Here is a 55,039-nt window from a genome sequence, read left to right on the forward strand (position 1 = left end):
GAACCGTCGCATCGGTCGTCTCCGAAAACCCCGAGACGATCTCTATCTGACTCGTCGTTTTCACGCAGCCAGGGTCATGAACGACAATACTCAAGGTAAGCATAATAGGTCCGCTTTCGGGTGCACAGCGACCAGTTGAGCCTGACAGCCGAGCCATGATTCAAGCCACCAGACGGAAGGGGCCGATCGTGCGCTACGAACTCACGGACAATGAGTGGTTCGCTATTGAGCCGATGCTGCCGAATAAGCCGCGCGGTGTGCCACGACGGGCGGGCGTGTGGGCCAAGCTCATGAGCGCACTGGCCGGTGCTCATGATGCTGCGGTGCAGATGATCGACACGTCTATTGTTCGCGTGCATCAACATGGGGCCTGTATCACAAGGAACCCGCGCCAATCGATGGGAAGGTCACGCGGCGGTTTGACGAGCAAAATCCACGCGGTGGTCGATGGCAATGGTCTGCCGCCTGTACGGCTGGCGTTGAGCCCCGGCGAGGCGCACGACGTTCGACTGGCCGGAAAACTGCTGTCCCGTCTTAAATTCGGATCGAGGCTGCTTGCCGACCGAGGCTATGACGCCGACTGGATCAGGGAGCTTGCCATGAAGAAGGGCGCATGGGCCAACATCCCGCCGAAAAGCAATCGCAGCGATCCGATCTGCTTCAGCCCGTACCTCTACCGCGCTCGCAATCAGGTCGAACGGTTCTTCAACAGGATCAAGCAATGCCGTCGGGTAGCGACGCGCTACGACAGGCTCGCCGCCAACTACCTTGCATTTGTTCAACTCGCGTCAATCCGGTTGTGGCTGCGCCTTAGTGAGTCCGCGTCCTAGCTGCGCTCACATGTAAGCGTCGCCGGACGGACCGACATAGGCGATGCGCACCATGTTGGTGGTGCCGGGTGTCCCGAGCGGCACGCCCGCGACGATCAGCACGCGCTGGCCGGCGCGGACGAAGCCGTCGCGAAAGGCGATCGAGCCGGCGCGGTCGACCATGTCGTCCTGATCGCGCGCATCCTCGGCAACCACGCAATGCACGCCCCAGACCACCGACAATTTGCGGCCCGTGGCGAGATTGGGCGTGATCGCGACGATCGGCGGCTTCGGCCGCTCGCGCGCGACGCGGATCGCGGTCGAGCCAGACGAGGTCCAGCAGATGATGGTCGGCAGGTCCAGCGTCTCGGCGATCTGCCGCGCGGCATCGGCAATGGCATCGCCGGCGGTCGACTCCGGCTCCGGCCGTTGCGCGGTGATCACCGAGCGATAGACGAGATCGCGCTCCACTTCCTCGCCGATCCGGTTCATGGTCGAGACCGCTTCGACCGGATATTTGCCGGCCGCCGATTCGGCCGAGAGCATGATGGCGTCGGCGCCCTCATAGACCGCGGTGGCGACGTCGGAGACTTCGGCGCGGGTAGGCACCGGCGACTGGATCATCGATTCCAGCATCTGCGTCGCGATCACCACGGGTTTGCCGGCGCGTCGCGCCAGCCGCGTCATCTGCTTCTGCAGGCCCGGCACCCGCTCCAGCGGCAGCTCGACGCCGAGGTCGCCGCGCGCCACCATCAACGCGTCCGAGGCCTCGACGATGTCGGTGAGGCGGTCGATCGCCTGCGGCTTCTCGATCTTGGACATCACGGCGGCGCGGCCGCGGATGATCTTCTTGGCTTCGAGCACGTCGTCGGCGCGCTGCACGAAGGAGAGCGCGATCCAGTCGACGCCGGTGTTGAGCGCGGCATCGAGATCGGCGCGGTCCTTCGGCGTCATCGCCGAGACCGGCAGATCGGTGTCGGGCAGGCTGACGCCCTTGCGGTCGGACATGCGGCCGCCGACCACGACGCGTGTGACGGCGAAAGTCGGCGAGGTCTCCTCGGCCACCAGACGCACCTTGCCGTCGTCCAGCAGCAGCACGTGGCCCGGTCGCAGCGCAGCGAGGATTTCCGGATGCGGAAGGTAGACGCGATTCGAATCGCCCGGCGTCTTGTCCGAATCCAGCATGAAACTCTGGCCGTTCTGCAACTGCGTCCCGCCATCGGCAAAGGTGCCGAGCCTGAGTTTCGGTCCCTGGAGGTCGACCAGGATGCCGATCGGCCGGCCATAGCTCGATTCGACGTTACGGATCGTGGCCACCAGCTCCCGCATCTTGTCATGAGAGGTGTGGCTCATGTTGATGCGGAAGATGTCGGCGCCGGCCTCGAACAGCTTGCGGATCATCCCGCTGTCCGAGGATGCCGGGCCCAGGGTCGCCAGGATCTTGATCCGGCGCAGCCGCCTCATGGCTTCGGCGCTGCGGCAGGCGGCGCAGCTGCGGGCGGAGCGCCTTGCGGCGGGGCCGGCAGCCCCGGCACATTGCCGCTCGGCCCCAGCGTTCCGGGGATGCCCGGCACCCGCTGTTGCGCCGGCTGCTCATTGGCTTCGGTGAGCTGCACGGTCCAGGCGCGCTGGTCACCGGTGTCGACCTCGAAAAAGCCGGTGCGGTCGAAGCCCCGCGCCAGGCAGTTCTCGGTGCCCTTGATGGTGAATTCCTTGTCGCGTGAGCACATGAAGGCTTGGCCCGACCATTCGCCGCCGCGGTCATAGTCCAGCGCGTAAATATAGTAATAGCGCGCGACCAGGGTTCCCTTCAGCAGGGTTTCGCAGCTGCGCGAGGACACGTTCCACCAGCCTTCGGTGGTCCAGCCTTCAGCATCTTTGTAACCGAGCGCAACGCCGACGCGGCTCGAGGTGTTGTTGCACAGGCGGAAATCGGCCGCCGCCGGGCTGGTCCAGAGGCAGAGCATTGCCAAACCGAGCACCGACAGCAGTCCGACACCCGGCCGACAGATCGGAAAACGGAGGAGGGCGGAGATTTCGGGGATCATTGCGCGACGCTATATCAAACGTTGGATGGTGTCGCGTGACTTGGCTGCGGCTCTCAACATTGAGGGCGATGGCGATGCAACGCTGCAACCGAGCCCCCAAAGCTCTTCGCTGCAACGCGATTTGGCCAAACCGGCGACGAGGCCAGACTATATACCAGAAATCTGGCATAACGCGACACAGGGAACGGAACACGAAAGAGGCGACGATGGATACAACCACCCGGACCGAGCTTGAGGCGGCTGCTTTCCGCAGGCTGGTCGAACACCTGCGGAGCCGGACCGACGTTCAGAATATCGAATTGATGAATCTGGCCGGCTTCTGTCGCAATTGCCTGTCGAACTGGCTGAAGGACGCTGCGGATGCGCAGGGCGTCCCGATGACCAAGGATGAGAGTCGCGAGGCGATCTACGGCATGCCTTACGACGAATGGAAGACGAAGTACCAGCGCGAGGCGACGGCTGAGCAGCTCGAGGCGATGAAAAAGGTGCATCCGGGTCACTGAATCGTGCTGGCGAATCATGCCCGGTCAATTCGGATGAATCCCCCTGAGCCGTCTGCCCAACGATAGGTTGGATGCTTCCTTTCGCGTTACTTTCGCGGGATAGGACGGGAGAAAGCCTGCGCCACAGTCGCGAATCGGGCCGATCCAGGAGACGCAAGAAAAACGCAAGCGGCGCGGCCGCATTTTGTGGGCTGCGGGCGTGTGGCCGCAACAAGATGTGGGCGCGCTGTGGATGAGGGCGATGTTGCCTTGACGCAGGGCACGCCAAATTTGAGGGTCTTCCTGAAAGAACGCGCGCCTTGCAACGATTGGCGCCCTCATCGAGCCACACCAGTTCCACTCAGGAGTATCAGATGGCCACCGCCGCCGCTGCGAAGGATGACGACTCGCCTGCAACCCGCTTTGCCGTAGACCAACTGAAGTCGATCATCGAGCGCATCGAGCGCCTGGAGGAGGAGAAGAAGGCGATCTCCGAAGACATCAAGGACGTCTATGCCGAGAGCAAGGGCAACGGTTTCGACGTCAAGGCCCTGCGCACGATCATCCGCCTGCGCAAGCAGGACCCCAACGAGCGCCAGGAAGAAGAGAGCATTCTCGAGACCTACATGCAGGCGCTGGGAATGATCTGAGTTGACATCGAATGCTTCGTTGAAGGCTTCGTTCCGATGCTTCCCGTCCGCGACGGGGAGCGTCGTTTTATTGGCGTACGGCGACTGCGGTGTCTTCGCCCGGGGCGACGCTCGCTAGCCCCGGGGCAGTGCCGTCAGCGCAATGCTGCGGAGCGCAAGACGAAGGCCTTCGTCTCGAGCTTCACCGTCGCCGAGCCCGAGAACTGGACGTAGCTCAGGCCCTGCGCAGGATCCTCCGAGAAGCTCATCGCAAGCACCATCTGCGGCTTGACGAAATAGTTGCGCATGAGCGTGAGGTCGGGGTCGCCCAGTGTGGTGACCGACATCGAGCTCGACACGCTCGGGGCCAGCAACATCGCCCGCATCCAGATCGTGTCGGTGCTCTTGGCGGCGGAAATCCGCGTCTCGGTCGTGATCACACCGTCATGCCCTTGCGGGTCCTTGGCGGCCCGCGTGGTGGTCTCGGCCGCAGGTGCCGCATTGCGTGCCGGCGAGCGGGTGTTGCGGACCGGGATCGGTGCCGATGCTGCGACGATCCGGGAGCGGTCGACCGGGGAGGAAGCGGGAGGCGCGAACGCCATCGCGTTCATCAGACTGGCGGTCGGCTGCGGGTCGGCCGCGTGGCGCGCCGCAATCGCTGCGACCTGCTCCGGGGTCGCCTGTTTCGGATTGGCGGGATCGTCCCCCCAGAAGCCGCGCGCATTGATGATGTCGGACATGGTCTGCGGTGCAGCCTGGTCGCCGGCGGCCTGCGCCCCGCCGCTAGCCGATGACGCCGGCTGCGGCTTGCCGGCCTGAACCAGCTGCGAATCGGCGGAAGCAAGTTGCAACGTGTTCACGAGCTTGCCGCGAGCCAATTTGGCCTCCGTGGCTTTGCCGTTTGCCGTCTTGCTGTCGCCGGCCTTCGGGTCCGTTGTTTTGGCCGGAGCCATCGCTGCGACCTGCACCGGCTTGGCATCGGCTTCCGAGGCGCTCTCCTCCTCATCCTCGGCAGGACGGCCACGGAACAACCGCGCAAACAGGCTCGGCTTGCTCGAACCTGCATCATCGCCATTGCCGCGCTTCTCGATATCGGCCCGCGCGAGCTCATAGCCCTTCAGCGGCGCGCCATCGGACGGAATATGAACGGTGCGGCCGTCGGGGAAGACTCTGACCAGCTGGTCATGGGTCATTCGTGGCCAGTGGCGGATATTGCCGGTGTCGAGATGAACGAAGGGCGAGCCGGACGTGGGATAGAAGCCGACGCCGCCGCGCTGCAGCCGGAGGCCGGCATAGCGAATCTGTTCGAGGGGCACGCCGGGGATGAAGAAATCCATCGCATGCCCCAGCATGTGCTGGCTGTAGCGGGCCACGCCCGTATGCGCCGAGCGCCGGCGCAGCATCGCATTGGTGGCCGGCGAGCGGTAGGACGAGATGATCTGGATCGGCTGCTTGCCGTCGACGTCGCGATAGACTTCCCACAGGATGTCGAACAGATGGCGATTCATCACCGTCTCGTCCTGGGTGCGCCAGTCGCGCAGGTAATGATTGAGCTTCTTCAGCGCCTCTTCGTCATAGCGGCCCTCGCGCTTGAAGGTGACCGTGAGGTCTTCGCCGGAATGGGTGTGGTGAAAGGAAAGCGTGCGGGTCTCGTTCAGTGCCGTCGCGTCATGGACCGACCCGGCAGCGCCGAACAGCAGCACCGAGACCAAGCCGATCTGACATCCAGCCTTGCGGCCCGTCCTGGGCAGCGAATGCCATTGGCGCGCGAAAATAGACAGCAAGATGCAGCCCACCCGTCGACGAGCGTTTACTCAAATACCCTCTTGCGGCCCGTCCGGCGGAAGAGAGAGCAAACGCGTATTTAAGGCGGGATGGTTAAGGGAGATTGACCGGCCCGCCCCCCAGATTAGGCTTAACATAAGCGCTTGAGTGTGGCGAAAAAGTGCCAGTGATTCTTGGTGGGTTGGAATGGTTACCAAAAGAACAACCCCGCTCACGGGCCACGGGCCGGGAGCGAGGTTGGCGAATCAGCCGGACAAGCTGGAACAGTCGGCCCGCCAGCTCAGCGGGTGAAGATCCGGCGCTGCTGTGACTGGCCGCGACGCCCCACCGGAGCCGGTGGCGTCGGGTTGCCGAAGCCGCCGCCGAACAGGCGCTCGAAGAAGTTTGGCCCCGACGAGAAATCATTGCCGCTGGCGACACTGACTGAACTCGGCAGCGGTCCGGTTGGGCGCGAATAGCTCGGCTGCGCGTGGGCGACCACGTTTTCGAGGTCCTTGCCGCGGTTGTTCTTCAGCATCCCGATCATGGTGGCGTCGCGGCCGTAGATGTCCTTGCGGACTTGCAGCTTGCCGGCATCGTCGACGAAGGCGGTCTGATAGGTGATGTTGACCGGAATCGGGGTCGGGAATTTCAGATCGACCTCGCTCGAGCCGTACATGCTGCGGATCTTCTCCGGCGTGTAGTGCTCGTTCGGCTGCGTGATGTTGAGCAGCACCGAGGCATATTGATCCGGATACTGCACGCGCATGCAGCCATGGCTGTAGGCGCGCTCGTCCTTGGCGAACAGGTATTTGTCCGGCGTGTCGTGCTGATAGACCAGGAACTTGTTCGGGAAGTTGAAGCGGACGCGGCCGAGCGCATTGCCGTCGCCCGGCGGCTGCGAGATGTGCACCGAACCGTCGCGGTTTCGCTCCAGCCTCAGACCCATGCGCGCGAGCACGTCCGGATCCTGCTGCAGCGCCGGCAGGTATTCGCCATAGACGATCGAGGGCGGCACGTTCCAGGTCGGATTGACCGTGATGTATTTCATGGTCTCGGTCAGCAGCGGCGTGGCGTGAATGCCCGGCTTGCCGACGACGACCCGCGTGGTCCAGACCTGCGCGCCGTGCTGCATGACCTTGAGCGTGTAGTCGGGAATGTTGAGGATCACATAGGCGTCGCCGATCCCGGGGGCGCCGAGATCGCGCGGCAGCCAGCGCCAGCGCTCCATGTTGACGACGATGGTGTCGATCTGCCGGTCGCGCTTCGGCGTGTTGAGCGCTTTGACCGTGCGATCATCGAGAATGCCGGTCGGCTTGAGGTCGACGCCTGCCTGGAATTTGCGGACGGCGGCGGCGAGCTTGGCATCGTAATTGGTGTCGTCCGCGTTCTCGGTGAGCCCGAGCCTGGCGCGCAGCTGCGGCACGCGCGGATCGGACATCTGGGCCTCGGCCTCCGGCGCGTTCTTGCCGCGCGCCGGCGTATATTTCAGCGCCGGGCCGTCATCGATCTTGATCGTGCCGGCACCCGTATCGCCGCGCAATTCGGCGAGCTTGGCCTTCAGCTCCTTGTAGAGCTTCTGCGGCGGATTGTAGCTGTCGAGCGCGGCGGAGGCATCCTTCGCGCCGATGACATTGGCGAGCACCTCGTTCGGATCGACCGGGTGCTCGGGATATTGGATGTCGCCGGAGACCTGGGACCAGTGCAGGCGGCCGCTCTGCGCCTGCCGCGCATAGTCCAGCATGCTGGCGGTTAGCTTCAGGTCGGCTTCGGCGAGCGCATCGGGCGAACTCGTTGCCGCGGCGAAATCCGGCACCGGATAGTCTTCGGGATTGAGCCCGTCGGAAGCGGCATCCTGCAGCCGTGCGATGACGCCCTTGGCCGACGTCGTCAGGCTGCCAGCTTGTGTCCAGATCGGGGCGTAGTCGCGGGTCGTATAGAACTTCTCGACGGCCGCACGCTCGGCCTTGCGATCGAAATAGCGGAGGCCCTTGGTGGTCATCAGGTCGCGCAGGCGATCGGCGACCGGCTGGTCGGCGGCCGGCACATTGCTTGCGGCCTTGACCGGATCCTTTGCGGGCTCGGCGGTGGGCGCAGTGGCCGTGGCCGGAGCGGATGGCGCGGCGGCCGGTGCCGTCGCGGCCTTGTCCGGCTCGGTCGACGGCGCAGCCGCGCTGCTCGCCGGCTTGATCACGGGAGCAGGCGGCGCGGTCGCGGTGTCCTGCGGTGCTGCAGGCGCTTTGGCCGCATCCGGCGAAACCGTGGCGGTGGTGTCGAGCTTGAAGTCGCTTGCGGTCGGTGGCGGCACATTGGCGGGCTCCGGCCGCGGGATCGCTGCTTCGATTGCGAGTTCGGCGGCGCTGCTGCGCGCATCGCTTTGCGCCAGCGCCGATGTTGCCGATACCGCGAGGAAGCTTGCCGCGACGGCCATCAGCACGCGGTCATATCCACCACGGTTCTTCGAACAGTCTCGCATCGTCGCTTCCCTTGGATGTTCTGCTCCGGCAGGGAGCAGCGTCGGTTTTCGTCGGTCGGCTCAAGCGCCAGTTTCTGAGAGCGGCACGCCTGCACGCAACGAATTACGTCAAACGGTAACCAAGCCCCGCTTACGCGGCCAGCGCCATGCGGAGCAACTCACGACAAACTGACTCTCCGGAAAAAACCCGATCAGCTCTATCGTGCGTTTGTGCCACGCGTTTTTTCCTGTGTCTGTCACCGCAAGGCAACGGTTCAGATGTTCCATGGTTGCGCAGCCTTGCGGCGTTTTTCAGTCGATCAAGAGGGCATGTCGCTCTAATTCGATGCAGGGGGGCGATTTGCCTCATTCGACCGGAGGGTGGCTCGCACTGGTGTCCGCCTCGGCATCGTCGCCATTGATGTCATCGAGTTTGCGATAGAGCGTGGAGCGGCCGATCTTCAGCCGTCGCGCCACTTCGGACATCTGGCCGCGATAATGCGTGATCGCAAACCGGATGATCTCATTTTCGAGCTCTTCCAACGGGCGGACCTCGCCCTCCGGCGTGAGCATGGCCAAAGCGCCGTGAAGGGGCAGGGGAGCGATTGGTATTTCATTACCTGGAACGACTGCAGGTGCCGCCTGGAGGGGACGCTCGATGACGAGCGGCGGCGCCGGCTGCACCGGCGGTGCATGGGTGGGAATCAGCGGGAAATCGGCGAGATCGAGCTGGTCGCCCTCGCTCATCACGACGGCGCGATAGACCGCGTTCTCGAGCTGGCGGATGTTGCCGGGCCAATCGAGCTGGGTGAGATAGCCGACCGCCTCGCCGCTGATGCCGGTCAGCACACGATTTTCCTCGGCGGCGAAGCGCGCGAGGAAATGCCGCAACAGGTGCGGAATGTCTTCGCGGCGCGTGCGCAGCGGCGGGATCGTCAGCGGCAGCACGTGCAGGCGGTAGAACAAGTCCTCGCGAAAATGGCCTTCTTTCACCTGGTCGAGCAGCTTGCGGTTGGTCGCGGAGATGATGCGCACATCGACCTTCACCGGCCTGCGGCCGCCGACCGCCTCCACGGCGCCTTCCTGCAGCGCGCGCAACAGCTTCACCTGCGCGGTGAGCGGCAGCTCGGACACCTCGTCGAGGAACAGGGTGCCGCCATGGGCCTCGACGAACTTGCCCATGTGGCGTTCGGTCGCGCCGGTGAATGCGCCCTTCTCGTGGCCGAACAGGATCGATTCCACCAGATTGTCCGGGATTGCGCCGCAATTGACCGCGACGAACGGTTTGCTCTTGCGCTCGCTGCTGCCGTGAATGGCGCGGGCGAACAGCTCCTTGCCGACGCCGGATTCACCTTCGATCAGGACCGGGATCGCGGATGCCGCAGCCTTGTCGGCGATGCGCAGGATCGGCGTCATCGCCTCGCTGCGGCTGATGATGTCGGCGAAGGTCAGTCGCCCCTCGCGGCTGTGGCGGATGCGTTGCAATTCGCCCTTCAGCGCCGAAGTGTTGAGCGCGTTGCGAAGTGAGACCTGCAGCCGCTCCAGGCCGACCGGCTTGACCACGAAATCGTGCGCGCCGGCGCGCATGGCCGAGACGACGTTATCGATGCCGCCATGGGCGGTCTGCACGATCACGGGGATGGACAGACCGGCTTCGCGCATCTTCGCGAGCACGCCCATGCCGTCGAGACCGGGCATCACGAGGTCGAGCAGGAGAGCGTCGATGGCGGCCGCATCAGGGCCGGTCAGCTTGTCGATGACCGCGTCGCCGGTGTCGACGACAATCGCTTCATAGCCGCATTTCTGTACCATGTTCTCCACCAGCCGACGCTGGACGGGATCGTCGTCGGCGATCAAAATGCTGGCAGCCATGGCTTTCCTCGCACGCTACAACTATCTGTCTCGAATCGGGGCACTCTCGCCGACACCGATTAACGCAACCTTAATCGTTGCGGTTCGCGACAACGTTTGAACAACAGGTTACGGACACGATGAGCTCGCGCGCTTCTTCTTCTGCCCTCCGCAAGACCGCCAAGCCGACTGCGAAGCCGGCCACCAAGTCAGTCGCCAAGGGCAAGGCCCCAGCGAAGCCGACCAAGAAGAGTCTCGCCAAGGGGCCGGCGAAGCCGGTCGCCAAGACTGCCGCCAAGACTGCCGCCAAGAGCGCTGTCAAGGGCGGCATCAAGACCGGCGCGTTGCCGGTGTGGAACCTGGACGATCTCTATGCGGGAATCGAGGCTCCGGAGATCACGCGCGATCTTGAGCAGATGGATGCGGACTGCATCGCGTTCGAGACCGATTATAAAGGCAAGCTCGCCGAGCACACTGCGCGCGAGGATGGCGGTGAGTGGCTCGCGGGAGCCGTCCGACGCTATGAAGCGATCGACGATCTCGCAGGACGGCTCGGGTCTTATGCAGGGCTCGTGCATGCCGGCGACAGCGTCGATCCTGCAATCTCCAAATTTTACGGCGATATTTCGGAACGGCTGACCGCGGCCTCGATGCACCTTCTGTTCTTTCCGCTCGAACTCAACCGCGTCGACGATGCGGTGATTGAGCGTGCGATGCAGGCGCCCGCGCTCGACCATTACCGGCCCTGGATCGAGGATCTGCGCAAGGACAAGCCGTACCAGCTCGAAGATCGCGTCGAACAGTTGTTTCACGAGAAATCACAGACCGGCTATTCGGCCTGGAATCGGCTGTTCGACCAGACCATCGCCGCGCTTCGCTTCAAGGTTGGCGGAAAGGAGCTCGCAATCGAGCCGACGCTCAGCTTCCTGCAGGATCGCGACGGCGCCAAGCGCAAGGCGGCTGCCGAAGCGCTGGCCAAGACCTTCAAGGCCAATGAGCGCACCTTTGCGCTGATCACCAATACGCTCGCCAAGGACAAGGACATTTCCGACCGCTGGCGCGGCTTCCAGGACGTCGCGGACTCCCGCCACCTGAACAATCGCGTCGAGCGCGAGGTGGTCGACGCGCTGGTTGCTTCGGTGCGCGCGGCCTACCCGAAACTGTCGCATCGTTACTACGCTCTGAAGGCGCGCTGGTTCAAAAAGAAGAAGCTCGCGCATTGGGACCGCAATGCGCCGCTGCCCTTCGCCGCCACCTCGACCATCGCCTGGCCCGAGGCAAAGAACATGGTGCTGACGGCCTATCGCGGCTTTTCGCCTGACATGGCCGACATCGCCCAGCGCTTTTTCGATCAGCGCTGGATCGATGCGCCGGTGCGGCCGGGGAAGGCGCCCGGGGCCTTCTCACACCCGACGACGCCCTCCGCCCATCCCTATGTGCTGATGAACTATCAGGGCAAGCCGCGCGACGTGATGACGCTCGCCCATGAGCTCGGCCATGGCGTGCATCAGGTGCTGGCGGCCAAGAATGGCGCGCTGATGGCGCCGACGCCGTTGACGCTGGCGGAGACCGCGAGCGTGTTCGGCGAGATGCTGACCTTCAAGCGGCTGCTGGGCGAGACCAAGAACGCCAAGCAACGCCAGGCGCTGCTCGCCGGCAAGGTCGAGGACATGATCAACACAGTGGTGCGCCAGATCGCGTTCTATTCGTTCGAGCGCGCCGTGCATACCGAGCGCAAGAACGGCGAGCTCACTGCCGAGCGCATCGGCCAGATCTGGCTGTCGGTGCAGAACGAGAGCCTCGGCGAGGCGATCGAGATCAAGCCGGGCTATGAGAATTTCTGGATGTACATCCCGCACTTCATCCATTCGCCGTTCTACGTCTACGCCTATGCGTTCGGCGACTGCCTGGTGAATTCGCTGTATGCGGTCTACGAGCACGCCGCGGACGGGTTTGCCGAGCGCTACCTCGCGATGCTCGCTGCCGGCGGCACCAAGCATTATTCGGAGCTGCTCAGGCCGTTCGGCCTGGACGCAAAGGACCCGAAGTTCTGGGATGGCGGCCTGTCGGTGATCGCCGGCATGATCGACGAGCTGGAGACGATGGGGTGAGGGCAGGGACGTAAAACATCTGTTAAACGGTTGCCTCGGGCGTGTTGTACGGATTGTATAACGCGCCCGTAGGCTATCTGGAGCCTGTCATGAAGATCGAGATCAAGAAGATCGGCAATTCCGATGGGCTCTTGCTGCCGCGCGAATTGATGCAACGGCTCGATCTCAAGCGCGGCCAGCAGTTGCATATCGTCGAGCTTCCCGGCGGCGGCTTCCAGGCGCTGCCTTACGATCCGGATTTCGAGCGGACGATGGAGATCGCCGACGAGATCATGGATCAGTACAGGGATACCTTGGTGGCCCTCGCGAAATGAGCGAGGCGCCGGAGCCGCTCTGGATCAGTTACGAGCAGGCCATCGCGATCCATACCCGCCAACTCCGCCGCTTCGGCGGGGCGTCGGGCTTCCGCGACGAGGGAATGCTCCGCTTGGCACTCGAGGAGCCCGTCAATAAATGGAGCTACGAGCACGCCATGCTGCCTAGGCTCGGGGCGGCCTATGCCTTCGGCCTTGCAAAGAACCATGCCTTTGTCGACGGCAACAAGCGGATCGCTTTCACGGTGATGACGACGTTTCTCCGAAGAAACGGCGCGGCCTTTGCGCCCGATCCTGCACAGGCCACGATCATCATCCTCTCCCTCGCTGCGGGCGAGGTCAGCGAGGCCAGTCTGACCCGCTGGATCCGGGACAATTGGCCGCCTCAATGACCTGATAAGAAAAGGCGTGCAATCGGGGCGCCGTTGCCCTGCGACCGGCTTTGCGCTATGCGAGCCATTAAAGGAAATTTTTCGGGGGACCCAGATGGCAGATCACGGCGAAGTCGCCTATTCGACGGCTGACGGCAACGACTACGCGGCGCATGAGGCGACCTATGAGGGCTTCATCAAGCTGGTGAAGTACGGCACCATCACCGTCGCGCTCATCGTCATCTTGATGGCAATTTTCCTCACTTAAGTCCATTTGCCCGCCGCAAGTTGCCGGCGGGCTTTCGGCCGCCCGGCTGAAACACCTGGAATTCCGCACCCTACCAGCTCGCGCGCGCGCCCGCGCCGGAGGCCTCATGAAGATTGCCGTCGCCAAGGAAATCGACCCGTCGGAGCCGCGGGTTGCCGCCTCGCCCGATACGGTGAAGAAATTCAAGTCCTTAGGCGCCGAGGTTGCGGTCGAGCCGGGCGCCGGCGTCAAGTCGGGCGTGCCGGATGCCGAGTTTGCTGCCGCCGGCGCCACGGTGAGCGCGGATGCGCTCAAGGACGCCGACATCGTCATCAAGGTGAAGCGGCCGGAGCCGTCGGAGCTTGCCCAATATAAGCGTGGCGCGCTGGTCATCGCGATCATGGACCCCTACGGCAATGATGGCGCACTGAAGGCAATGGCCGATGCCGGTATCTCGGCCTTCGCCATGGAGCTGATGCCGCGCATCACCCGCGCGCAGGTGATGGACGTGCTGTCGAGCCAGGCCAATCTTGCGGGCTACCGCGCCGTGATTGAGGCCGCCGAGGCATTTGGCCGCGCCTTCCCGATGATGATGACCGCGGCCGGCACGGTGCCGGCCGCGAAGGTCTTCGTGATGGGCGTCGGCGTCGCCGGCCTGCAGGCGATCGCGACCGCGCGTCGTCTCGGCGCGATCGTGTCCGCGACCGACGTGCGGCCTGCCACCAAGGAGCAGGTCGAGAGCCTTGGCGCGAAATTCCTCGCCGTCGAGGACGAGGAGTTCAAGAGTGCGCAGACCGCCGGCGGCTACGCCAAGGAAATGTCCAAGGAGTATCAGGCCAAGCAGGCGGCACTGACGGCCGAGCATCTCAAGAAGCAGGATATCGTCATTACGACCGCACTGATCCCGGGCCGGCCGGCCCCACGGCTGGTCACGCTCGACATGGTCAAATCGATGCGGCCCGGCTCGGTGCTGGTCGACCTCGCCGTTGAGCGCGGCGGCAATGTGGAGGGCGCCAAGCTCGGGGAGACGGTCGACGTCGACGGCATCAAGATCGTCGGTATTCCGAACCTCGCCGGCCGCGTCGCGGCCTCCGCCTCCAGCCTCTATGCGCGTAACCTCCTGTCCTTCATCGAGACCATGATCGACAAGGCAACCAAATCCCTGGCCGTCAATTGGGATGACGATCTGGTCAAGGCCACGGCTTTGACAAAGGATGGCGCCATCATCCATCCGAATTTCCAGCCGAAGGCATAGTCAGAGGCATCAGGAGAAAAGTCATGGAGCATGTCGCCCAAGCCGTTGATCCCTTCGTGTTCCGGCTCTCGATTTTCGTGCTGGCCGTGTTCGTCGGCTACTTCGTCGTATGGTCAGTGACACCTGCGCTGCATACGCCGCTGATGTCGGTCACCAACGCGATCTCCTCGGTGATCGTGGTCGGTGCGCTGCTCGCGGTCGGCGTCGGCATGATCTCGAGCGGCAGCGGCTGGGCGCGCGGCTTCGGCTTCATCGCCTTGATCTTCGCCTGCGTGAACATCTTCGGCGGCTTCCTCGTCACCCAGCGCATGCTGGCCATGTACAAGAAGAAGTCCAGGTAACAACGCCGCATCGCGCGCAGGCATCAACGGGGCATCTCGCAATGAACGCCAATCTGTCGGCACTCCTTTATCTCGTGGCAGGTGTGCTGTTCATCCTGTCGCTGCGCGGCCTGTCGAGCCCGGCCACCAGCCGGCGGGGCAATTTCCTCGGCATGGCCGGCATGGTGATTGCGGTCGTCACCACGCTGGCCAATCATCCGCCGGCCGATGGCGTCGCCTGGATGCTGGTCATTCTCGGCATCGCGATCGGCGGCGGCATCGGCGCGGTGATCGCGCGCCGGGTGCCGATGACCGCAATGCCCGAACTTGTCGCGGCCTTCCACTCGCTGGTCGGCATGGCCGCGGTGCTGGTCGCGGCCGGCGCGTTCTATGCGCCGGAAGCCTTCGACATCGGCACGCCCGCCAACATCCACACCCAGAGCCTGGTCGAAATGTCGCTCGGCGTCGCCATCGGCGCGCTGACCTTCACCGGCTCGGTGATCGCGTTCCTGAAACTGTCGGCGCGCATGAGCGGTGCCCCGATCATCCTGCCGGCGCGGCACCTCATCAACATCGTGCTCGCAATTGCCCTGGTCGCCTGCATCGTCGGCCTCGTCGTTACCGGCAGCGCGGGCTTCTTCTGGCTGAACGTCGTCCTGGCGCTGGCGCTCGGCGTGCTCATGATCATCCCGATCGGCGGCGCCGATATGCCGGTCGTGATCTCGATGCTCAACTCCTATTCCGGTTGGGCCGCGGCCGGCATCGGCTTCACGCTCGGCAATTCGGCGCTGATCATCACCGGCGCGCTGGTCGGCTCGTCAGGCGCGATCCTGTCCTACATCATGTGTCACGCGATGAACCGGTCCTTCATCTCGGTCATCCTCGGCGGATTCGGCGGCGAGACCGCAGCCGCAAGCGTCGGCACCGGCGAACAGAAGCCGGCCAAACTCGGCTCGGCCGAGGACGCCGCCTTCATCATGAAGAATGCCTCCAAGGTCATCATCGTGCCCGGCTACGGCATGGCGGTGGCGCAGGCCCAGCACGCGCTGCGCGAGATGGCCGACACGCTGAAGAAGGAAGGGGTGGAGGTGAAATACGCCATCCACCCGGTCGCCGGCCGCATGCCCGGCCACATGAACGTGCTGCTCGCCGAAGCCAACGTGCCGTACGACGAGGTGTTCGAACTCGAGGACATCAACTCCGAATTCGCCCAGGCCGACGTCGCCTTCGTGATCGGCGCCAACGACGTCACCAACCCGGCGGCCGAAGAGGATAAGTCCTCGCCGATCTACGGCATGCCGGTGCTGCAGGTCTGGAAGGCCGGCACGGTGATGTTCATCAAGCGCTCGCTCGCCTCCGGCTATGCCGGCATCGACAACCCGCTGTTCTACCGCGACAACACGATGATGCTGCTCGGCGACGCCAAGAAGATGACCGAGAGCATCGTCAAGGCGATGTAAATCACCAGACGCTATGTCGGAAACCGGCTAAACTCGCTTGGCCAGAGACTAGGCCGGAGCCATCCAATGCTGGACCGTCGCGAGGTGATTGCAGGCGCAACCGCAACCTTGGCGGCTGGCGATGTCGGTCTCGCGAGTTCAGCCGCGCCTGCCGGGCCATGGCAAAAAGCGGCTCCTACCGATGCCGGCCTGACGGCGGACCTTGCGCCGCGTCTCGACAGACTGATCGCGGACAAGCGCGTATGGGGCCTGCACGGCGTGCTCGTCGTGCGCCACCGGCGGATCGCGTTGGAACGCTATTTCGAGGCGGAAGACAATAATTGGGGGCAGTCGCTGGGCCTCGTGCGATTTGGCCCAGATACGCTGCACAATCTCTATTCGGCAACCAAGAGCATCGTCGCGCTGCTCTATGGCATCGCGCTCGCGGACGGCAAGGTTCCGCCGCCAAACGCGCCGCTCTACGCGCAGTTCCCTGAATATCAGGACCTGGTTGCGGCCGATGAACGGCGCAGGCAGCAGACCATCGGACATGCGCTGTCGATGTCGCTCGGCACCCGATGGAACGAGATCGGTTTAGCCTACGACAGCCCAGATAACGACGAGATCGGCATGGAGATGGCGGAGGATCGCTATCGCTTCGTGCTGGAGCGGCCAGTCATCGGGCCTCCTGGCAAGCGCTGGCAATACAGTGGCGGCGCGACCGCGCTGCTCGGCCGGCTGATTGCCAAGGGCACGGGGCGTTCATTGCCCGACTATGCGCGCACCGCGCTGTTCGATCCGCTCGGCATCGGCCGCACGGAATGGATCACCAGCAGCGAGACCTGGGTCGGCCGGCAACGCGGCTCGGCCGATGGCGAGCCGGTGGCAGCTTCCGGCCTGCGCATGACGCTGCATGATCTCGCGCGCATCGGCCAGCTCGTGATGGACGATGGCAAGGTTGGTGCGCGCCAAGTGGTGCCCGCGGATTGGCTCACGGAGTGTTTCGTCCCGCGCGTCTCCGTCAACGAGCTGCAGCGCTACGGCTATCAATGGTACCTTGGCGACATGGAGTTTCGCGCCGGCGACAAGGTGCATCTGGAGCATTGGGTCGGCGCCGCAGGCAATGGCGGCCAGCGGCTCTATGTTATGCCTGATCTCGACCTGATCGTTGTCGTCATGGCAGGAAACTACAGCGCGCCCGATCAATGGATGCCGCCGATCCGCGTCGTGCGCGAGGCCGTGCTGCCGAGCCTGTTGATGTGATGATTGATGCCGGTAAGCACTTGGCGGCGCGCCCGATGGCTCTCCTCAAATGGCTTCTTATCGTCCTTGCCGGGCTCTACGCTTGCGGGCTTGCCGTGCTGTTCGTCAAGCAGCGCACGATGCTGTTTCCGATCCCGCCGGTCGGCCGCACGGCACCTGACGCGGCTGGATTTCCGCAGGCCGAAGAGCATGTGCTGACCTCGGCCGATGGCGAGAAGGTCGTCGTCTGGCATGTGCCGGCCAGGCCCGGTCGCAAGGTCGTGCTGTATTTCCACGGCAACGGCGATGTCCTGGCGGGTCTCGTCCCGCGCTTCAAGGCGTTGACGGCCGATGGCACCGGCCTCGTCGCGCTATCCTATCGCGGCTATGCCGGTTCGACCGGCAGTCCGAGCGAGCACGGGCTGCTATTGGACGCCGACGCTGCCTATGCCTTCACGGCCGCGCGCTATGCACCTGACCGCATCGTGGCCTGGGGCTTCTCCCTCGGCAGCGGCGTCGCCACCGCGATTGCGGCCGACAAGCCGATCGCCAAGCTGATCCTGGAAGCTCCTTATACGTCCATTGTGGAGGTTGCCGGCGCCATGTTCCGGTTCGCGCCGGTCAGCCTGCTCATGCTGGATCGGTTTCGATCCGATCTGCGGATCGCACGCGTCAAAGTGCCGCTGTTGATCATGCATGGGGAGAAGGATCCTGCGATTTCGATCCGCTTCGGGGAACGACTATACAGGCTTGCGCATGACCCCAAGCAATTCGTAGCGTTTCCTGACGGCGGTCACAACGATCTGGATAGGTTTGGTGCGACGGAGACAGCGAAGCGATTCATCGACGGATCATAGGACCAATATCACGCGTCTGTTGTGCTGGTTTGTTGCTGTCGCGCTGCTCGCGACGTGGCCTGTGAGCGCGCAGGCCGCCACCGGGCTTGATGGCGCTGCCATGGGCTGGCCGTTTGCCTTGCCCTTTGCCGGCCTGCTGCTCTCGATCGCGCTCGGGCCGCTCTTGTTTCCCAAGTTCTGGCACCATCATTACGGCAAGGTCGCGGCTCTCTGGTCGCTCTTGACCTTCGCTGCGCTGACATCGTCTGCCGGCCCGACGCCTGCGTTCGAGGGATTCATTCACGCGCTGCTCGGCGAATATTTCAGCTTCATCGTGCTTCTGTTTGCGCTCTACACCGTGACGGGCGGCATTCTCGTCACGGGCGACATCAGAGGCACGCCTGCGACCAATGCCGGCATTCTGGCGCTGGGAACGATGATCGCCTCCATCGTCGGGACCACCGGCGCCGCGATGATCCTGGTGCGCCCCTTGATCCGCGCCAATTTGACCCGCCGGCACAATGTCCATGTCCTGGTCTTCTTCATCATCCTGGCCGGCAATGTCGGCGGCGCGTTGAGCCCGCTCGGCGATCCGCCGCTGTTCGTTGGCTTCCTGCGTGGGGTCGATTTCTTCTGGACCACACGGCACATCTGGCCGCAGACCGCGATCGTAGCGGGGCTGCTGCTGGCCATTTTCGTCGCACTCGACTGGTGGCTGTCCCGCGCTGAACCAGGGATGGGCGATAAGACGCGGTGCGAGCCGGTTCGAATCCGTGGTCTCGTCAACCTCGTGCTGATCGGAGCCGTGGTTGCCAATACGCTGTTCTCAGCGAACTGGCACCCAGGCGTGACGTTCGACGTGTTCGGCACGCATCTGGAGCTGCAGAATCTGGTTCGCGATGCGCTGCTGGTCGTGATCGCCATGCTGTCGTTGTGGCTGACGCCTGACGAACATCGCGAGGCCAACGGCTTCAACTGGGAGCCGATCCGGGAGGTCGCAAAGCTGTTCGCGGCGATCTTCACCGCGATCGTTCCGGTGGTGGCGATGCTGCATGCGGGTCGCAGCGGCAGCTTCGCCTGGCTGTTGGATGCGGTCACGACCCCGAGCGGGGCGCCGCGGGAAGTGGCCTATTTCTGGTTCACCGGATTGATGTCCGCGTTCCTGGACAATGCGCCGACCTACCTCCTCTTCTTCGAGCTCGCCGGCGGCAATGCGTCGACTCTGATGCAGGAGCTGTCCGGCACGCTGGCCGCGATCTCGATGGGCGCCGTCTATATGGGCGCGCTGACTTATATCGGGAACGCGCCCAACTTCATGGTGGAGGCAATCGCCCGCGAGCGCGGCATCAGGATGCCGAGCTTTTTCGGCTATATGCTGTGGGCGGCAGCGGTGCTGATTCCGCTCTTTCTCCTGCTCACCTTCCTGCCGATTTCGCCGCGGCTCGGCGCCGGTTAAGCTAGTGCCAAGCTGGTGCCGGTGCGGCGGGCATCGCGGACGCACAATTGAGGGGCTCTGTCACATGAGTGCTGTGAACGCGACGCCCAGATCGGCCGTGGTCTTTCCCGCATTGGCCGTGGTGCTGTTTGCGCTGGTGACAGCCACGCATTACGAGTTTGCGCCCACATTAGGCGGCCTCGTGTTCGCTGGCGGATTGCTGATCGTTCTGTTCGGGACGGTGTTTGCGGCCGTGCATCACGCCGAGGTGATCGCGCATGAGCTCGGCGAGCCCTATGGAACGCTGCTTCTGACCTTGGCTGTCACGGTGATCGAGGTGGCGCTGATCGCGACCATCATGCTCGGCGACAAGTCGGTGCCGACGCTCGCCCGGGATACCGTGTTTGCGGTGGTGATGATCGTCTGCAACGGCCTGGTCGGAATCTGCGTTTTCATCGGCGGCCTGCGCTACCGCGAGCAGGATTTCCAGGTCTCGGGCGCGAATCTGTATCTCAGCGTGCTGTTCACGCTGGCGACGATCACGCTGGTGCTCCCGAATTTCACCTTGACCGAGACAGGGCCGGTCTATTCCGCCGCCCAGCTCGGATTCGTCAGCGTGGTCACGATCCTGCTCTATGCCGTTTTCCTCTACACCCAGACGACGCGACACCGCGATTATTTCGTGAGCGGCGCTTCGGCATTCACCGACCATGATCCGAAATTGCCGCCGCGGATGCTCGCGTTCAGCATCGGCCTCCTGCTGGTGGCATTGCTGTCGGTCGTGCTGCTTGCCAAGAAGTTCTCGCTGGTGGTCGATGCCGGCGTGGCCGCGACCGGCGCCCCGCCGGCCTTGGCCGGCGTGCTGGTGGCGGCGCTGATTCTGCTGCCCGAGAGCGTTGCGGCGATCTCGGCTGCGCGCGCCAATGATCTGCAGCGGAGCATCAACCTGGCGCTCGGCTCTTCGCTTGCGACCATTGGGTTGACCATTCCCGCGGTCGGGCTGGCCGGCTACGCGCTCGACAAGCCCCTGGTGCTCGGCCTGAACCCGCCTGGAATGGCGCTCCTGATTCTGACATTCGTGCTGAGCATGCTCACCTTCGGCACCGGCAGGACCAACGTCCTGTTTGGGCTGGTGCACATGGTCGTGTTCGCCGTATTCGTGTTTCTGTTGTTCGTGCCGTGATCAGCAGGGAACGTGAGATGCTCAGCGCCAAATCCGATATTCAGGTCGACACTCCCGAAGTGCGCGTCACCGAATGGCGCCTGGCCCCCGGCAGCGCCACCGGCCGTCACATTCATGAGATGGATTATGTCATTGTTCCCGTCACTGCCGGCGAGATGACCATCGTGGCGCCAAGCGGGGAACGGAACTCGGCGCAGCTTGCAGTCGGGAAATCTTACTTCCGCAAAGCAGGTGTGGAACACGACGTGCTGAACGAGACGTCTTCCGAGATTGTCTTCCTAGAAATTGAGTTGAAGCCGTAAAGCTTTTCTTTACTAAAATGCCACTGATGTGTCGTATCTGATCCCATAATTGTGCCTCAAAGTTCCCCCAAATACCGGCGGGGAGTGGTCAGCATGCTGAAATATCTGAAAAAGCTCGCCATGGAGATCGTCCCGTCGGTGGTTGCGACCATCCTCGGGGCGTACATCGTCAATCACTACATCAACGCCAAGCCCGCCACCTCTGCAGCCACGGTCGCGGCTGTGGCGCCGACGACGGTCGACTCCAAGAACGACGCTTCCAAGAACGACGCTCCCAAGGCTGACGCTTCCAAGACGGCCGGTGCGAAGCCGGACGCCAAGCCGGCGGAGACGTCGGTCGAGCTCTCGAACTTTCCCGGTCCCGGCATCAAGGCTAAGGGCATTGCCGAGAAGTCGGTGAGCGAAAAGGCTGCTGGAGAGAAGTCGATCGAGGCCAAGCCGGCTGAGACGGCAAATGCGCCCGCCGAGGCGCAGCGCCATGTGCCAGCGCGGGAAAAGCTGATCGCGCGCAGCACGCCCGCTGAGATGCCTGCTCCGGAAGAGCACCGCGACGCCGCCGATCTGGCCCGGGCCGCAATCGAGCGGCTGCGGGCGAGCGAGGCGACCAAACCTGCCGAGAAGCCCTCGGATCCTGCTCGTGCTCCGGCGGATCCGTCGCGCATCGTGACCGCTGCCCCGCCGCCGGTGTCTCCGGTGCGGCCATTGCCGCCTCCGATCACCGTGTCCACGCCACCAGCCGACACGTCGGTCGTGCTTGGTCCTCCGCCCGGCAACCCTGCGATTACCGGCTCGGTTCAGCCGGACGGGCGTCCGACGCCGCCGGCCGATATCCCCCTGGCTTCGCCGCTCCGCCCGCTCGATCTGCGCGCCGACACGGAATCCGCCAAGGAGCGCATGCATAACGTCGCCGAGGATATGCTCTCCGCGGCCAAGTCGGTGTTCCACGCGGTCATCCCGAAGTAATTCGTCGGGCAATGCTTCCGGTCGGATCGGGCCGGAAAGCTGAATTAGACGAGACGTCGGTGGTCGCCGTCGCCGCGGTCCTTCCCTGCGGCGCTCTGTCGCAGGTAGACGACCTCGGTCTCCCGATGATTGTGCAGCCGGGCATTGGAGCCCATGACGACGGCGTGTGAACCGACGACGCCATAGCCCAAAACAAAAGCGCGAGCCCGAAGGCCCGCGCTGTCATCTCAAAACTCGAATTGGTTCGCGATCAGCGCATGCCGCCGCTGCGCGCACCTGCGCCCGGACCACGGCCCGCACCCCGGTCACCACCGGCGCCAGCGCCGAACACCGGCTTCGGCTTCATCGGCAGCAGGCCTTCACGCTGCAACTTCTTGCGCGCCAGCTTGCGTGCGCGGCGCACGGCTTCGGCCTTTTCCCGGGCTTTCTTCTCAGAGGGCTTCTCGTAATGTCCGCGGAGCTTCATCTCGCGGAAAATACCCTCGCGCTGCATCTTCTTCTTGAGCGCCTTGAGGGCTTGATCGACATTGTTATCGCGAACGAGAACCTGCACGCGGCATCCTCTTTCTCAGTACATCGGTTTGGAATCGGGTGAAGCCAGGGCTGGCAAATGGCCTCGCCCTTAACCTTGAGCGCGCCGATGTATCAGACTACGGGACCAATGTCCACCCGCCCTGGTAACCCTGACGCAAAGTTTAGCTGTTCCGCGGGCGGGTAGGATCAGGCGGATTTCGGCGGGGTCGGCGACACCAGCGTCACGTGTCCCATCTTGCGGCCGGGTCGCGGGGTACCTTTGCCGTAGAGGTGGACGGTCGCGCCGGGGACGGTGAGCCATTGCTCGTAGGTGTTGATCTCGTCGCCGATCAGATTGGTCATCGTGACCTCGCCGTGGCGTACCGGCTTGCCCAGCGGCCAGCCGGCGATGGCGCGGATGTGCTGCTCGAATTGCGAGATCGAAGCGCCGTCCAGGGTCCAGTGCCCCGAATTATGCACCCGCGGCGCGATTTCATTGACGAGCACGCTCGGCCCCTGTTTGCCGGGCACCACGAACATTTCGACTGCGAGCACACCGACATAATCGAGCGCGGTCGCGATCCGGCCGGCGATCTCGCGCGCCTGCTCGGCGAGCGCGTCCGGGATTGCGGCCGGCGCCCGCGAGATCTTCAGGATGTGATCGCGGTGTTCGTTCTCGGTCACGTCGAAACATTCGACCTGGCCGTCGGCCGCCCGCGCAGCGACGACCGAGATCTCGCGCTCGAATGGAACAAACGCCTCGAGGATCGCGGACCTCGTACCGAGCTCGGCCCAGGCGCGCTCGAGATCGTCGCCCTGGCGTATCTTGATCTGGCCCTTGCCGTCATAACCGAAACGGCGGGTCTTGAGCACGCCGGGCAGGCCGATGCGGACGATCGCCTCGCGCAAGCCCGCCACCGAGGAGACGTCGGCGTAATCCGCAGTCCGAATGCCGAGCGAGGTGACGAAATCCTTTTCGGCAAGGCGATCCTGCGTCGTTTCCAGCACCGTCCGGCTCGGCAGCACCGGCCGCCTCGCAGCCAGCACCATGGCTGCCGCGGAGGGGACGTTTTCGAATTCATAGGTCACGACGTCGACGTCGTTGGCGAAGAACTCCAGCGCCTCGACATCGGCATATTCGGCGCAGGTGGCGCGCTGCACGACGTCGAAAGCCGGAGAATCCGGATCCGGCGAAAACACCTGGCAGCGCAGTCCGAGCCGCGCCGCCGCGAGCGCCAGCATGCGCCCCAATTGTCCGCCGCCGAGAATGCCGATGGTGTCGCCGGGCTTGAGCCGCACCGGATGAGACGCAGTCACGCCGATCCCTCCGGGCGTTCGGCGACCTGCTCGGTCTGCTGTGCTCGCCAGGCTGCCACGCGCGCCGCAAGTTCCGCGTCGGTCAGCGCAAGCACGCTTGCCGCCAGAAGGGCCGCGTTGATCGCGCCGGACTTGCCGATCGCGAGCGTCCCGACCGGAATTCCGGCGGGCATCTGCACGATCGAATAAAGCGAATCGAGCCCGGACATGGTCTTGGACTCCACGGGCACCCCGAATACCGGCAGTTCGGTCAAAGCGGCGGTCATGCCGGGCAGATGGGCGGCGCCTCCGGCGCCGGCAATGATCACCTTGAAGCCGGCCGCCTTCGCTCCCTTGGCAAACGCGTAGAGCCGATCGGGGGTCCGATGCGCGGATACGATGCGGGCGTCGTAGCCTAATCCCAGCTCCGCCAACGTATCGGCGGCATGGCGCATGGTATGCCAGTCCGACTGGCTTCCCATGATGATGGCGATCGGGGCAGTCATAAGCTCAATTCTTCTCGGGAATCCAGAAACATGAGCCGGAGTATAGGGGCCGGCCCGACCGCGGCAAGGCATGGTAAGGAGACGCGAATGCACTATCCCGTCTTGGCGAATCGCGGCAAGCCCATAAGTAGCGTTCCGCCGCCGATGTTCGCGCAACGTTCTGGCGAGTTTCGGATGCGTGGATCGCGCGCCGATCGACCGCCACGGTGCGGCTCGAATCGTGCAGATTGAGTTCGAAGTTCCGTCATGTGCCACCGCTCGAACTGCAATCCGCCGAGGCACGGCGGTGCGCGTCAGGGATTCGATGAAACAGAAGCGTAATGGGCGGCCCCGCGTATGGGCGAAACCAGGGATCCTGGTTCGGCGGCAGATCCGGACATTCGGTGACGCGCAAGCCGAGGTCAGTTTCCCGGGTACGCGTCAGACCATTCACCGGCTGCGGCGGGAACTTGCGCAGGCGGCGAGGCAGATCGAAGAACTCAAGGCGAGTGCCGAGCGGGACTTCCTCCTCGACATCTTCAACCGGCGAGGATTCGTCCGCGAATTGGATCGGTCCGCAGCTTACATCAAGCGCTACGGGGCGACCGGTGCACTGATCCTGCTCGATGTCGACCGTTTAAAGCCGGTCAACGATACCTTCGGCCACGCGGCAGGCGATGAGGTTCTGAGGGCGGTAGCGCGCACCCTGTCGGGGCAGGTGCGCTCGTCCGATGTGGTCGGGCGGTTGGGCGGTGACGAATTCGGCATCCTGTTGTGGAACTTGAGTGCGCTGGATGCTGCTGCCAAGGCTCTCACGCTGGAGCACGCGATCGATGCGCTGAGTTTCGAATTCGAGGCGCAAACCGTGCGGGTCGGTGCATCGGCGGGCGTTGCGATTCTGGACCCGCACACGGATGCCGCGCGCGGCCTGGAAGCGGCGGATCGCGCCATGTACATCCGCAAGAGAGAGCGACGGTGCGCTTCGATTCCGAAATTCGCAAATGAATGCGCCGCGAGCTGATCGATGTTCGGAATCGAAGCATCGTCCGGTCAGTTCGTCCGGTTTGGCAACGCATCCGAGGATGTGCGGTTACATCCCGCCGAGATCGTCCGGCACCTGCCCGAATTTGCGTAACAGCCGTGCATCGCTGAACTCGCCCATCATGGGATCGCCGCTGCGGCTGAAGGCAACGGCGCCGATATTCCCCTCCAGGTGCGACATCATCTCCGCGCGCAGCAGCGCCGTGGTCGAGCTTTGGCATTCCTCTGCGGTGCCGGCGATCAGCATGCCGGAGGCATCACGCGTGAACGGCATCGCGACATAGTAGGTGATCTCGGACATTGCGCTATCTCCTGACGCTCCTTTCAACTGACCAATGCTCTGCGAAGCTCACCCATCGCGGCGCGAGCTGCCAGCTTATGCGGCTTCGCTGTTTGCGCGATCGAGCGGGTTCGGCACGCAGCCGCAGACCACCGCAGCGCGCAGCTCCTGCAATTCCAGCTCGAGATATTCGTTGGCCATGATCAGGGCTTTGATGGTCGAGCGGAGATTGCCGCTGCACATCGCGATCGCCTGATCGCAGGCGCGTTCGTAAAGGCCATCATCGGACGGGAAGGCTGCTTGCATCGGGATCTCCCTTGGTCGGGGTGACGTCGGCGCGTTGCCAGGGCGGTGAATACTGTGCCGATTGTTCCTGTTTTGTTCTGGATTGTCAATCGTGTTTTCGATGATCGGGAGATCCGGGTCCGATCGGCGTTTTTGCCGACGGCGTAAAGGCAACCGACTATCGCTTCGTGAGCCGCATCCCTCGCGCCGGCTTGCGGCCAAGCCGGGCGGCCCGCTCGCCAAGGCCTACAGATCAAGCGATGATATCGGGCGTGATCTGGTCTTCGATGAAGGCGATCCGATCGCGCAACAACAGCTTGCGTTTTTTCAACCGCTGCAGCCGCAAGAGATCTGGCGCGGGCGATTGATGCAGCGCATCAATCGCCGCGTCGAGGTCGCGGTGTTCCTGCTGCAAGCGTGCGAGTTCTGCGTGCAACTCGCGCTCGTCTGGATCGGCCATGATCTATATTAGCAAAAAAGCACAGAGGGAGGAAAAGGCTTGCGGAGGGACGATCGACTATTGCTGCAGCGAAGCTGCGACGCAAGTCACGATGTTCCCGATGTCCGCATTGTCCTGCCGAATTTCGCGTTCGCGCAAGTCAGGACTGCGCGTGATCTGCTCACGCTTCATTACACATGGTGCGCAAATTTGCGCCCGCGGTTCTTTGGCCCATCGACACGACAAGCGAGTCGTGTACACTCAATAATCCTGGTCGAATCTCAGGTTAACTCACCAAGGAGGTTGCGAATGGCCATTCAGGCGCATCTCGTTGAACTGGAACGTAAGCACAAAGTTCTTGAAAACGAATTGCATGATGCTCTCCTGCACCTTTCGACGGACGACCTGCGAATTGCCGAATTGAAGCGACGAAAGTTGATGGTGAAGGACGAGATCGAGCGCTTGAAGCTCGCCACTAGCGAAACGGTTCACTGAAGGCGAACCACATCATTTTCGAAATCCTTCTGGGGTGGACGGTCTCGCTCCATCCCAGATGGCATGCTGACCTAACCTGCTTACCTGGCCGCCTACTTGGCTCTTGTCCCATTTGGCTCGTTCCCATGATGAACGAGCGGCTTTCCTAAATACCTGCGAGCTCGCCGACATGGTCGGCAATCGCCAGCGACGATGTCAGTCCCGGCGATTCAATTCCAAACAGATTGATCAGCCCTGCAACGCCGTGATCGCTGGGGCCCTGAATCAGAAAGTCCTGCGTCGCCACGGCGGGCGGTACGATCTTGGGGCGCATGCCGGAATAGGCCGGCATCAGCGCACCATCGGGCAGCGTCGGCCAATATCTGCGGATCGCCGGATAAAACCGCTCGGCCCGTGCCGGATCCACCGCATAGTCGATATGATCGACCCATTCTACGTCGGGACCGAAACGGGCCTGTCCCGCCAGATCTAGCGTCAGGTGCACGCCGAGGCCGCCGGGCTCCGGCACCGGATAGATCAATCGCGCAAACGGCGCCCGGACGCTGCAGCTGAAGTAGTTGCCCTTGGCCAGATAGGCCGGCGGAATCAGCGCGAGCGGCATGCCGTCGATCATGCGCGCCACCGCGGGTGCATTCAGCCCGGCCGCATTGACGAGCAGCCGGCAGCCGAGGATCATCGGCTGGTCGCCGCCGGCATCGAGCTCGATCTGGTCTGCATCGGCCTTGGCCCGCAGCAGCGGCGTGTGAAAGGCAAATGCGGCTCCTGCGGCTTCTGCTTCGCCGCGCAGCGACAGCATGTAGGCGTGACTGTCGATGATGCCCGTCGATGGCGACAGCAGCGCGGCCGCGCAGGCGAGCGCAGGTTCGAGGGCGCGTGCTGCATCCCCTGACAGCAACTGCAGGTCGTCGACCCCATTTGCCGCCGCGTGCGCGCGAATGCCTTGCAGTTTGTCGGTTTCGTTCGCGGTCGTCGCTACGATCAGCTTGCCGCAATTGCGGTAGGGAATGCCGTGCTCGTCGCAATAGCGATAGAGCAAGCGCTTGCCTTGGACGCAGAAGCGCGCCATCAGGCTGCCGGCCTTGTAGTAGATGCCGGCATGGATCACCTCGCTATTGCGCGAGGAGGTGACGGTGCCGATGTCCTCGGCCGCCTCCAGGACCACGACCTCGCGGCCGGCCTTTGCCAATCGCCGGGCAATCGCGAGGCCAACGACACCGGCGCCGATAACGACGCAGTCGACCTTATCCATGGTGTGACCGCCGCTGCATAGTTAGCAAACTCGCGGATCTGCACGCCGCAGTTGCGGGGCAAAGGCGGAGCGGCGATCCTGATTTTAACGAGGCATTCATCATCATTGGTCAAAAGCGGACGTCGGCGCCGCCGTTTTCGCGAAGCGCGAGAAGCCGTTTACCCGATCCAAACGCGTCCGACCAGAGATTGTGCTCCCGAAATCCGCGGGTGATCGATGGCTGGCAACAATTGGCAGGCAGGCGGCAAGAATCTGATTCCTGCGCAGGCCATTGCGGGCTTCGCTGCAGTTGCGATGTCGCTCGCGCCTGTGCGGAGCCTGGCTGCGAACGTCCCGCAGCAACGCGCCTTCGGCGATGTCGATGCAAACGTGCTCTGGGAAATGCTCATCGGAGGCCTTGTCGTCTGCGCGTTTCTCGCCTCTGTCCTGCTGTGGGTCCATTCGGCGCTGCGCCGTTACAAGCGCGAACAGTTGCATCGCGACGCATTCGTCAGTTCCGCGCTGAACAATCTCAGCCAGGGCATCATGATGACCGATGCGGCCAACCGCATCGTCTTCTACAATGATCGCTTCTTGGACATCTATGGCCTGAGCCGCGCCGACATTCCGCGCGGCTCGACCGGCCGCGAACTCGCCGAGCTTCGGCGCAAGCGCGGCTTGCTCAACCTGTCGATCCAGGAATACGCCCGTCGGGCGCGCGAACCGGAGGGCTACGTCACCGAGCTGCCGGATGGCCGCGCGGTGGTGGCGAAACTGTTTCATCTGCCGGATGGCGGTTCGATCGGAGTTCACGAGGATTGCACCGAGCGGCGCAGGCTGGAGCGGGAGCTCGCCTCGACCAAGCAGTTCCTGGAATCGGTGCTGGACCACGTGCCGGTCTGCGTAGCCGCCAAGAACATCGACGACGGCCGCTATATCTTCGCCAACCGCGCCTTCGAGAAATTCTCGGGCCTGCCTCGCGAGCGAATCACGGGCCGGCGCGCCAGCGAGTTGTTCTCACCCGAAACGGCTGCGAATATCGAGGCCGCAGACCGCGCTGCATTGCTTGCGTCCAGCGAGGCCTACCGCAGCGAGCTGATGATCCGGCGCGGCGAGGAACGGCGCATCCTCGCCTCCAATCGCGTCATCGCGCGCAACGAGAAGAACGAACCGCAGTTCCTGATCGCGCTGCTCGACGACGACACCGAGCGCCGCGCCTTGAGCTACGAGCTCGAAAACGCCAAGAGGTTCCTCGAGCTCGTGGTCGACAACATCCCGGTTTCGCTGATCGTCGAGCGCGTCAGCGACGGCCGCTATCTGCTTGCCAACCGCAGCGCGGAGATGATCCTCAATCGCCGGCGCGAGGACGTCACCGGGCTGACCACCGCCGACATCTTCAATCCGCGGGAGGCCAAGCTGATCATCGCCCGCGATGAGGCCGCGATCAAGAAGCGCAGCCTGATCACCGAGGAGCACCCGATTTCGACCAAGGACGGCCTGCGCCTGTTCCTGACAAGGCGGATGATCGTCAACGGCGACAATGACGAGCCGCAATATCTGATCAAGACCTACGAAGACGTGACCGACCGTCGCCAGACCGAGTCGCGGATGGCCCACATGGCCTATCATGACGGCCTGACCGACCTGCCCAACCGGGCCGCCTTCCTGCAGGCGCTCAGTCAGATGATCGAAGCGTGCGGGGCGACCTGCGAGGAGTTCGCGGTTCTCAACGTCGACCTCAAGGGGCTGAAGGAGGTCAATGACGTCTTCGGCCATGCGATCGGCGACAAGCTCCTGATCGAGGTTGCGCATCGGGTCCAGGACGCCGCACGGGGCGGGGTCGTGGCGCGGCTGTCGGGCGACGAGTTCGGCTTGATCATCGACGGCAAGCAGCCCGAGGCCGGGCAGCGGCTGGCCGAGCAGCTGGCGCAAGCCATCGCCATCGAGTTCCAGATCGACGGCAAGTCGATCCGCACCGCGCTGACGACGGGCATCTCGGTGTTTCCGCACAATGGCTCGGATCCTGCCTCGCTGCTCGCCAATGCCGGTGCGGCCCTGTTCCGTGCCAAGGCCAAGTCGCGCGGAAGCATCACCTTCTACGAGCCCGAAATGGATCAGCAGATCCGCGATCGTCGCGTGCTGCACCAGGAGCTCTCGGTCGCGATCAAGAACGGCGAACTGTCGCTGTATTTCCAGCCGCAGGCGAGTTCCGGCCGCACGGTGGACGCCAGCGAGATCATCGGCTTCGAGGCGCTTGCCCGCTGGCAGCACCCGCAGCGCGGCTTCGTTCCGCCGAGCGATTTCATCCCGCTGGCCGAGGAAAGCGGCCTGATCGTCGAGATGGGCGAATGGATTCTGCGCGAGGCCTGCCGCGAGGCGGCGTCCTGGCCCAAGCCGCTGCAGGTCGCCGTCAACCTGTCGCCGGCGCAATTCGTTCACGGCGATCTGGTCGGGCTTGTGCACTCGATCCTGATCGAGACCGGTCTCACGCCGGACCGGCTGGAGCTCGAAATCACCGAAGGCGTGCTGATCGAGGATTTCGATCGCGGTCTCGGCCTGCTGCGACGGCTGAAGGCGCTCGGGGTGCGGATCTCGATGGACGATTTCGGTAGCGGTTATTCCTCTTTGAGCTATCTGCAGGCGTTCCCGTTCGACAAGATCAAGATCGACCGTGCCTTCGTCATGAATCTCGGACGCACCCCGCAGTCCGCCGCGATCGTGCGCGCGGTGATCGATCTCGGTCACGGCATGAACATGCTGATCGTGGCCGAAGGGGTCGAGACGCCGGAGCAGCTCGGGTTCCTGGCCGAGGAAGGCTGCGACTCCGTTCAGGGCTATCTCCTGGGCAAGCCGCTGCCGATCGAGAAATATGATGCGCTGGTCGGCCGCAATGATGCCAATGTCATGGAGTCAGTGCGCAAGACCGGTTAGGTAAAGCGCGCACCATTTCGGCGCGCTTCGGCACATTCGCGCATGACGGATTACGATCTGGCGGTCATCGGTGGCGGGCTGAACGGCGCAAGCCTGGCGCGCGATGCCGCCGGCCGCGGGCTGCGCGTGATTCTCATCGAGCAGGGCGATCTCGGCGCTGCGGCCTCCTCGGCGAGCTCGAGGCTGGTCCACGGCGATCTTGCCATGCTGGAGCGCCGCGGCTTGCTCCGGGTCCGCGCGGCGCTGTCCGAACGCGACATCTGGCTCGATATCGCGCCGCATCTGGTGCGGCCGATCCGGTTTGCTGTTCCCGCGCACGCCAATGAGCGTCCGCCCTGGCGCCTGCGCGCCGGGTTGTGGCTTTACGATCGGCTGGGCTCCCACAGTCGCCTGCCGGCCGCAACGACCCTGGACGTCACGCACCACCCGATCGGCAATGCGCTGCAGCGCCCGATCGGCACCGCCTTCGAATATTCCGATTGCCTGGTGGACGATTCGCGCCTGGTCGTGCTGACGGCGCTCGATGCGGCGGAGCGGGGCGCCGCCATCTGCACCGGCGCCCGGTGCGTGCGCGCTGATCGCGATCGGATCTGGCGGCTCGCGGTGATCGATCGCGGCTACCGGCGCATCCTGACCGCGCGTGCGCTCGCCAACGCCACCGGCGCCTGGAGCGCGTCCACCGCAGAAACAGTGTTGCGCCAGCCCTCGTCACGGCTCGTCGCGCGGCAGGTGAGCCAGATCGTCGTGCCGCGCCTGTTCGATGTCGATACCGTCTACGTGTTCCAGAATCCGGATGGGCAGCTGATCTTCGCCAGTCCCTATGCGCGGGATTTCACGCTGGTCGGCACGGTCTCCCATGCCTTCAAGGGCGACCCCGCGGTGGTCGCGGTGCCGGCCGTGGATGTCGCCTATCTCTGCACGGCCGTGAACCGCTACTTCCGGGCGGAGATCCAGCCCGTCGACGTGATCAGGACCGTGTCGGGTGCCAACATGGTGTTCGCGCGCGACGGTGGTCGCGCGCCGGCGGCCAGTATGATGGACTTTGATGCCGGCCGGAGCCGGGCGCCGCTGCTGACCCTCTCGGGCGGTGATGTCACCACCGTCAGGCGTCGTGCTGAACGCGCCATCGACCGGCTCTCGCGGGTTTGTCCGATGGCGCCGCGCTGGACGGCGCGGACGCCGCTGCCGGGCGGAGATTTTGCCTGGGACCGCTTCGACGAGCAGGTCGAGCTCGCGCGCGAGCGCTGGCGCTTTCTGACCGAGGCAGAGGCGCAGCGTCTGGTTGGCGCCTATGGCTCCCGGCTCGCCGACATATTGGGCGAGGCCAAGAGCCGCACCGATCTCGGTCGGAGCTTCGGGGCGGAGCTCACGGAAGCCGAAGTGCGCTATCTCATGGCCAAGGAATGGGCACGGTTCGCCGACGATATCCTCTGGCGCCGCACCAAGCTCGGTCTGACGATGACGCCGGCGGAGCGGGACGCGCTGGCGGCCTTCATGGGGGGCGCAGCCTCAGGGCAGGCTGTGGGCGTCCTGGACGTCCTGGGCGATCGGAGAGGGGATAGCGCGACGACGCCGGTTGAGCCGCGGCCGATCCGTCGTTAGCTTGCGGCGGGCATCGCAACGCTTATCGGGACATGGCTGAGGACATCGCGAATACGGAGATCGCCGCGGAGCCGGCCAAGCCCTTGCCCTTGCCGGATCCGATCATGCCGCTGCTGCGCATGGAGGGCGTCGTCAAGGCGTTCGGCGGTTTTCGCGCGGTCGATGGCGTTTCGCTCGAGATCCACGCCGGCGAGTTTTTTGCGCTGCTCGGCCCGAGCGGCTGCGGCAAGACCACGCTGCTGCGGATGCTGGCCGGCTTCGAGACCCCGGACGAGGGACGTATCCTGCTCGGCGGCGAGGATATCGCGCAGGCGCTGCCGCATCAGCGTCCCGTCAACATGATGTTCCAGAACTACGCGCTGTTTCCACATTTGTCGGTCTACGACAACATCGCCTTCGGTTTGAGACGGGCCGGCATGGCGCGGCGCGAGATCGCCTCGCGCGTGGCGGAGATGGTCGCGCTGGTCAGGCTGGAGGGGCTGGAGAAGCGCAAGCCCGACCAGCTCTCCGGCGGCCAGAAGCAGCGCGTGGCGCTGGCGCGGTCGCTGGCACGGCGGCCGCAAGTGCTGCTGCTCGATGAGCCGATGGCCGCGCTCGACAAGAAGCTGCGCGAGAGCACGCAAGTGGAGCTGATGGAGTTGCAGCGCCGGCTCGGCATGACCTTCATCATCGTCACCCACGACCAGGACGAGGCGATGACGGTTGCAAACCGGATCGGCGTGATGGACGCCGGCCGGTTGGAGCAGGTGGCGACGCCGCGGCGCCTCTATGAAGAGCCGGCCTCGCGCTGGATCGCGGAGTTCGTCGGCGACGTCAACCTGTTCGAGGGCGAGGTGAAGGGGCACGAGCCGCATCGGTTGACGATCGCGACGCGCAATGCCGGCGAGCTCGTCGCCGCCGCGCCGCTGATGCCGCTCGCCGAGTCGGCTGTTGCGGTCGCGATCCGGCCCGAGAAAGTGCGGCTGGCGCGACGCGGGCCCGCGACCGACGCGCTGACCGCCCATGCGATCAACCGCATGGAGGGCGTCATCACCGAGGCCAATTATCTCGGCGGCACCACGGTCTACAAGGTCAAGCTCGACAGCGGCGCTGTGCTGCGCGCGGCAGCGGCCAACACCGCGCGGCTCGACGTCGATGGCTATGGCGTCAGCCATCGCGTGGTGGCGTGGTTTACGCCTGACGACTGCGTGGTGCTGGAACGATGAGCGCGCGCCGCACCTTTGCCCGTCCGGCGCGGCTGGCCGCGATCGCGCCTTACGTCTGGATGGCGCTGTTTTTCCTGGTGCCGTTCGGCTTCATCGTGAAGATCGGCCTGTCGCAGACGGTGATCGCGCAGCCGCCCTACGCGCCGGTGTTTTCCGTGGCGAACGGTTGGACTGGGATCAGGGACGCTTTCGCCGCGCTGTCGGTGGATAATTTCCGCCTGCTGCTCTCGGACGATCTCTATCTGTTGTCTTATCTGCGCAGCCTGATGGTGGCAGCGACCTCCACCGCGATTCTGCTCGCGATCGGCTATCCCATCGCCTATGCCATGGCACGCCTGCCCAGGCGCTGGCAGGCAACCGCGATGCTGCTCGTCATCGTGCCGTTTTGGACCTCGTTCCTGATCCGCATCTATGCCTGGATCAACATCCTGCAGCACGATGGCCTGCTTAACCAGATCCTGCTCGCATTGCATCTGGTCTCCTCGCCCGTCGCGTGGCTCTCCACCGACACCGCGATGTATATCGGCATCGTCTATTCCTATCTGCCGTTCATGATCCTGCCGCTCTATGCGACGCTGGCGAAGCTGGAGCCTGCGCTGGAGGAAGCCGCCGCCGATCTCGGCGCGTCGCCGCGGGAAACCTTCTGGCTGGTGACGTTTCCGCTGTCGCTGCCCGGCGTCGGCGCCGGAATATTGCTCTGCTTCATCCCGATCGTCGGCGAGTTCGTGATTCCCGATCTGCTCGCGGGCTCGCAATCCCTGATGATCGGCCAGACCCTGTGGCTGGAGTTCTTCACCAACAAGGACTGGCCGGTGGCTTCGAGCATCGCCGTGGTTCTGCTGGTCGTGCTGCTGCTGCCGCTGCTGCTCTACGACCGGCTGCAGCGCCGGCAGCTGGAGGAGGGCAGATGATGTTCTGTTTCCTCCCACTTGCGCCGCTCTGTTCCCTCCCCCCTTGTGGGGGAGGGATAGGGAGGGGGGTAGGCTACGAATACCGTGTCCGTGGTACCCCCACCCCCACCCCCAACCCCTCCCCGCAAGGGGGAGGGGGGCGCACCGGAGTCGTGTGATGGCTCCGAAACTCATCCGCCTGTCCCGCTTCAACATCGCTGCGCTGTCGCTCGGGCTCGCCTTCCTCTATCTGCCGATCCTGATCCTGGTGATTTATTCCTTCAACGCCTCGCGGCTGGTCACGGTGTGGGGCGGCTGGTCGCTGCGCTGGTATCACGAGTTCTTCAACGACGACGCGATGATCGATGCGGCCTGGATGAGCCTGCGGGTGGGCGCGACCTCCGCCACGATTGCCACCGTGCTCGGGACGCTCGCCGCAGTCGCGCTGTCGCGCGGGCAAGGCTTTCGCGGCAGAACGCTGTTTTCCGGCATGCTCTATGCGCCGCTGGTGATGCCCGAGGTGATCACCGGATTGTCGCTGCTGCTGCTGTTCGTCGCGCTGAATGCCGAACGCGGGATCTGGACCGTGACAACAGCGCATACCACGCTGACGATGTGCTTCGTCGCCGTGGTCGTGCAGTCGCGGCTGGTCGCGCTGGACAGAAGCGTCGAGGAGGCCGCGATGGACCTCGGCTGCGACCCGTTCCGCGCCTTCGCACTGGTCACCTTGCCATTGATTGCGCCGGCGGTCGCGGCCGGCTGGATGCTGGCCTTTACGCTCTCGCTCGACGATCTCGTGATCGCGAGCTTCACCACCGGGCCCGGCTCGGCGACGTTGCCGATCCGGATCTATTCGGAGGTGCGGCTCGGGGTGAAGCCGGAGATCAACGCGATCTGCACGCTGGTCATCGGCGTGATCGCGGTTGTGATCGTGGTGGCCTCGCTGGCCTCAAAATTGTCGAGCGAGCGTGGCGAGAGCGCCGCGCCGTTGTAGATGTCGTCGTCCTTCAGAAAGAACTGAACAGCTCCGCGGCCGTTGCCGCCACATGGCGGTGGATCGCGCCCCGATCCACCGAGGGTGGGTCGACGCAGCAGGTCGGATCGGCGCGGCGTCCGGCCTCGGTGCTCTCGGGCAGGAACACGTAGTGCCCGGCCTCTTCGGCGACGATATCGAGGGTGCTGTTGGGCAATCGTCGATGCAGCCAGCGCGCCGTCGGTGCGAGGACGTCAGCGCCGCCGACCATGATGTGAGTCGGCACGGCGATCGAGGCGATGCTTTCGTCGGAAAAGCATTGCGCGGAACGGCCGGGCGCCAGCAGCAACGCCGCCTTGATGCGGGGATCGCGATAGGATTGCGACATCCGTGCCCAGGACTCGCGGAAGATGCGGCTCTTCTCGAGCAGGCGCGGCAGGTGGTCGACGAGGTCCGGGAATTCGCGCGGGCCGCGGCCGAGATTGGCGCCCGGCTCGAACGGCGAGCGCACCATGACCGCACCGAGCAGGGACGTTGCCGTCGCACCGCCGAGAGAATAGCCGACGGCGACGATGTGATCGGGATCGACAGCTCCGGCGAACTCAGGGATTGTCCCGATCCGATCGAGCAGCAGGGTGATGTCGCGCGCACGCTCCCACGAGCACAGGAAGCCTTCGGCGCGATAGGGCTCGGCGTTGGTGTTGCCGTGATGATCGACGGCAACCGCGATGAAGCCGCGGCTCGCCAGATCGCGCGCCAGCCATTCCTGTTGCAAGCCGTTGCCGCCGGTGCCGTGCGAGAACACCGCGAGTGGATAACGTCCGTCCCTGAGAGGCGCATCGAGCGCGGCCCTGCCGGCCTTGAACCAGCCTTGCGGCAGCGGAGCCATCGGCAATTCCGCTTCGGCTGCAGCGTCCGGGGCCGGATACCACGCCGCCCAGTTCACGGGCCGGGGCGCGTCGCCGTCCCAGTTCGGCCGTGCCGGATCCTCGAAGCGGCCGCGCGCAAATCCAATCAGCATCTGTCCATCACGACTTCACCGCGCCTGCGGTCAATCCGCCCACCATGTAGCGCCTGAAGACATAATAGACCGCAGCCGGCGGCAGCGCATAAATGAAGCCGGTGGTCATCAGAAGCTCCCAGGGCGAATCGTCGGCAGCAAGGAAGTTGCCGAGCGCGACCGGAAGGGTGATGTCCTTGTCGTTCGACAGGAGCAGGAAGGCGTAGAGATATTCGTTCCAGGCGAGCAGCACCGCGTAGGTGCCGATCGCAACCAGCGAGGGCATCATCAACGGCAGATAGACCAGGCGGAAGATCTGCAGCGGACTCGCGCCGTCCATGACTGCGGCCTCGTCGAGTTCGACCGGCAGCTTGTCGGAAGCCTGTTTCAGCACCCAGATCGCGTAGGGCGAGGCGATGGTTACCATCGCGAGGATCAGCGACCAGTGCGTGTTGAGCAGTCCGTATTTGCCCATGGTTCGATACATCGGCACCGCGAGGAATGCGGCGGGGATGAAATAGGTGAACAGCGCCAGATTCATCACCATCCGGCTGCCGGGCACCCGCAGCCGCGAGATTGCGAACGCTGCGGAGGTGGCAATCACCAGCGTCAGCGCGCCGACCGCGGCTGCGATCAGCACGGAATTGCCGAATTGCAGCCAGAAGTCGCGCAGGAAATAATGCTGCTGGTGGAATACGATCGAGAAGTTGTGCAGGGTCGGATGATCCGGCCACAGCTTGCCGGAAAACGCGTCCTCCTTCGGCGAGATCGCGAACAGGAACATGTGATAGATCGGAACCATGGTCCAGATGAAGACCGGGATGCCGATCAGGAGCAGGCCGGCCTCATTGCCGATTTCGCGTAAGGTCGGGAGCTTCATCGCGACAGCCGTTTCATCATGAAATAAACCAGGGGCAGCACCAGGGGCAGCGCGCAGACGATGGAGGCCATCGCGAGGCTGAGCTGGTCGAGCCGGAGATAGCGGATGCCGAGCGTGGACAGCACATGGGTGAGGTCGGCCGGCCCGCCGCCGGTCAAGAGATAGACGCTGTTGAAGTCACCGAGCGTCCAGATCATCGAGAGCAGCGTGCAGGTGATGTACAGCGTCTGCATCGATGGCCAGGTGACGTAGCGGAATTTCTGCCACCAGGTGGCGCCGTCGACATCGGCGGCCTCGAACAGATCGTGCGAGATCGCAAGCCGCCCGGTCATCAGGATCAAGGTCCAGAACGGCAGCGACTTCCAGATGTGGACGCCGATCGCCATCGACAGCGCCACGGTCGGATCGTTCAGCCAGTTCGGCCCGTCATCGCCGGTGAACTGGAAGATCAGTTGATTGATGACGCCCCATTCGGGGTTGAGCATGAAGCGCACCGACAGGATGGTCGGGATCGACGGCACGGCCCAGGGCAGGATGAAGATCACGGAAAGCCATCTGATCCAGCCGCGCTGCTGCACGAAGAAGCCGGAGAGGAACAGCGCGATCAGCATCTTCAGATTGATGCCGATGACCAGGAAGATCAGCGTGTTGATCGCGGCGCGCGCGAAGATCGGATCGTTGTAGAGCGCGACATAGCTGGCCGGATGCCGCGCCAGCCAGAGGCCGTAGCCGACCGGATAGACCACGAAGGCGAGGAAGACGAGCAGATAGGGCGCGAGCATCACGATGCCCCAGACCTGCGGGGACGTCAGCCGGGGCGGGCGTGGGGCGACCGCTATCGCCTGGTCCGATGCTGAGAGTGTGATCGCCATATCGTCGCTTTCTAACGGTGACGCTGCTGCAGTGGCGGTGTCGTCCCGGCGAACGCCGGGACCCATACGCCGCGGCAGGTGCTGTTGAAAGGCGGCGTCAACGACGTCCTTTCCTCATCACGGCGGCCGGCGGTTATGGGTTCCCGCTTTCGCGGGGACGACACCAGTGTTCGGGTGGCCATTCTGCCTAGCCCGCGACCTCCTTGATCCGCGCGATCAGCTCGTCCACGGCCTTGTCGACCGGCACCTTCTCGCTGACCACGCGGTTCATCGCCTTGGCCCAGACGTTCTCGTTGTTGAGGATCGTGAACTTGTAGTTCTTGGTGAAGTCGAACGGCGTCGTGCCGCCGGTGAACTGGGCATAAACCGCCTTGCGGTGACGGTCGGCCTGCCAGAACGGGCTCTTCTGGCCGGCGAGCGTGACCGGGAACCAGCGGCCGAGCGCGCCTTCGACATAGGGCCCGAGATTTTCTTCCTGCATCAGGAATTTAATGAACTGCTTGCCTTGTTCCTTGTGCTTGGCGTTGGCGAAGATCAGACCCGTCTTGACGTCGGAGCGGTATTTGATCGGCGTGCCGTCCGGCTTGTTGGGGAAGGACGCGGTGATGATGTCCTCCTCATAGGCCTTCTTGCCGGCGGCGCGCTGCTCGGGCGTCAGTGCCGGGTTGGTGGAGTCCTCGAACCATTTCGCCGCGATCGAGATCGTGAAATTGTGGGTCATCACGATCGTCTTGTTGTGGAAGGCGACGTTGTTGTCAGGGTCCTTCCAGGTGGTCGACGAGGGCGGGGTGCAGCCCTTGATGTAGGTGTCGGTGTAGTCCTTGAGCGCGTGGATCAAGCCGTCGCGCACCTTGGGATCATCGACCAGCAGCTTGCCTTCGTCATCGACCAGCTTGACGTTATAGGCGTCCATGAAGGTGTAGAACGATTGAAAGGAGTCGGTCGACTCGACGCCCATCGGCTGGCCGACGCCGTAGATGCGCTCGCGGGTGGCCTTGCGGACCGCGGGTTGCACCTTGTCGCACCAGAACGACCAATAATCCTCCCATTTGGTCGGAATGTCGCTCTGCTTGAACCCGGCCTTCTGCAGCATGTCGCCCCAGATCTGCACATGCATGCTCTGCTGCTTCAGCGGGAAGCCGTAATAGGCCTTCTTCTTGGTGACGTTGTTGTAGAGATAGGTGGTCTCGATTGTGTTGGGCGCGAACTCCGCCTTCATCGGCACGAGAATGTCGCTGAGATCCTCCAGCTTGCCCTCATAGGCCCACTTGCCCTGCGCCTGCACGTCGTAAGTGTCCGAGTAGGCGACGTCGGGCACGGTGCCGGAATCGAGCGCCGCCACCGTCTTCGGGATCATGTCCTGGATCGCATATTGCGACAGCTCGACCTTGATCCCGGTCTTGGCCTCGAATTTCTTGACGACGTTCAAGAGCGCATCGTCTTCGGACTTGTAGAAGCCCTTGCCCCACCAGACGGTGATGGTGTCCTGTGCGACGGCTGGTGCTGCAGCGCAAAACAGCCCGGCAACTGCAGCCGCGAGCGAAAGCGCCCCCATTCCTCTGGATCTCACGTGTCTCTCCCTGTTCCGCCGATCTTGTGGTCGGTCGCAGGAAGACTAGCGCAGTGCGAAGGTGCGATCCAGTTGCATGTTGTCAGACATAGGTCGCGGTTCGTTGGTCCGCGGACTTGACCCGCGCGACACTGAGCCGCACGCGACACGTGAGCAGAGGATCGTTCTCTAATTCGACTTGCTTTGGTCGTTGTTGCGGTCGTTGCTGCCCTGAGCCTCAGGCGAAGACGGCGCGGGCGTCTCCTGCGGCGTCGGCCGCAAGCCTCCACCTGTAAAATGTTCGAGCACGCCGCGGATGGTGTCGCGGGTCTTGCGGTCCTTCACCGCATCGAGCAGCGGTGCAGCCGCCGGGGCGCGGCGGATCAGGCTCTCCGGATCCGGGAAGATCAGCGGGTCTTCCCACGGCCCCTGCACCACGAAGGGCAATTCGAAGCTGTTGCCGCCATTGGCGGGCGCAGGCAGGCTCGCGACGCCCTTGAAGTCGTATTCCCGCGTCGGCACCGATGCCGTGCCTGTCATGGTGATGCGCGCGGTCGGCCCCTCGACGCGGATATCTTCGGCGGTGGCGATGCCGTCGGCGAATCTGACCGCGATCGTGAGATTGTCATAGGGCGTCGCGCCGCTGCGGAAATTGCCGCTGCCCGACAGAGGCCGTCGCTCCAGCCGTTTCAGCAATTGCTCCACGTTGAAGCCGGAGATCGCGCCATCGTGCCCCTGCAAGGTGGCCGTGCCGTCGAGCGACTGCGCAAGCCCGAACGGGCTCGAGCCCGATGCGGTCAGCGAGACGTTGAGATTGCCGTGGCCGGACAGCGACGAGACGCCGAACAATTCGCTGGCGCAGCCCTGCAGGTCGACGTCGCTGAACTGCAATTCCGCCTTGACGTCGGCCATGGTGTCGGCGCGCGCAACGCCGAACGATCCGCGGATCATGCCGCCGCACATCTGCGCTTCGCCGACCGACAGCGCGAGCACGCCGTTGCGCAAATTCGCCCCGAATGCGGTACGTCCGAGTTTCGACGGTCCCACCGTGACCCGCGCCGCCGACAGGCGCATATCGAGATCGGTGGTCGAGAGCGCCTTCAGGTCGAACAGCTGCCGGTTCCAGTCGCGCGCGCCGTTCGCGAGCAGACGGAAGGTCGAGATGTAAGGCGTAAAGTCGAGCGCGTCCGCGGCCAGTGTCGCCTGCAAGGTCTGCCGGCCGTTGTTCGCATAGGTCATCACGCCTTCGGCGGAATTGCCATCGAGCTCGACATTGACGTTGGTCAGCGCGATCGAGGCGCCCACCACATTGGCCCGTGCACGGAGCGCAAAGCGGCCGAAGCCGCTGCCGCCGAGCGGCGTCTGTCCGGTCCAGCGCAGCGCCTCGCGCAGCGAGGGGCTGTCGACGGTGAGCGTGCCTTCCATCAGGGCGCTGGTGCGGTTGGCGATGGTGCCATCGAACGCGACCTTCAGCGGCGGACTGGCCAGCCGCATCTTCAGGCCCGAGCGGTCGCCCGAGAGCGCGGCGAGGAAGTCGCTCACGCTGATCGCGCCTTCGATGCGTTGGCCTCGCCAATCGAACTGCCCGGTCGCGGCAAAGGAGCGCGAGATCGACGGCCAGGCCAGCGACAGGTCGATGTCATCGAGCTGTTCCGAGGCGTGCGTGCCGCCGTTCTCATAGGCCAGCGTGCCGTCCTGGATGCGGATCTCGGAGAACGACATCTGGCTCTCGGAGCCGGGTCGCATCGTGCGCGTGATCGTCTGGATGAAGGGCGTCCAGTTGCTGCTGCCGTCCGCGTCGTGAACGACGTTGATATGCGGGCGCAACATCATGAGGTCGGCGATTTCGAAGCGCTGCAACAGCAGCGGCAGCAGCCGCAGATTGGCTGTCAGCACATCGACACGGAGTGCGGGGTCTCCGCTGCCGCCGCCCTTCAACCCGACATCGTGGAAGGAGACGTAGCTGCCCGGAAAAACCGAGATGTCGATATTCCCGTTGACCACGAGCTCCAGCCCGGTCACGGCCCGGATCTGCGCCTCCACCGCCCGGCGCAGCATGTCGCGATTGATGAGCCAGGAGCTGGTGACCATGCCGATCAGCGCCAGCCCGAGCAGCGCCGCAATCGGCGTGCCGAGGCGCCTCATTCCTTGGGCCATGGTCACGGACATTTCTGGATTATCGTCGGATCGCTGTTTCAGGACGATGGGCAGGGCGCGCCGAAACCCGTGCCAACATCAACAACTTGATCGGATTTCTTGACCCTTTCAAGGCCGCGCCTTGGATGTGACCGGATTGCGGCGATCGTTCAAGGTGCAACGTTCCGTATATCCACCGTCGCGCAAGGTGGCAAAACGTTGCGGCGGGTCTGACGCGCGGGAGGGCGTCATTGACGCATCGCGAAGAATTCGCCTAATAATCTGGATTATCCGGCGCGCTGGGCCGTGCTTTGCTTTCCACAGGTCATTTCCATGAACAAGGTCTATCCCGACGCCAAAACGGCCCTCGCCGGCCTTCTCAAGGACGGCATGACCATCATGTCGGGGGGCTTCGGTCTTTGCGGCATCGCCGAGACCTTGTCGGACGCCATCCGCGACTCCGGGGTCAAGAATTTGACCGTGATCTCCAACAATGCGGGCGTCGACGGCATCGGCCTGAGCCGTCTGCTGGAGACGCGGCAGATCAAGAAGATGATCTCGTCCTATGTCGGCGAGAACAAGCTGTTCGCCCAGCAATATCTGGCCGGCGAGCTGGAACTGGAGTTTTGCCCGCAGGGAACCCTCGCCGAGCGCATCCGCGCCGGTGGCGCAGGGATCCCCGCCTTCTTCACCAAGACCGGTGTCGGAACCCTGGTCGCTGAGGGCAAGGAAGTCCGCGAGTTCGACGGCGAGAAATACCTGATGGAGCGCGGCCTGTTCGCCGACCTTGCCATCGTGCACGCCTGGAAGGGCGACACCGCGGGCAATCTGGTTTACCGCAAGACCGCGCGCAATTTTAACCCGATGATGGCGACCGCGGCGAAAGTGACGGTGGCGGAGGTCGAGCATCTCCTGCCGGCAGGCCAGATCGATCCGGACCACATCCATACGCCCGGTATTTTCGTCAAGCGCATCGTTCAGGTCGGGACTGCGTTGAAGCGCATCGAGCAGCGCACCGTGCGCAAGCGCGAGACCGCCGCCGCAACCGGAGAGGAAGTCTGATGGCCTGGACCAGAGAGCAGATGGCGGCGCGCGCCGCCAAGGAGCTGCGTGACGGCTTTTACGTCAATCTCGGCATCGGCATTCCCACTTTGGTGTCGAACTACATCCCGCCCGGCGTCGATGTGGCGTTGCAGAGCGAGAACGGCATGCTCGGCATGGGGCCGTTCCCTTATGAGGGCGAGGAGGATCCCGACCTCATCAACGCCGGCAAGCAGACCGTCACCGAGTTGCCGATCACCAGCTATTTCTCCTCGGCTGACTCGTTCGCCATGGTGCGCGGCGGCCATATCGACCTGTCGATCCTCGGCGCCATGCAGGTCGCTCAGAACGGCGATCTCGCCAACTGGATGATCCCCGGCAAGATGGTGAAGGGCATGGGCGGCGCGATGGATCTCGTCGCCGGGGTCAAGCGCGTGGTGGTCGTGATGGAACACAGCGCCAAGGACGGTCCGAAGCTCTTGAAGCAATGCACGCTGCCGCTGACCGGCGAGCGCGTCGTCGACATGGTGGTCACCGACCTCGCGGTGTTCACGATCGACAAGCACGGCAACGACGGCATGGCGTTGATCGAGCTCGCCGACGGCGTCACGCTCGATGAGGTGAAGGCCAAGACCGAGGCCGAGTTCCGCGTCGCGCTGACCAACACCTAGAACGTCCGCCAAGGAAGGTCCGCCAAGGAGTTCGCGTGTCAAAGGACAGACGCGCGCCTCTTCCCGGATATCCTGTGCGCCAGACTACGACGACCGGAGTGTTGCTTTGAGCCGGCTCGCCATCCGGTCCGTCCACGATGGCTGCTCGCGCACCAGGCGAAAGCCGAGATTGTTCGGCGGCGTCCCGGCGGCGCAGCCGCCGGCGCGGGCGTCGCGAATGAAGTCGGTGACATAGGCGCGATGCGCGCCTTCGGCGATCCGCACACCGCAATTCGCATAGCTCTTGATCGTGCGCCCTGCATCGTCCCGGACGTTGCGCGTGAAGCAGGTCGAGGTCCACTCCCAGACATTGCCGGCAAGATCGGCCAAGCCGTTTTCATTGACGCCGAAACTGCCGAACCTCTGGGGCTGCTGCCCTTCGGATGCGCCCTGTTCGCGCTCGTAGCGTTCGATCCAGCGCCGCGAGGGGTCTTGCGTGTCGACCGCAATGCCATCATCGCGGAAGCGACTGCCCGCCGCATAGGCCCATTCGGTATCGGTCGGCAGGCGATAGGTGTCGCCCGTCTTGCGTGAGAGCCAGGCGGCATAGGCCACCGCATCGTGCCAGCTCACCTGCACGGCCGGAAGGTCGATCGCGATGGCGACATCGCGGTCCAGGGCGCGACATGCGCGGTCATCGACGCAGGCCTGATAATCCGTGGCGCTGACCTCGGTCTTCATGATGGCGAAGGGGCGATCGACGCGAATCGTCGTCAACGGCGCGTCGCTCTGCTGGCCCTTGCGGGTGAAGTCGCCGGACTCACGATAGGCCATGGTGCCGCGCGCGATCTCGACGAGCGCCGGCGCCGGATAGCCCGGGTCCGCTGCACTCCGCAGTTCGCCGGTGAGCGGCGCCAGTGCAAGGGGGCCGGCCAAGCCGGCAGCGCACGCAAGCGCCAGTTTGATCTTGAAGGCGAGCAGCATGGCGGCCTCCGAGTGTTGAGGGGGAAAGGGGGGCCGGGCTCGGCCCCCGAGATTGGACGGTTCCGGGCGTCAGTTGGTGGGGCTGCTTGGTATCTCGGCGGGCGCCTTGACCTGGGTCATCAGGTCGTCGTTCCACTTGCCTTCGACCTTGAAGTGAGCGGTCGCGCCGAGGTCGGCGGCTTCGATCAGGTTGTGCGTCACATAGGCGTAGATGCCGGGCTGCAGGAACTTGTACATCGCAGCTCCAGCCGAGCCGCCGCGGATGAACCAGGTCTCGAGTCCGGTCTCCGGCGGGTTGGAAAACTTGCCGGTCTCCCAGACGTAGTCGCCATGGCCGCCGATCAGATGCGGGCGGCTGTCGCGATTGGCCTGCGAATGCACGATCAAAACGTTGTCGCCGACATTGGCGGTCAGCGCGTTCTTGCCGGTCAGCGCGCCGACCTTGCCGTTGAAGACGACGTGGGTCGGGATCAGCTTGCGCATCACCTCTTCGGTGTCGGCGTAGGCGTCGCCCGGCGAGTCGTAGGATTTGAAATTGCCCTTCTCGTCCCGCGGAATGTAGAGGTCCTGTTCGCCGATGTAGTAGATCTTGTCGTAGTGCAAGGGATGGCCGTGGCCGTCGTTCAGTCCGTCGCGCGGCAGCACCATCACGGCGCCGTTCATGCCGGAGACGACATGCCAGGGAATCATCGGGCCGCCCGGCGCGCAGTGATAGACGAAGACGCCGGTGCGGGTCGCCTTCCAGCGCAGCACGACCTGTTCGCCGGGGTTGATCAGCGTGAGCGCGGCGCCGCCGAGCGCGCCGGTCGCGGAGTGGAAGTCGATGTTGTGCGGCATCGTGTTGGTCGCGGGATTGACCAGCGTCACCTCGACATAATCGCCCTCGTGCACGACCATCAGCGGGCCCGGCATCGAGCCGTTGAAGGTCATCGCCTGCATGGTCGTGCCCTTCTCGTCGATCACCATCTTCTTTTCCTGGATCACGAGCTTGAACTCCATGATCTTCGGACCCTGCCTGGTTGCCTGTTCGTGCGGATGGACGAAGGGCGGCGCGACCAAATCCACTTTCTGGCGCGGCAGCTTGAGGTCGTCGGCGAAGGCGGGCGCGGCCAGCATCATCGTTGCAACGGCTACGCTGAGGAGAGCGGCTCGGCGGGTCAACATGTGATCGCTCCTTGATCGGATCTGTTGTGGTGCCACGATCACCATGCGCCTGTTCGCCGCAAGCTTGTTTGTGCTGCAGCAATCTTCTGCGCATCTGCAGCAGACAATGCGCAGGGCTGAGCCATGCAACTAATTAGCAGAACGCTCGCCGTGCGGTGGCGCCGCCGAAGCAAAGCGCGAGGAGCAAACATCTACATGAGGACAGCTGGGACGCCGGCGGCGATCTAATTCGGCCAGCGAGCCGCGAGCAGGACGGCGCCGGTGAGCGCGGCGGCGAAAGCCGCCGTTGCGACGACCAAGCCGACGACGGTGCGGAGTGGTCCGCCGAAACCTCCGCCCGCGGCGGAATCGTCGCGGAAGGGTTCGAAGCGATCGGATTGTGGAATATGCCCGCGGATGCTGGTCAGGACAGCGAAGACCCGGATCAGCATTTCCAGACCGTGCATGTAGACCTCCGACTCGTCGATCGAGGCAGCATAATGGCGCGAAATTCGACCCGCGACTTTGAGGAAGCTCAAAGTCCGCCGCGAAAATTGCAATTTAATTGCTCAGCACGGTACTGGCTTCCGGCCAAAGCGGCAGGAGCCATCCCGGATGCGGAACTTCGGAATACGGCGGTAGGTAGACATGAGGTCAGATCTGGCAGTCCATTACGGGCAGGAGCGTCTGCCCCGCTATACGAGCTACCCGACCGCGCCGCATTTCTCGCAAGCCGTCGGACCTGCCACTTATGCCGACTGGCTGCGGGCGATTCCGCCGCATGCCACGGCATCGCTCTATTTGCATGTCCCGTTCTGTCGGCAGATGTGCTGGTACTGCGGCTGTAACACCATGGTCGCCAAGCGCGACGAGCCAGTCTCGGTGTATGAGTCGGCACTCCGCTGCGAGGTCGACCTTGTGGCGCGCAAGATCGGCCGCAGGCTGCAAGTCGGCCATATTCACTTCGGCGGCGGCACGCCGACGATCATGGCCCCCGATTCATTCGTCGACCTGATCGGATTGCTGCGCCATGTCTTCTTCGTGCGGCCGTCGGCCGAGATTGCAGTTGAGATCGATCCGCGGACGCTGACCGTGCCGATGATCAAGGCGCTGTCGCTCGGGGGTGTCAACCGGGCAAGCCTCGGCGTGCAGAGCTTCGACCCCGTCGTGCAGCAGGCGATCAATCGCGTGCAGAGTTTCGAGCAGACTGCGGCAGTGACCGGCAGCCTGCGGAAGGCCGGAATCTCCGGCATCAATTTCGATCTGATCTATGGGCTGCCGCATCAGAACGTCGCATCCTGCCTGGATACGGTCCACCGCTGCGTGGACCTGCGTCCCGATCGCTTTTCGGTGTTCGGCTACGCGCATGTTCCTTCCTTCAAGAAACATCAGCGCATGATCGCGGAGGCGTGGCTGCCGGACAGCGCGCAGCGCTACGACCAGGCCTGCGCGATCGCGAATGCGTTGAAGGAAGCCGGTTACGTCCAGATCGGGCTCGACCATTTCGCGCTGCCCACGGATTCGATGACGATTGCTTTCAACGAAGGGCGGCTGCACCGCAATTTCCAGGGCTACACCACCGACAGCAGCGAGGTGCTGATCGGCTTCGGCGCTTCGGCGATCGGACAGTTGCCGCAGGGCTATGTGCAGAACCAGACGCAGGTCCGCGCCTATGAGGAAGCCATCGCCTCCGGCGGGTTTGCCACCGCAAAGGGTTATGCGCTGACCGACGACGACAGGCTGCGTGCCGATATCATCGAGCGGATCATGTGCGACTATGGCGTCGACCTCGAGACGGTCTGTGCGCGTCACGGCGCCGAGCCGGCCGCGATGCTGAAATCAGCGCCGCGGCTGCAAGAACTGCTCTCCGACGGTGTGGTCGAACTCCATGGCAAGACGCTCGCCGTTGCGGAAGGTTCCCGCTTCCTGGTGCGCAGCGTCGCCGCGGCATTCGATGCGCATCTCGATTCCTCCAAGCAGTTGCACAGCCGCGCGGTCTGATCGTCGCGTCCCGCCGCAACGAGGAACCCCTGGCGTTCCGCTCGAATTCGTTCGATGCGGAGGCAAGGTTGTGTGCGGTTCATCGGGGGATGACCGGGAAGCGATGCGGTGGAGTTTGTGCTGGCACAATCACGCGCCGACAGCCACCGGTTAGGTTTCCGGTCAATCGATCAATGACCCGGAATGAATGAGGGAAAGAGCAGATGGCCATTCCCCGCTATCGCGAGCATCAGGGCTTGCCCATTCTCGCCAATGGCTTTCGACCATTTTTCCTGCTCGGCGCCATCCAGGCCGCGCTGACGATCCTGGTCTGGCTGCCGGTGTTCTATGGCGAGCTGAAGCTGACCTCGGCCTTTGCACCGCGGGACTGGCACGTCCACGAGATGCTTTATGGCTACCTGCCTGCCGTCATCACCGGATTCCTGCTCACCGCGATTCCGAACTGGACCGGACGGCTGCCGCTGCAGGGCATGCCGTTGCTGACTCTGGTGATAGCCTGGATCGCCGGCCGATTGGCTGTCACCTTTTCCGCCGGGGCGAGCTGGTGGCTCGTGCTCGTGATCGATGCCGGTTTCCTTGCGCTCGTCGTCGCAGCAACTGCGCGGGAAATCATCGCCGGCAGGAACTGGCGCAATCTGCCGGTGGTCGGCCTGGTCACCCTGCTACTGGCGGGCAATGTCGGCTTCCATCTCGAAGCCCATGTCCACGGCACGGCCGACACCAGCATCCGCATCGGTGTCGCCGTCGTCGTGCTGCTGATCGCGCTGATCGGCGGCCGCATCACGCCGAGCTTCACCCGCAACTGGCTGGTTCGCCAAAATCCCGGACGCCTGCCGGTGCCGTTCGGCCGCTTCGATGTCGTGGTCATGCTGATCAGCGCGTTTGCGCTGCTCGGCTGGATCGTGATTCCGGACAGTGCATTCACGGGTGCTGCACTGGCATTTGCCGGCTTGCTGCACATCGTTCGGCTGGCGCGCTGGGCCGGCGATCGCACCGTGCGGGAGCGGCTGCTTGTCATCCTCCACGTCGGCTACGCTTTCGTGCCGCTCGGCTTCCTGATCAATGCGGCTGCGAGCTTTGGCGTCGTGCTGCCGAGCGCGGGCCTCCACGCCTGGATGGTGGGAGCCGCCGGCGTGATGACGCTCGCGGTGATGACGCGCGCAACCCTCGGCCATACCGGCCAGCAATTGACGGCCTCACCCGCGACACAGGCGATCTATGCGGCGATCGTTGTTGCAGCGGTCACACGCATCTGCGCCGCGGTGGCGCCGGCGCATGGCGAGATCGTGCTATACGTCGCAGCCTTCGCCTGGGTCCTCGCCTTCGCCGGATACGCGTTGGCCTATGGTCCGTTGCTGCTCGGGCTGAAGCGGCGCGCGCTTGCAGTCCATTCAGCCTAGGCTCTGATTCCGCGCCATCGCGCGCGAGAACACCACTTCCATCAGCGTGCCGGATTTCGGCGCTGGCTTGATGTGGAATTGCGCGCGGTTGGCTTCGACCAGCGCCTTGGTCAGCGACAGGCTGAGACCGGACGTCTCGGACGCCTGATCCGATGGCGGGCGCGAACGGAACGGCTCCAGCGCTGCCGCGACCTCCTGGGCGTTGAGTGCGTGGCCGGTGTCGCGCACGCGCAGGACCACCTCGCCGAAATCGGAGAGTGCGGTGGAGACGATGACCTGGCCGCCGGGATTGGCCAGCGAAATCGAGCTTGAGATCAGGTTGAGCGAGATCTGGCGCAGCGCGCGTGCATCCGCCACCACCGGCGGCAGCGCATGCGACAGCGAACTGCGGATGATGATGCGGGCCCGGTTGGCCTGGGGCTGCATCACGGCGACGCAATTCTCGACCAGTTCGTTCAGATTCTGATTGCTGAAGCTGAGCTCGATCCTGCCGGTCTCGACGCGCGAGAGTTCGAGCATATCGTCGATCAACGCAACCACCCGCTCGCCGGAAGTGCGGATGTCCTTCAGATAGTCGACGTAGCGCTTGTTGCCGATCGCGCCGAAGCGCTCGCCGATCATCACTTCGGCAAAGCCGATGATCGCGTTCAGTGGCGCGCGGACCTCGTGGCTGATCCGTGCCAGCATGTCGGCCTTGGCGGTGGCCGCGCGGTCGGCGAGCCGGCGCGCCTGCAACAGTTCGTTCTCGCCGCGGCGGGCCTGCGACAGATCGCGAACCACGGCAAAGAAATTCGGGCCGTCAGGCCGCGTTCGCCCGATGGTCATCGTGAGCGGAACGATGCCGCCCTGGCGGAGCCGCCCAAGCACCTCGCGCGGCTGCTCCAGGACGGTGGTGGCGCCGGCTTGGCGCACTCCGTCCAGATAGTCCAGCACCAGCCGCGTGCTGTCCGGCGCAAACAGTTCAATGAGATTGCGACGCACGAGTTCGGGGCCGTCATAACCGAACAGCGCCTCCGCGCTGCGGTTGCAGGCGTGGATGTTGCCGCCGGCATCGAACATCAGCACGCCTTCGGCCGTGACGTCGAGAATGGCGCCGAGATCTTCCGCATCCGCATGGCCGGCCTCGGGCGGCGTCATCACCAGCGGAGGCGGCGGCGCCGGCGCAGCTGGCGGTTCGACCGGTGCGGTGTTCTGGGGCGGCGGAGAGTTCGCAGGCGGCGCAAAAACCAGGGCGTGCGCGATATCGCCATCCCAGGCGATCGTGAATAGCCGGGCTGCGGCTTTCTGTCCCTCGCTCGCCGGCCCGTCGGCGACCGAGATCGTCACCGGCGTGCCGGCCCCGGCCGTGCTCGCGCTCGGCGATGCGCCCAGCTCGACATAGAGCGCATCGAGCCCGCCGGCTTGCTCCAGCGCAGCCAGATCGGGATAACCCATCTGCGCGAGAAATGCGCCGTTGGCATAGAGCAGCCGGTCGAGCCGATAGATCAGGACGGCGGTCGGCAGCAGGTCCAGCAGGATGCGATCGCGCTGACTGTCGCCTTGCACCGGCGGCGGCTCAGGGCTCAGCCAGTCGGCGTGGCTATCGGCCGCGCGCGCGTCGGCTGCGAACGGATCGAGCGGGGAGGTGTCACCCGATGACTCGAAAGGCGGCTCGCTCACGCGCTGGCTGCTCTCCATCTCGGACATTGCCGTGAGCAGTTCCGTGGGCGCCGCGCGCATTTCGCCTTCGAGCCGGGCCGACAATTGCCGTGCAAGTTCATGGAAGGCATTGTTCTCCACCGCTGTCAGCGCCGGAAACCTGCTCTCGCCGGGCGGCCGGAACGGCACGACGTTGCCGGCCGGCTCCGCGCCATTGTCAGTGGTTGCCGAAATGGCCGGCGACACCTGGTCGTGGGGCGCACCGACCAGGGTGGACGGCGAGGACGGCACATCTTGGGCGGAGGCGTGTTCGGCTTCCGCGGCAACGATTTTGCTCGAAGGGGCAGGTGCCTCGACATCTGCCGCACCCGAATGTTGGTCGGTATGACCGTCGCCGATCGGATTTGGCTCGGCCGCGGCCTCGATCGAATTCGCCGCGTCAGCAGGCGCCGCCGCCTCGGCGGCGCGATCGATCAGCAGGACTTCGGACGGCGCCTCGTTGGAGAGCTCGGGTGCTTCATAAGCCGGTGGGGCCGGCGTCTCGTCGCTTGTCATCGTGCTTGTAAGCTCGCTCGCTTCTTCCGGCATGGCAGCCGCGTCGTTCGTTTGCGGCAAGGGCGGCTGCTCTGCATCCGCCAGCGGATGCGCGTGCGGGGTTTCGCTCCTGCCGGGCATCCGCGCCAGGACGAGCCCGATCTGCTGGCCGCTGCCGACGCGGTACAGCACGGCCCGCGCAGGACCGAACTGAACCTCCGCCTGGCCGTCGGCAATCGCCAGGTCGCGCGCGCCCGCAAGACCCCCGTCGGCAAGATCGCGATAGCCGAACATGAGCCGACCGGCGGTGCTGGCGCCTGCGAACAGACCATCCCGCGTGAACGCGATCAGCGCGGCCTCGCTGTTCGCGACCAGCCGGTGCAGGCGCTCCACCAGCGGGATGCTGCGGCCGGCATTGTCGGTGCTGGTGATCAACACGGCATGGGAGCCGTCGGGGAGGTCGATCCTGGCGCAGCCGCAGGTCGCCAGCGTGCCGAGCGGAGCGCCGAAGCCGCGCAATCGCTCGAGCCGCATCGCGCCGTTCTCGGGCAGTCGGCGCCACAGCTGGACGATCTGACGCCGATGCACGTCGGCCGGGCCGAACGACCTCGCGGCCAGGGCCGTGGTGTCCGTCGCGCCGAATGCCTTGGCGCCGATCGGATTGGCCCACAGCACCCGGCGGCCATCGGCCGACCACAGCCACGCGGGCAGCGCGCCCACGGTATGAACGGCCAGCCGGGGATCGCTCAAGCCGAGCAGCTGGAGATCGGTTTGACTCATATCGGTCGTCGAACGGCTCTTTGGGGTGGTCGAAACGGACGCCGCGGACGGCAAGCTTAACGAAAGGTTACTATCGCCTGTTTTAGGAGGCGAGGTCCACGGCCGGGCTGCCGGCAGGTCCGGCGAAACCTTGGATAACCTTAACCTGTCCCGGATGTTCCGGCGGGACGGCCTTGCGCCCGGGCACTTCCGCAAAAGTTGCATGTTGCAATTTGACCCCGGACGTCCACCATGCCGAGGGGAGGCACGTCATACCGGCGCAGCGATCGCAGGGTAGATTGGTACTGGTCCGCTCGGAGCGGGCAAGCTCCGCGGATATCAGAAGGCGGGCCGGAGGGGCGTAGCCGGCCGATCCGAGTACAGCAGAAGTCCAGCAGAGAGGAATGGGACGATGACTGAAAATGGTCGTGCATTCGAGATGCCCAAGGAAATGCGGTCGATGGCCGAGGCGAGCTTCGAGCAGGCGCGCAAGGCCTTCGAGAAATTCCTCGCCAGTGCGCAAGCCACCGCCGGCACGTTGGAAGAACGTGGTGCCACCGTTCGCGCCGGAGCCAAGGATATCGGCGCCAAGGTGATCTCCTATGCGGAGAAGAACGTGCAGTCCTCGCTGGACTACGCGCAGTCGCTCCTGCATGCGAAGGATCTGGCCGAGGTGATGCGGCTGCATAGCGAGTTCGTCCAGGCCCAGATGCGCGCGCTCGCGGAGCAGGCCAACGAGATGGGCCAGGCGGTCAGCAAGGCCGCGATGGATGTGGCCAAGCCGAAATCTTAAACTGTATCAGTGGCTTGGGAATTCATCCAAGCGCTCCCAGTTCGATGCCTCTGTGCAGCGCCATAAAATTGCTTTGCGTTGCACAAAAACGACATTATCTCTTTCTACGGGAGGTTGCTCTCAGGGGCACTTCCTCTGCGTGATCCGATTCGACCACCCGGCCAACCGGCCGGGCAACCGTACTGATTGCTTCGAAGGATACATGCCATGACCAACGCCACCGATCCGTTCTCTGCCTCCATCATTCCGTTCGAGGTCCCTGAGCAGATGCGTGCATTTGCTGAAAAGGGCGTCTCGCAGGCCCGCGAGAGCTACGCCAAGTTCAAGGACGCGGCGGAAACCCATAACAGTGCCATCGAGGCCTTTTTCGCCAACGCCAGCAAGGGCGCCGGCGAATATTCGGCCAAGGTGATGGAATTCACGAAGGCCAATACCACCGCGAACCTGGACTTCGCCCAGCAGCTGCTCGGCCTCCGCTCGCCGTCGGAAGCGTTGGAGCTGTGGAGCTCGCATGCGCGCAAGCTGGTCGAGACGTTCGCCGTCCAGGCCAAGGAACTCGGCGAGCTCGGCCAGAAAGTGGCCACTGAGGCCGTCGAGCCGATCAAGGAAAGCGCCTCGAAGCTGTTCAAGACGGCCGCCTGAGCCTGCGATCCGCGGTCCCCGGCATCGGGACCGCAACGCATGAATCGAGCCAAAGAATCAACCCGAGCCCGGGCTCTCCGCCTGGGCTCGGTCGTTCCGGAGAGCGGTTGAAAAATCGCTTCCCTAGGCGGGGGACTTTGCTTCGCCCGGCCTTGCCAAAGCCGCGCATTGCACCTAGTTTCCGCCCCGTTCGGCGCCCCTTTGCAGGCGCCAATTGCGGATGCAGTTGTAGCTCAGTTGGTTAGAGCGCCTGTCTGTGGAACAGGAGGTCGGTGGTTCGAGCCCACCCAACTGTACCAGTTAAGGTGCTGAGAAACATTCACTTTCCTTGACTGCGCTTTCTGGCGCCAGAGTAGACGGCCTTCAAGGAACCACCGCGGAACCACGCGGACCATTTTTGAAGTCCGCAAGATGACCGACGACGAAGCAACTGACCCCTCCTCGCAGCCGCGCCTCCAACCGTTGCCTGATACATCGTCGTTTGATGCAGCCGCTGCTCTGATCGCTACTTGGAGGGCGAGGCTGAGATCACCTAACATGTCAACCGGCGGTGCCGTGGAGGTTCCTCCCCCTCCGCTCGAAAGCTTCGCCCCGCAAAACCCTGCCCCGGACCTATCGCGATTTGATGAACCGCAGCTCGATTCCCTTTCCACGCCACCCGACGTCAGTGGGTTGGAGAGTGACGAAGCGGTCGAAGTCATCAAAGAATGGTTCCTCTCGAATTTCGAAGACCCGGCTATGGAGACGCCCCGAGACGACGGGGAGTTTGTCTACATCTGGGGCGGCCCTTATGACGCTCGAGACGTGATCTCCGATGCATTCGGCGATGCCGCATCTGAAAGCGTAATCGAAGCCGCCATTGAGGCGGTTGAGGCTGAAGGGGTGTTCGACTGGGCGCCCCACGGCAGACGAACACAGCCGCCAGACGACCAGGAAACGCCAGACCAGCGCGACCCGACAGAACTGCATCGGGAGATGATGCAGCGCATCGAGTCCCTTGAGGACGCGCTTGCTAGGCTCTCACCGGATCATGGAGGCATCGGCCATAATCAGCCTCCCGAGCCGATCGAGCCGCTTCCCTTTGGGGACCTTGACCGCGAGGCCGTCGAAACTGCTCTTGTCGTCTTGAGGTCTCAGCCTCCGGAGCCGGCGCAGACCCCTCAAGAGGCAGTCGTTGCGGCGAATACGCTGCTATCGTTCGGACAACGACTTCGCGACTATCTCGAAAAGCAGGCGGATATTTTCGTCACCGAAGCGGTGAAAGCGGCCGGCTCTGAGGTCGGGAAATGGGTCGTGCG

General features: G+C 64.1%; 51 protein-coding genes and 1 tRNA gene (1 of these 52 cut by a window edge). 31 read left to right on the forward strand and 21 right to left on the reverse strand.

Translation table 11 applies throughout. The features are described from left to right. Positions 1-155 precede the first annotated feature (155 nt). Positions 156-830, forward strand: a complete 675-nt coding sequence (locus QXZ85_RS25590; protein WP_316175069.1) for an IS5 family transposase — start codon at positions 156-158, stop codon at positions 828-830. A gap of 6 nt (positions 831-836) precedes the next feature. Here QXZ85_RS25590 and pyk read toward each other — a convergent pair whose 3' ends face one another. After that, positions 837-2,273: a pyruvate kinase gene (gene pyk, locus QXZ85_RS25595; RefSeq protein WP_315806201.1), complete on the reverse strand. Its 1,437-nt coding sequence runs from the start codon at positions 2,271-2,273 to the stop codon at positions 837-839. After that, a complete protein-coding gene (locus QXZ85_RS25600) occupies positions 2,270-2,857 on the reverse strand; it encodes a DUF1036 domain-containing protein (RefSeq protein ID WP_315701571.1) in 588 nt (195 codons plus the stop codon). Before QXZ85_RS25600 ends, pyk begins: the two co-directional genes overlap by 4 nt. Before the next feature lie 206 nt (positions 2,858-3,063). On the opposite strand from QXZ85_RS25600, the gene QXZ85_RS25605 reads away from it, so the two are divergent. Both QXZ85_RS25605 and QXZ85_RS25610 read left to right on the forward strand, forming a co-directional pair. Next, positions 3,064-3,360, forward strand: a complete 297-nt coding sequence (locus QXZ85_RS25605; RefSeq protein ID WP_315701570.1) for a DUF1244 domain-containing protein — start codon at positions 3,064-3,066, stop codon at positions 3,358-3,360. 353 nt (positions 3,361-3,713) lie between these two features. Then, positions 3,714-3,989, forward strand: a complete 276-nt coding sequence (locus QXZ85_RS25610) for a DUF2312 domain-containing protein (protein WP_315701568.1) — start codon at positions 3,714-3,716, stop codon at positions 3,987-3,989. A gap of 134 nt (positions 3,990-4,123) precedes the next feature. Here the strand turns inward: QXZ85_RS25610 and QXZ85_RS25615 are convergent, their stop codons facing one another. The 3 genes from QXZ85_RS25615 to QXZ85_RS25625 all read right to left on the reverse strand — a co-directional run bounded on the left by QXZ85_RS25615 (position 4,124) and on the right by QXZ85_RS25625 (position 10,059). Further along, the gene (locus tag QXZ85_RS25615) at positions 4,124-5,752 is read right to left on the reverse strand and encodes a DUF882 domain-containing protein (RefSeq protein WP_316175071.1); all 1,629 of its coding nucleotides are present in this window, start codon (positions 5,750-5,752) and stop codon (positions 4,124-4,126) included. Between the two features lie 281 nt (positions 5,753-6,033). Continuing rightward, a complete protein-coding gene (locus tag QXZ85_RS25620) occupies positions 6,034-8,208 on the reverse strand; it encodes a murein L,D-transpeptidase (RefSeq protein WP_316175073.1) in 2,175 nt (724 codons plus the stop codon). Between the two features lie 345 nt (positions 8,209-8,553). Continuing rightward, on the reverse strand, positions 8,554-10,059 hold the full coding sequence (locus tag QXZ85_RS25625) for a sigma-54 dependent transcriptional regulator (protein WP_315701564.1): 1,506 nt from the start codon (positions 10,057-10,059) through the stop codon (positions 8,554-8,556). Positions 10,060-10,178: 119 nt separating this feature from the next. Here QXZ85_RS25625 and QXZ85_RS25630 point away from each other — a divergent pair, with 119 nt between their 5' ends. From QXZ85_RS25630 to QXZ85_RS25690, 13 genes are all read left to right on the forward strand, one after another. Continuing rightward, positions 10,179-12,149: a M3 family oligoendopeptidase gene (locus QXZ85_RS25630; protein WP_316175075.1), complete on the forward strand. Its 1,971-nt coding sequence runs from the start codon at positions 10,179-10,181 to the stop codon at positions 12,147-12,149. Positions 12,150-12,238: 89 nt separating this feature from the next. After that, a complete protein-coding gene (locus QXZ85_RS25635; RefSeq protein ID WP_315701562.1) occupies positions 12,239-12,463 on the forward strand; it encodes an AbrB family transcriptional regulator in 225 nt (74 codons plus the stop codon). Continuing rightward, positions 12,460-12,855, forward strand: coding sequence for a type II toxin-antitoxin system death-on-curing family toxin (locus QXZ85_RS25640; RefSeq protein ID WP_315763123.1), 396 nt, complete (start codon positions 12,460-12,462; stop codon positions 12,853-12,855). The genes QXZ85_RS25635 and QXZ85_RS25640 overlap by 4 nt, the downstream gene beginning before the upstream one ends. A 94-nt stretch (positions 12,856-12,949) precedes the next feature. After that, positions 12,950-13,102 (forward strand): aa3-type cytochrome c oxidase subunit IV, encoded by a 153-nt coding sequence (locus tag QXZ85_RS25645; protein WP_315701560.1) that lies wholly within the window; start codon positions 12,950-12,952, stop codon positions 13,100-13,102. 106 nt (positions 13,103-13,208) lie between these two features. Then, positions 13,209-14,336 carry a Re/Si-specific NAD(P)(+) transhydrogenase subunit alpha gene (locus tag QXZ85_RS25650; protein ID WP_315701558.1) on the forward strand — a complete coding sequence of 376 codons (1,128 nt, stop codon included), beginning with the start codon at positions 13,209-13,211 and terminating at the stop codon, positions 14,334-14,336. 23 nt (positions 14,337-14,359) lie between these two features. Then, positions 14,360-14,677 (forward strand): proton-translocating transhydrogenase family protein, encoded by a 318-nt coding sequence (locus tag QXZ85_RS25655; protein ID WP_315701557.1) that lies wholly within the window; start codon positions 14,360-14,362, stop codon positions 14,675-14,677. A gap of 41 nt (positions 14,678-14,718) precedes the next feature. Next, positions 14,719-16,116, forward strand: a complete 1,398-nt coding sequence (locus QXZ85_RS25660; protein WP_315701556.1) for an NAD(P)(+) transhydrogenase (Re/Si-specific) subunit beta — start codon at positions 14,719-14,721, stop codon at positions 16,114-16,116. 66 nt (positions 16,117-16,182) lie between these two features. After that, positions 16,183-17,358, forward strand: coding sequence for a serine hydrolase (locus QXZ85_RS25665; protein WP_315763121.1), 1,176 nt, complete (start codon positions 16,183-16,185; stop codon positions 17,356-17,358). 35 nt (positions 17,359-17,393) lie between these two features. Then, positions 17,394-18,194, forward strand: coding sequence for an alpha/beta hydrolase (locus QXZ85_RS25670; RefSeq protein WP_315701554.1), 801 nt, complete (start codon positions 17,394-17,396; stop codon positions 18,192-18,194). 100 nt (positions 18,195-18,294) lie between these two features. Next, complete coding sequence (locus QXZ85_RS25675) at positions 18,295-19,629, forward strand: sodium:proton antiporter (RefSeq protein WP_315767737.1); 1,335 nt, start codon at positions 18,295-18,297, stop codon at positions 19,627-19,629. A gap of 64 nt (positions 19,630-19,693) precedes the next feature. After that, the gene (locus QXZ85_RS25680) at positions 19,694-20,791 is read left to right on the forward strand and encodes an ionic transporter y4hA (protein ID WP_315701553.1); all 1,098 of its coding nucleotides are present in this window, start codon (positions 19,694-19,696) and stop codon (positions 20,789-20,791) included. Between the two features lie 17 nt (positions 20,792-20,808). Continuing rightward, positions 20,809-21,093: a cupin domain-containing protein gene (locus tag QXZ85_RS25685; RefSeq protein WP_315701552.1), complete on the forward strand. Its 285-nt coding sequence runs from the start codon at positions 20,809-20,811 to the stop codon at positions 21,091-21,093. Positions 21,094-21,186: 93 nt separating this feature from the next. Next, the gene (locus tag QXZ85_RS25690; RefSeq protein WP_315767488.1) at positions 21,187-22,056 is read left to right on the forward strand and encodes a hypothetical protein; all 870 of its coding nucleotides are present in this window, start codon (positions 21,187-21,189) and stop codon (positions 22,054-22,056) included. A gap of 250 nt (positions 22,057-22,306) precedes the next feature. Here QXZ85_RS25690 and rpsU read toward each other — a convergent pair whose 3' ends face one another. The 3 genes from rpsU to purE all read right to left on the reverse strand — a co-directional run bounded on the left by rpsU (position 22,307) and on the right by purE (position 24,371). Further along, complete coding sequence (gene rpsU / locus QXZ85_RS25695; protein ID WP_315701550.1) at positions 22,307-22,609, reverse strand: 30S ribosomal protein S21; 303 nt, start codon at positions 22,607-22,609, stop codon at positions 22,307-22,309. Between the two features lie 167 nt (positions 22,610-22,776). After that, entirely contained in the window at positions 22,777-23,886 is a 1,110-nt protein-coding gene (locus QXZ85_RS25700; RefSeq protein ID WP_315701548.1) for a 5-(carboxyamino)imidazole ribonucleotide synthase, read from the reverse strand. Then, a complete protein-coding gene (gene purE, locus QXZ85_RS25705; protein WP_315701547.1) occupies positions 23,883-24,371 on the reverse strand; it encodes a 5-(carboxyamino)imidazole ribonucleotide mutase in 489 nt (162 codons plus the stop codon). Before purE ends, QXZ85_RS25700 begins: the two co-directional genes overlap by 4 nt. Before the next feature lie 304 nt (positions 24,372-24,675). On the opposite strand from purE, the gene QXZ85_RS25710 reads away from it, so the two are divergent. Beyond that, positions 24,676-25,371, forward strand: a complete 696-nt coding sequence (locus QXZ85_RS25710; protein WP_315747766.1) for a GGDEF domain-containing protein — start codon at positions 24,676-24,678, stop codon at positions 25,369-25,371. A 69-nt stretch (positions 25,372-25,440) separates the two neighbouring features. Here QXZ85_RS25710 and QXZ85_RS25715 read toward each other — a convergent pair whose 3' ends face one another. The 3 genes from QXZ85_RS25715 to QXZ85_RS25725 form a co-directional block, all read right to left on the reverse strand. Then, a complete protein-coding gene (locus QXZ85_RS25715; RefSeq protein WP_315701545.1) occupies positions 25,441-25,692 on the reverse strand; it encodes a hypothetical protein in 252 nt (83 codons plus the stop codon). Positions 25,693-25,767: 75 nt separating this feature from the next. Then, entirely contained in the window at positions 25,768-25,977 is a 210-nt protein-coding gene (locus QXZ85_RS25720) for a hypothetical protein (RefSeq protein ID WP_315701544.1), read from the reverse strand. Between the two features lie 232 nt (positions 25,978-26,209). Further along, a complete protein-coding gene (locus QXZ85_RS25725; RefSeq protein WP_315701543.1) occupies positions 26,210-26,416 on the reverse strand; it encodes a YdcH family protein in 207 nt (68 codons plus the stop codon). A gap of 288 nt (positions 26,417-26,704) precedes the next feature. Between QXZ85_RS25725 and QXZ85_RS25730 the strand changes: the two genes are divergently transcribed. Then, positions 26,705-26,890 carry a YdcH family protein gene (locus QXZ85_RS25730; protein ID WP_315701541.1) on the forward strand — a complete coding sequence of 62 codons (186 nt, stop codon included), beginning with the start codon at positions 26,705-26,707 and terminating at the stop codon, positions 26,888-26,890. Between the two features lie 145 nt (positions 26,891-27,035). Here the strand turns inward: QXZ85_RS25730 and QXZ85_RS25735 are convergent, their stop codons facing one another. Next, positions 27,036-28,139, reverse strand: coding sequence for an NAD(P)/FAD-dependent oxidoreductase (locus tag QXZ85_RS25735; RefSeq protein ID WP_315701539.1), 1,104 nt, complete (start codon positions 28,137-28,139; stop codon positions 27,036-27,038). Positions 28,140-28,355: 216 nt separating this feature from the next. Between QXZ85_RS25735 and QXZ85_RS25740 the strand changes: the two genes are divergently transcribed. The 5 genes from QXZ85_RS25740 to QXZ85_RS25760 all read left to right on the forward strand — a co-directional run bounded on the left by QXZ85_RS25740 (position 28,356) and on the right by QXZ85_RS25760 (position 35,740). Beyond that, positions 28,356-31,049, forward strand: a complete 2,694-nt coding sequence (locus tag QXZ85_RS25740; protein ID WP_315767487.1) for an EAL domain-containing protein — start codon at positions 28,356-28,358, stop codon at positions 31,047-31,049. Positions 31,050-31,091: 42 nt separating this feature from the next. Then, entirely contained in the window at positions 31,092-32,651 is a 1,560-nt protein-coding gene (locus QXZ85_RS25745; RefSeq protein ID WP_315767486.1) for a glycerol-3-phosphate dehydrogenase, read from the forward strand. A 32-nt stretch (positions 32,652-32,683) separates the two neighbouring features. Further along, positions 32,684-33,856 (forward strand): ABC transporter ATP-binding protein, encoded by a 1,173-nt coding sequence (locus QXZ85_RS25750; RefSeq protein WP_315701536.1) that lies wholly within the window; start codon positions 32,684-32,686, stop codon positions 33,854-33,856. Next, entirely contained in the window at positions 33,853-34,767 is a 915-nt protein-coding gene (locus QXZ85_RS25755; RefSeq protein ID WP_315767485.1) for an ABC transporter permease, read from the forward strand. Before QXZ85_RS25750 ends, QXZ85_RS25755 begins: the two co-directional genes overlap by 4 nt. A 157-nt stretch (positions 34,768-34,924) precedes the next feature. Beyond that, a complete protein-coding gene (locus tag QXZ85_RS25760) occupies positions 34,925-35,740 on the forward strand; it encodes an ABC transporter permease subunit (RefSeq protein WP_315767484.1) in 816 nt (271 codons plus the stop codon). A gap of 13 nt (positions 35,741-35,753) precedes the next feature. On the opposite strand, the gene QXZ85_RS25765 is transcribed toward QXZ85_RS25760, so the two are convergent. The 5 genes from QXZ85_RS25765 to QXZ85_RS25785 all read right to left on the reverse strand — a co-directional run bounded on the left by QXZ85_RS25765 (position 35,754) and on the right by QXZ85_RS25785 (position 42,177). Beyond that, complete coding sequence (locus QXZ85_RS25765) at positions 35,754-36,740, reverse strand: alpha/beta hydrolase family protein (protein ID WP_315767483.1); 987 nt, start codon at positions 36,738-36,740, stop codon at positions 35,754-35,756. A 7-nt stretch (positions 36,741-36,747) separates the two neighbouring features. Beyond that, complete coding sequence (locus tag QXZ85_RS25770) at positions 36,748-37,599, reverse strand: carbohydrate ABC transporter permease (RefSeq protein ID WP_315701532.1); 852 nt, start codon at positions 37,597-37,599, stop codon at positions 36,748-36,750. Continuing rightward, positions 37,596-38,471, reverse strand: coding sequence for a sugar ABC transporter permease (locus QXZ85_RS25775; RefSeq protein ID WP_315701531.1), 876 nt, complete (start codon positions 38,469-38,471; stop codon positions 37,596-37,598). Before QXZ85_RS25775 ends, QXZ85_RS25770 begins: the two co-directional genes overlap by 4 nt. A 187-nt stretch (positions 38,472-38,658) precedes the next feature. After that, a complete protein-coding gene (locus tag QXZ85_RS25780) occupies positions 38,659-40,026 on the reverse strand; it encodes an ABC transporter substrate-binding protein (protein ID WP_409977530.1) in 1,368 nt (455 codons plus the stop codon). Between the two features lie 183 nt (positions 40,027-40,209). Beyond that, positions 40,210-42,177 (reverse strand): AsmA family protein, encoded by a 1,968-nt coding sequence (locus QXZ85_RS25785; protein WP_315763202.1) that lies wholly within the window; start codon positions 42,175-42,177, stop codon positions 40,210-40,212. 312 nt (positions 42,178-42,489) lie between these two features. Between QXZ85_RS25785 and QXZ85_RS25790 the strand changes: the two genes are divergently transcribed. Further along, positions 42,490-43,218: a CoA transferase subunit A gene (locus QXZ85_RS25790; protein WP_315701527.1), complete on the forward strand. Its 729-nt coding sequence runs from the start codon at positions 42,490-42,492 to the stop codon at positions 43,216-43,218. Further along, positions 43,218-43,868, forward strand: a complete 651-nt coding sequence (locus QXZ85_RS25795; RefSeq protein WP_315701526.1) for a CoA transferase subunit B — start codon at positions 43,218-43,220, stop codon at positions 43,866-43,868. Before QXZ85_RS25790 ends, QXZ85_RS25795 begins: the two co-directional genes overlap by 1 nt. 84 nt (positions 43,869-43,952) lie before the next feature. On the opposite strand, the gene QXZ85_RS25800 is transcribed toward QXZ85_RS25795, so the two are convergent. The 3 genes from QXZ85_RS25800 to QXZ85_RS25810 form a co-directional block, all read right to left on the reverse strand. Next, entirely contained in the window at positions 43,953-44,831 is an 879-nt protein-coding gene (locus QXZ85_RS25800) for an SUMF1/EgtB/PvdO family nonheme iron enzyme (protein ID WP_315744658.1), read from the reverse strand. 69 nt (positions 44,832-44,900) lie between these two features. Then, complete coding sequence (gene nirK / locus QXZ85_RS25805) at positions 44,901-45,995, reverse strand: copper-containing nitrite reductase (protein WP_316175081.1); 1,095 nt, start codon at positions 45,993-45,995, stop codon at positions 44,901-44,903. A 224-nt stretch (positions 45,996-46,219) separates the two neighbouring features. Beyond that, a complete protein-coding gene (locus tag QXZ85_RS25810; protein ID WP_315701523.1) occupies positions 46,220-46,441 on the reverse strand; it encodes a hypothetical protein in 222 nt (73 codons plus the stop codon). 181 nt (positions 46,442-46,622) lie between these two features. Here QXZ85_RS25810 and hemN point away from each other — a divergent pair, with 181 nt between their 5' ends. Both hemN and QXZ85_RS25820 read left to right on the forward strand, forming a co-directional pair. Further along, complete coding sequence (hemN, locus tag QXZ85_RS25815; RefSeq protein WP_315730140.1) at positions 46,623-47,975, forward strand: oxygen-independent coproporphyrinogen III oxidase; 1,353 nt, start codon at positions 46,623-46,625, stop codon at positions 47,973-47,975. A gap of 203 nt (positions 47,976-48,178) precedes the next feature. Beyond that, positions 48,179-49,375, forward strand: a complete 1,197-nt coding sequence (locus QXZ85_RS25820; RefSeq protein ID WP_316175084.1) for an NnrS family protein — start codon at positions 48,179-48,181, stop codon at positions 49,373-49,375. Here the strand turns inward: QXZ85_RS25820 and QXZ85_RS25825 are convergent. Further along, positions 49,367-52,327 (reverse strand): histidine kinase dimerization/phospho-acceptor domain-containing protein, encoded by a 2,961-nt coding sequence (locus QXZ85_RS25825; RefSeq protein ID WP_315807054.1) that lies wholly within the window; start codon positions 52,325-52,327, stop codon positions 49,367-49,369. The genes QXZ85_RS25820 and QXZ85_RS25825 overlap by 9 nt on opposite strands. A gap of 391 nt (positions 52,328-52,718) precedes the next feature. Here QXZ85_RS25825 and QXZ85_RS25830 point away from each other — a divergent pair, with 391 nt between their 5' ends. The 4 genes from QXZ85_RS25830 to QXZ85_RS25845 all read left to right on the forward strand — a co-directional run. Continuing rightward, positions 52,719-53,099, forward strand: a complete 381-nt coding sequence (locus QXZ85_RS25830) for a phasin (RefSeq protein ID WP_315767481.1) — start codon at positions 52,719-52,721, stop codon at positions 53,097-53,099. A 207-nt stretch (positions 53,100-53,306) separates the two neighbouring features. Next, positions 53,307-53,741: a phasin gene (locus tag QXZ85_RS25835; RefSeq protein ID WP_315701516.1), complete on the forward strand. Its 435-nt coding sequence runs from the start codon at positions 53,307-53,309 to the stop codon at positions 53,739-53,741. Positions 53,742-53,963: 222 nt separating this feature from the next. Then, positions 53,964-54,040: transfer RNA gene (locus QXZ85_RS25840), tRNA-His, on the forward strand. Positions 54,041-54,152: 112 nt separating this feature from the next. Next, positions 54,153-55,039 carry the 5' portion of a hypothetical protein gene (locus QXZ85_RS25845; protein WP_315728881.1) on the forward strand. Its footprint extends 91 nt past the window's final position, so the window shows 887 of its 978 coding nt (coding positions 1-887); its start codon is at positions 54,153-54,155; its stop codon lies off the right edge, out of view.

It is taken from the genome of Bradyrhizobium sp. SZCCHNGR1005 (assembly GCF_032489995.1).
Classification (GTDB): domain Bacteria; phylum Pseudomonadota; class Alphaproteobacteria; order Rhizobiales; family Xanthobacteraceae; genus Bradyrhizobium.

What these genes read in the sequence shown, in the direction of transcription:
- QXZ85_RS25590 (WP_316175069.1), top strand. Translation starts at nt 156, where the DNA reads ATGATTCAAGCCACCAGACGGAAGGGGCCGATCGTGCGCTACGAACTC.
- pyk (WP_315806201.1), bottom strand. Translation starts at nt 2,273, where the DNA reads ATGAGGCGGCTGCGCCGGATCAAGATCCTGGCGACCCTGGGCCCGGCA.
- QXZ85_RS25600 (WP_315701571.1), bottom strand. Translation starts at nt 2,857, where the DNA reads ATGATCCCCGAAATCTCCGCCCTCCTCCGTTTTCCGATCTGTCGGCCG.
- QXZ85_RS25605 (WP_315701570.1), top strand. Translation starts at nt 3,064, where the DNA reads ATGGATACAACCACCCGGACCGAGCTTGAGGCGGCTGCTTTCCGCAGG.
- QXZ85_RS25610 (WP_315701568.1), top strand. Translation starts at nt 3,714, where the DNA reads ATGGCCACCGCCGCCGCTGCGAAGGATGACGACTCGCCTGCAACCCGC.
- QXZ85_RS25620 (WP_316175073.1), bottom strand. Translation starts at nt 8,208, where the DNA reads ATGCGAGACTGTTCGAAGAACCGTGGTGGATATGACCGCGTGCTGATG.
- QXZ85_RS25625 (WP_315701564.1), bottom strand. Translation starts at nt 10,059, where the DNA reads ATGGCTGCCAGCATTTTGATCGCCGACGACGATCCCGTCCAGCGTCGG.
- QXZ85_RS25630 (WP_316175075.1), top strand. Translation starts at nt 10,179, where the DNA reads ATGAGCTCGCGCGCTTCTTCTTCTGCCCTCCGCAAGACCGCCAAGCCG.
- QXZ85_RS25635 (WP_315701562.1), top strand. Translation starts at nt 12,239, where the DNA reads ATGAAGATCGAGATCAAGAAGATCGGCAATTCCGATGGGCTCTTGCTG.
- QXZ85_RS25640 (WP_315763123.1), top strand. Translation starts at nt 12,460, where the DNA reads ATGAGCGAGGCGCCGGAGCCGCTCTGGATCAGTTACGAGCAGGCCATC.
- QXZ85_RS25645 (WP_315701560.1), top strand. Translation starts at nt 12,950, where the DNA reads ATGGCAGATCACGGCGAAGTCGCCTATTCGACGGCTGACGGCAACGAC.
- QXZ85_RS25650 (WP_315701558.1), top strand. Translation starts at nt 13,209, where the DNA reads ATGAAGATTGCCGTCGCCAAGGAAATCGACCCGTCGGAGCCGCGGGTT.
- QXZ85_RS25655 (WP_315701557.1), top strand. Translation starts at nt 14,360, where the DNA reads ATGGAGCATGTCGCCCAAGCCGTTGATCCCTTCGTGTTCCGGCTCTCG.
- QXZ85_RS25660 (WP_315701556.1), top strand. Translation starts at nt 14,719, where the DNA reads ATGAACGCCAATCTGTCGGCACTCCTTTATCTCGTGGCAGGTGTGCTG.
- QXZ85_RS25665 (WP_315763121.1), top strand. Translation starts at nt 16,183, where the DNA reads ATGCTGGACCGTCGCGAGGTGATTGCAGGCGCAACCGCAACCTTGGCG.
- QXZ85_RS25670 (WP_315701554.1), top strand. Translation starts at nt 17,394, where the DNA reads ATGGCTCTCCTCAAATGGCTTCTTATCGTCCTTGCCGGGCTCTACGCT.
- QXZ85_RS25675 (WP_315767737.1), top strand. Translation starts at nt 18,295, where the DNA reads ATGGGCTGGCCGTTTGCCTTGCCCTTTGCCGGCCTGCTGCTCTCGATC.
- QXZ85_RS25680 (WP_315701553.1), top strand. Translation starts at nt 19,694, where the DNA reads ATGAGTGCTGTGAACGCGACGCCCAGATCGGCCGTGGTCTTTCCCGCA.
- QXZ85_RS25685 (WP_315701552.1), top strand. Translation starts at nt 20,809, where the DNA reads ATGCTCAGCGCCAAATCCGATATTCAGGTCGACACTCCCGAAGTGCGC.
- QXZ85_RS25690 (WP_315767488.1), top strand. Translation starts at nt 21,187, where the DNA reads ATGCTGAAATATCTGAAAAAGCTCGCCATGGAGATCGTCCCGTCGGTG.
- purE (WP_315701547.1), bottom strand. Translation starts at nt 24,371, where the DNA reads ATGACTGCCCCGATCGCCATCATCATGGGAAGCCAGTCGGACTGGCAT.
- QXZ85_RS25710 (WP_315747766.1), top strand. Translation starts at nt 24,676, where the DNA reads ATGAAACAGAAGCGTAATGGGCGGCCCCGCGTATGGGCGAAACCAGGG.
- QXZ85_RS25715 (WP_315701545.1), bottom strand. Translation starts at nt 25,692, where the DNA reads ATGTCCGAGATCACCTACTATGTCGCGATGCCGTTCACGCGTGATGCC.
- QXZ85_RS25720 (WP_315701544.1), bottom strand. Translation starts at nt 25,977, where the DNA reads ATGCAAGCAGCCTTCCCGTCCGATGATGGCCTTTACGAACGCGCCTGC.
- QXZ85_RS25725 (WP_315701543.1), bottom strand. Translation starts at nt 26,416, where the DNA reads ATGGCCGATCCAGACGAGCGCGAGTTGCACGCAGAACTCGCACGCTTG.
- QXZ85_RS25730 (WP_315701541.1), top strand. Translation starts at nt 26,705, where the DNA reads ATGGCCATTCAGGCGCATCTCGTTGAACTGGAACGTAAGCACAAAGTT.
- QXZ85_RS25735 (WP_315701539.1), bottom strand. Translation starts at nt 28,139, where the DNA reads ATGGATAAGGTCGACTGCGTCGTTATCGGCGCCGGTGTCGTTGGCCTC.
- QXZ85_RS25740 (WP_315767487.1), top strand. Translation starts at nt 28,356, where the DNA reads ATGGCTGGCAACAATTGGCAGGCAGGCGGCAAGAATCTGATTCCTGCG.
- QXZ85_RS25745 (WP_315767486.1), top strand. Translation starts at nt 31,092, where the DNA reads ATGACGGATTACGATCTGGCGGTCATCGGTGGCGGGCTGAACGGCGCA.
- QXZ85_RS25750 (WP_315701536.1), top strand. Translation starts at nt 32,684, where the DNA reads ATGGCTGAGGACATCGCGAATACGGAGATCGCCGCGGAGCCGGCCAAG.
- QXZ85_RS25755 (WP_315767485.1), top strand. Translation starts at nt 33,853, where the DNA reads ATGAGCGCGCGCCGCACCTTTGCCCGTCCGGCGCGGCTGGCCGCGATC.
- QXZ85_RS25760 (WP_315767484.1), top strand. Translation starts at nt 34,925, where the DNA reads ATGGCTCCGAAACTCATCCGCCTGTCCCGCTTCAACATCGCTGCGCTG.
- QXZ85_RS25765 (WP_315767483.1), bottom strand. Translation starts at nt 36,740, where the DNA reads ATGCTGATTGGATTTGCGCGCGGCCGCTTCGAGGATCCGGCACGGCCG.
- QXZ85_RS25770 (WP_315701532.1), bottom strand. Translation starts at nt 37,599, where the DNA reads ATGAAGCTCCCGACCTTACGCGAAATCGGCAATGAGGCCGGCCTGCTC.
- QXZ85_RS25775 (WP_315701531.1), bottom strand. Translation starts at nt 38,471, where the DNA reads ATGGCGATCACACTCTCAGCATCGGACCAGGCGATAGCGGTCGCCCCA.
- QXZ85_RS25780 (WP_409977530.1), bottom strand. Translation starts at nt 40,026, where the DNA reads ATGGGGGCGCTTTCGCTCGCGGCTGCAGTTGCCGGGCTGTTTTGCGCT.
- QXZ85_RS25785 (WP_315763202.1), bottom strand. Translation starts at nt 42,177, where the DNA reads ATGGCCCAAGGAATGAGGCGCCTCGGCACGCCGATTGCGGCGCTGCTC.
- QXZ85_RS25790 (WP_315701527.1), top strand. Translation starts at nt 42,490, where the DNA reads ATGAACAAGGTCTATCCCGACGCCAAAACGGCCCTCGCCGGCCTTCTC.
- QXZ85_RS25795 (WP_315701526.1), top strand. Translation starts at nt 43,218, where the DNA reads ATGGCCTGGACCAGAGAGCAGATGGCGGCGCGCGCCGCCAAGGAGCTG.
- QXZ85_RS25800 (WP_315744658.1), bottom strand. Translation starts at nt 44,831, where the DNA reads ATGCTGCTCGCCTTCAAGATCAAACTGGCGCTTGCGTGCGCTGCCGGC.
- nirK (WP_316175081.1), bottom strand. Translation starts at nt 45,995, where the DNA reads ATGTTGACCCGCCGAGCCGCTCTCCTCAGCGTAGCCGTTGCAACGATG.
- QXZ85_RS25810 (WP_315701523.1), bottom strand. Translation starts at nt 46,441, where the DNA reads ATGCACGGTCTGGAAATGCTGATCCGGGTCTTCGCTGTCCTGACCAGC.
- hemN (WP_315730140.1), top strand. Translation starts at nt 46,623, where the DNA reads ATGAGGTCAGATCTGGCAGTCCATTACGGGCAGGAGCGTCTGCCCCGC.
- QXZ85_RS25820 (WP_316175084.1), top strand. Translation starts at nt 48,179, where the DNA reads ATGGCCATTCCCCGCTATCGCGAGCATCAGGGCTTGCCCATTCTCGCC.
- QXZ85_RS25825 (WP_315807054.1), bottom strand. Translation starts at nt 52,327, where the DNA reads ATGAGTCAAACCGATCTCCAGCTGCTCGGCTTGAGCGATCCCCGGCTG.
- QXZ85_RS25830 (WP_315767481.1), top strand. Translation starts at nt 52,719, where the DNA reads ATGACTGAAAATGGTCGTGCATTCGAGATGCCCAAGGAAATGCGGTCG.
- QXZ85_RS25835 (WP_315701516.1), top strand. Translation starts at nt 53,307, where the DNA reads ATGACCAACGCCACCGATCCGTTCTCTGCCTCCATCATTCCGTTCGAG.